This is a genomic window from Gilliamella sp. BG7, from assembly GCF_046635565.1.
Taxonomy (GTDB): domain Bacteria; phylum Pseudomonadota; class Gammaproteobacteria; order Enterobacterales; family Orbaceae; genus Gilliamella; species Gilliamella apicola_P.
In genome coordinates this window covers 1-40,416 of the sequence record NZ_JBIDFB010000015.1, presented here as the reverse complement: position 1 = coordinate 40,416, position 40,416 = coordinate 1, and the positions used below count along the sequence as shown (strand labels likewise).

Sequence of the window (40,416 nt, the reverse complement as noted above, 5' to 3'; positions counted from 1 at the left end):
CACCAACTCCCCGCCTGCTTGTCGCTGATTGCGTGTCAGTGGATGCGCATTATAGGGGCTTAAAATTTTTGTGCAAGTATTAATTTTAATTTTATTCTCGTTTGCATCTTATTTGTTCAAATCGAATTATTTAATACATCTTATGTAAACAAATCAAAAATTCTTTTATATAAAAAACAATGTGTTATTTTAAACTATATCCTAAATACAAAACTCAAATAAAAATATTTTAAATAATACCCAGTCAAATAATAAATGATATTATCTAACGAATTCCACCAATAAGATATTTTGCTTTATTTTTAAAAATCAGCGTTATTATATTAGCAATAATGACACTTGCAATTAAAGTAGACACTAAAAAGATTAGTGCTCCTAAGGATGCTAACCAACCATTGTCGGTTTTGATTACATAACCTAGAGGAGAAATATACAGTAGCTGTTCGATTTCTAAAACAATAATTTCATGAATAAAATAGATAGGAAAACTAATATTTGCCATATAAGAAAAGAATTTATATAATCTCCCCTCATTCGTTTTATGATTCAGTCCATCTAAAAAATAAAGCGCTAATATAAATAAAATGATTTTTTGTAATGTATCATAATAAAGTTTTTCTACACCTAAATGACTCATATAGCGATAAGCAAATGGAATGAAAAGACATAAACCAAAAAGAAATATGACTAAGAATAAATTATCTTTGACTATTTTGATAATGGTTTGATAATTTTGTTTTATCATCATGCCAATTATATAAACTGGACCATAATGCAACAAATTTAAAATCGGTTTAGTAAAATCAGGTTTAGTGAACATTACAACCCAAAACATAGCGATCAGACCGGCTACAATCAAACTCCTTTTCGACCAAAAATATAATAAAGGAGCCATTAAATAAATAATGATAATCATCGGCATAAACCACAATGGTAACAGTTGTGTTCCTGTTAACATCATCCTAATTATTGAGCTAATAACACTAGATTCAGTCAATGAATACCACGGTAAATTAGATAAATACTGATAATGGAAAAAAATAAAACAAAAAATAGATACCGAAATATAAGGACACACGACAGTCTTAAATTTTGATAAATAATAAGTTTTAGTATCAAATTTATAAGTTAGATGTTGAAATAAAAAACCAGCAATTAAAACAAAAAAAGTGGTAAAATTAAAGCAAAATAAATTTAAAAAAGAAAATAAATAACTATTAGCAATTAAATGAGTATTTTTAAATACACCTAAACAGTGGCTAAAAACAATCATTATAATTGCAACACCACGTAATACATGTATAGAATGAATTTTTTCCGGTTTTTCTATTACCATTTTGGATATTGTAAATGATGAAATAATTGGTTTATATTACAACATTTTCATATAATTAGAACTACAATTTACAAAAATAAATATCCAAACAAAAAAAAGATAAGATCTAAATTTATTATAAATCATTTCTAAATCTAGTGTTTTCTAGCCAATTTCTTAATAGCAAACGAACAAATAGGGATAATTTCACGTTCTTCTTGCTTTAATTGTTTTAACACAAGGTTTAATAAATTATCAGCTACACCTTGACCTCGATACACAGGATCAACGTAAGTATGATTGATAGTAGCTTTATCTTTTCCTATCCTTGTAAAGGTCATTTTAGCTATTTCTTTATTATTAGCATCACAAGCATAAAAACGATCATTATCTTCTAAAAAATATAGTGTCATAAAATTACCAATATAACATTGTAATTAGTTTACTGTGATTCACATCCATACTTGATTAATAAAAACTCTTTTATTATTAAAAGAAGCCTAATTCCATATCGACTAATTTTAAAGGAGTTAGCAGATAAACAAATAGGTAAACTGTTTAAAATATCATTTTCAACAGTTTACCTATTAATAAAACAATCAGATATTTATCTAATACTAATTATGCTTAAACATTTAAAATAATCGTTTGGCTGTATTGTATAGATCCATATCAAATGGACGCTTCATATTATTGATAGCATCTATAATATCATGATGTACTAATTTACCATTTTGTACGCCAACGCTTCTACCTGCATAGCCTTGTAGCAGTAATTCAACTGCATAAGCACCCATACGAGATCCCAAAATACGATCATAAGGGACAGGAGAACCGCCACGTTGAACGTGCCCTAATACTGTGGCACGAGTTTCGTGATGAACAGCAGCTTCAATGTCTACTGCAAGTTGATTTACATCACACATATGTTCTGTAACAGTCACAATTGCATGTTTTTTACCTTTTGCAAAACCTAGCTTAATTTCTTCGATTAGATCTTCCTTCGTATAAGAAACCTCTGGAATAATCATAAATTCACAACCACCAGCAACTGCTGCATTTAAGGTTAAATCACCACAATCTCGCCCCATTATTTCAATGACTGAAATTCGGTTATGTGAAGAACAAGTATCACGTAATCTATCGATTGCTTCTACAGCAGTACTAAGCGCAGTAAAATAACCTATAGTATAATCAGTACCACGAATATCATTATCAATGGTTCCTGGTAAACCAATACATGGAAAACCTTCTTCAGTTAATCGCATTGCGCCCATATATGAACCATCACCACCAATAACGACTAAAGCATCAATTTGATGTTTTTTTAGATTAGCAATGGCTTTTTGTCTTACAGCTTTATCTTTAAATTCTGGAAATCTAGCCGATCCAAGAAATGTACCACCACGAGTAATAATATCAGATACACTTGAACGCTTTAATTGAACAATGCGATCTTCGCAAAGTCCCATATAACCATCATAAACACCAAAAACATCCAACCCTTCTGATAATGCTGTTCTCACTACTCCTCGAATAGCAGCATTCATTCCTGGAGCATCGCCACCACTTGTTAAAATACCTATTTTTTTTATCATTTAAAATAACTCCAAATTATTAACTTTTAGTTATTATAGAGTCTTAACAGATATCTAACAATAGAAGATAAAGGCTATTTTTGATTAATTTTTCTACTTCATCATTTCGATAGGCACAACAGAAATTGGATCTTGATGAATAATCACCGTTGCAGGAGAAAATTCTTTAGAAATATGTTTTTCAATAGCATCAGCAATGGCATGAGCTGTGATTAAAGGCATATCATCATCTAATTCAAGATGCAATTGAATAAATTTGAGAGGGCCTGCTTGGCGGGTCTTTAGATCATGAAAACCTCTTACATCTGGATATGAAGCAACAATTTCAGCTATTCGCAAATTATCACTATCTGGTAAAGCGTGATCTAAGAGGTCTTTAATTGCATTGTGTGCAATGTGATAAGCATTATAACAAATATACAAAGCAATAAAAAATGCAAAGGCCGCATCAGCATAAGTAATGCCATACCAACTTAAACAAAGTGCAATTATAACAGCAATATTCAACAACATGTCGGAAGAATAATGCAACATATCAGCTTGAATAGCATTACTTTTAGTGATTTTTACAACATATCTTTGATATAAAACAAGAATGCATGTCACTACAGCAGAAACAGTTGAGACAATAATCCCCAATAAAGGTTCCTGTAGTTCATTCGGATAAATAAAAGAGCGAATACTAGAAAGTAACAAAATTATTGCAGAACCAATAATAAACGCGCTTTGTAATAATGCTGCCAAAGATTCTGCCTTGCCATGACCAAAAGTATGATCAGCATCTGCGGGCTTTAGTGCATAACGAACTAAAAAAAAGTTAACACCAGAAGCAAGTAAATCGATACTTGAATCTAATAATGAAGCAAATAAACTTATTGAACCGGTAAACCAACAAGTAATAAATTTAATTAAAATTAAGGAAATAGAGATTGAAACGGCACCTAGCGTCGCTCTTTTAACTAATTTTTCATACAAATGTGAATTTGACATTTAATGCCTATTTATTGATAGGATTCAATTCCCAAAGGAAGAACTAATTGCCGAGCGATCTCAGCTGCTTTTATTCGGCCTAACAACGCATCTATAATTTTTAAAGCAAAATCAATAGACGTTGCGGGACCTTGGCTAGTAATAACTTTATACAACTCATCAAAATAAACTCTATCGGACTTCCAATTTTTAAACGCCTCTTTAGTGGTTGGATAACCAGTCATATATGCGTGTGGAAATAAGTTATGATGTTGTAAAACCATAGCTGGAGAGGCACAAATTGCAGCAACAATACCGCCACTTTGGTGCGTTTGTTTCAATTTTTCGATTAGCAATGGACAATCTCGAAAATTTTCAGCACCTTTAACACCTCCAGGTAAAACAACAACATCAAAATCAATGTATTGAACATCCGAAAGTATTTTTTTGGCCAAAATGGTTACCCCTCGAGAACATTCAATTTCACGAGAATTTGAAATACTTGCAGTAGTAACTTTTATATCAGCTCGGGTTAATAAATCGATAGTGGTTACCGCTTCTGTTTCTTCACAACCATTCGATAAAAACACCAATGCTTGCTTTGTCATCATTCCGCTCCTTTTGAAAAAACAACTTATTAATTTTTTTAGCGAAAATGAATTATTTCACCCTTTCAATATTGGCGCCTAATTTTCTTAATTTTGCTTCAATATTGTCATAGCCTCGATCAATATGGTAAATACGATCAACGGTAGTTAAACCTTCAGCAATACAACCAGCTAAAACTAAACTCGCTGACGCTCGTAAATCCGTCGCCATCACTTGTGCACCGCTCAATGTTTCAACACCATGGGTAATTAAGGTATTGCCTTCAATTTCTGCTTTTGCACCCATGCGAATTAGCTCAGGAACATGCATAAATCGATTTTCAAAAATGGTTTCTTTAATGATTCCTGTGCCTTCAGCAACCATATTTAATAATGAGAATTGTGCTTGCATATCAGTAGGAAAACCTGGATGCGGAGCAGTATGAATGTTAACAGCTTTCGCCCTTTTTCCTTGCATATCTAAACAAATCCAATCTTCACCTACCTCAATCTTGGCACCAGCTTCCTTCAATTTAGAAATCACCGCATCAAGTAAGGTTGGATCGGTTTTACGGCAAGTAATTTTACTTCTAGATATAGCCGCCGCAACTAAAAAAGTTCCTGTTTCAATACGATCAGAAACAATCTCATGTACACCACCGCCTAAACATTCAACTCCTTCAATCTCAATGCGCATTGTACCTGCACCAGTAATTTTGGCACCTAGCATATTTAAAAATTTAGCGGTATCAACAATTTCAGGTTCACAGGCTGCATTTTCGATTATCGTTTTGCCTTCGGCTAACGTGGCGGCTGACATAATCGTAACAGTCGCGCCAACACTCACTTTATCCATAACAATATGAGTGCCCTTTAGTTTTCCATTAACTGATGCTTTAACATAGCCTTCATCAAGTGTGATTGTCGCACCAAGTTGTTCAAGACCACTAATATGAAGATCAACAGGCCTTGCACCAATAGCACAACCGCCAGGTAATGAAACTTGTCCTTGTCCAAAACGAGCAACAAGAGGACCTAAAGCCCAAATTGAAGCACGCATAGTTTTCACCAGTTCATAAGGTGCACAATAATTATTAAGGTGACTTGCATCAAGGTGAATAGAATCATTTCGTTCACATTTTACGCCTAGCTGGCTTAGCAATTCTAAAGTTGTATCGATATCTTTTAACTTAGGAACATTTCGAAGTTCTACTGGTTTTTCCGCCAAAATTGCAGAAAATAAAATAGGTAGCGCAGCATTTTTTGCGCCAGAAATAACTACTTCGCCATTTAGCGATGTTGGTCCTGTTACGTGAAACTTTTCCATTGTTAACTCTTATGCTTGATAAATTGGCGATTATTATAGAAGTTATTTACTAATAATTAAATGAATTTCATTAAAAAATTGAAAATATTACTTTTTTGAATTCACTAAAAACAACTAAAAATCAATAAGTTCAAAATTTTATCTTATTTTGGATCTAGTAAATAATTACGATTAATCAATGATTGACTCAAACAAATTAGCGCCTTATAGTGAATATACTATTTTCACATACAATTTGGGTTATATAACATAGACTGCAAGGCGCCCTTATTTCAATACGATAATATTCAGTCGAGAGAAAAATATGTTTGATTCACTTGCAAAAGCAGGAAAATATCTTGGTCAAGCCGCTAAATTAATGGTTGGCATCCCTGATTATGATAATTATGTTCAGCATATGAAGCTCACTCATCCAGAGCAAACACCCATGACTTATGAAGAGTTTTTTAAAGAGCGCCAAGAGGCGAAATATAGTGGTAAAGGTGGGTTTAAGTGTTGCTAACAATTAGTGGGGTATAAATGACAAAATCTATTCCATCTTCGTTATTGCCAGTCACTTTATTAACAGGATTTCTTGGTTCAGGTAAAACCACACTCATTAATTACTTATTAACACATAACCATAACGAGAAAGTAATTATTATCGAAAACGAATTTGGCCCTGTAAATATTGATAGCAATTTACTAAATGTTAATAGCGAAATTCAAATCGTCGAAATGACTAATGGCTGTATTTGTTGTACGGTGCAAGGGGAACTTACTGAAGCATTACACAAATTACATGAAAAACGCTCAGCTGGTGAATTACAATTTGATCGACTCATTATCGAAACAACCGGCCTTGCCGATCCTGCACCTATTATTCAAACCTTTTTCATTGATGATTTAATTCGTGAAACAATTCAACTTGATGCAATTATTACTCTTGTAGATGCTCAACATATTTTAAAACATCTTAATGAACATCGCGTTGCTCTATCACAAATTGGTTTTGCTGATCGTATTATTTTAACTAAAACTGACTGTATTAATAACGAAAAAAAAGCAGAGGTAATTAATCGAATCCATAAAATTAATCATAAAGCGATTATATTTGAAGCTGTAAAAGGTCAGATCCCAAAATCGCAATGGCTTGATATACATGCCTTTGATCTCAGTGATGAATTAACAATAAATAAAGGATTTTTTGTTATCAATCCGACCCAAAAACTTGAAGCAGACTTTAAACCATTGCCACTACAAAAAAAAGTGACTTCATGGGATGACAACGTTTGTTCATATCTTTTTGAAGCGGGTGAACTTGATCTAAAAAAAATCGGTGCATTTATGGAAAGTCTCGTCGAACAATATGGCAACGACATGTTACGCTATAAAGGTGTTTTAGCTATTAAAGATAATGATCAACGATTAATTGTTCAAGGTGTACATAAAGTTGTAGGATTTGACTATGGCTCACCTTGGCAAAACTCATCAGAAAGAATATCCAGATTAATAATAATTAGCCGCACTCTACCATTTAATGAATTAAATGAAGCGTTTTTAAAAACAGTGACAGATTAAAAAAATAAATTCATTAAAAAGAACAATTACATCTAATTTTATACTGAAACATATAGTTACCGGAAACTTTTTTACAAGTTAACTGGCATAGGTAAACTCTCATCTTTAATAGTCACACATAATTTAATTTGCTAACATAAACGTTTTTTTAAACATGATAAAACAAACTATACAATAACATGGATTACGATATCGCAATTATAGGCCTTGGACCAGCTGGCAGTACGCTAGCCCGTTTACTGAGTCCTTCATTCAAAGTCATTGCATTAGATACAAAGCATAAAACGGAAAATGAAGGATTTCATAAACCTTGTGGCGGGCTATTAGCAGATGATGCTCAAAAAGCCTTTGCTAGGCAAAATATAAACTTACCGGCTGATATTTTAACTGATCCTCAAATTTTTAATGTCAGAACTTATGACTTACAAACCAAACTTGTTCGCAATTATCAGCGGAGTTATGTAAGTTTTGATCGGCACAAATTTGATCTGTGGCTAAAGTCACTAATACCATCAAATGTAACCGTTCTTCATAATACACTCTGTAAAGAAGTAAGGCGTATTATTGATGGTTATCAGATCACTTATCTTGATGAAAATAAAATTGAACACAACGCCACTGCCCAATATGTAGTCGGTGCTGACGGTGCCAATTCTCTGGTTAGACGAATGCGATATCCTCAGCATACGATAAGACAATATGTAGCGATACAACAATGGTTTACAGAGCAACATCCAACGCCATTTAATTCTTGTATATTCGACAATGAATTAACCAATTGCTACTCTTGGAGTATTTCAAAAAATGGTTATTTTATTTTTGGCGGTGCTTTTCCTAAAAAAGTAGCGAATGAAAATTTTGACCAATTAAAAGAAAAATTAACTACACAAGGATTTATTTTTGGTAAACCTCTCAAAACAGAAAAATGTTTAGTGGTTTATCCAAATCGGCTACGTGATTTTTATACTGGCAATGAAAATATTTTTTTAATTGGTGAAGCAGCTGGTTTTATTAGTGCAAGTTCGTTAGAAGGTATTAGCTATGCTTTAGATAGCGCTGAAATTTTAAGTAAAATATTAAATAGTGGCCATCCAAAACCTAATAAATGTTATTATCAACGTACAATACCATTGCGCTTCAAGCTTTATAGTAAAATTGTTAAAGCCAAACTATTAACAACTCCTTTGTGGCGTAAATTAATAATGAAAAGTAAGATTCAGCATATTGAATAACTTAAAATAAAAAAATAATAATGAAATATATTGGAAAATATTAATTATGTTTGATGTAAATGATTTAATCCGTTTTAACCACGAATGGTCAGAAAAAATAGAGCAAGAAGATCCTGAATTTTTTAAACACCTTGCAGTTGAACAAAATCCTAAATTTTTATGGATCGGCTGTTCAGACAGTCGTGTGTCAGCAGAGAAACTCATTAAGTTAAAGCCTGGTGAGTTATTTGTGCATCGTAATGTTGGTAATCTTGTAATACACACTGATTTAAACTGTTTATCAGTTGTTCAATATGCTGTGGATGTACTTAAAATTGAAGATATCATTGTTTGTGGTCATTTAGGTTGTGGTGGAATTCGTGATGCGGTTGAAAATCCTGATTTAGGGCTAATTAATAACTGGTTACTGCATATTCGTGATCTTTGGTTTCGAAACAGCTCACTTCTAGGGGAATTTCCTCCCGATATCCGTTTGGATGTTTTATGTGAACTTAATGTAATTGAACAAGTATACAATCTTGGACACTCTACAATTATTCAATCTGCATGGCAACGAGGTCAAAAAGTTAATTTACATGGTTGGGTTTATGGGATTCATAATGGCAAAATTACTGATTTGCATATCACTTCATCAAGTAGCGAAAATCTTGAAATTAACTACCGAGAAGCTATTTCTTATCTTCTAAATTTACATAAATCCCAGTAGTTAGCTCATAATTCTTATTTAAAACGATGGATAATTTGATTGCTGCTTCCTCGCCACAATAGACGAGGATCAGCAAGTTCTTGTACAAATTTTCCATCAATTAACACATCAATATAAGGAATAACCGCTTGTTGTTCAGTTGTTAACTCATCAAGCTTATACCCAGTCCAAAGCCAGATATCTTTATTATCGCACTCAGATTTAACACGTTGAACCAGTTTTAATATAGTTGCGACGTTTTGAGGATGCAAAGGATCACCGCCAGAAAGCGATAATCCTTGACGTTTTATTTCGGTATCTTGTAAATCTTTAATGATTTGATCTTCAAGTGCTTGTGTAAATGGTAAACCAGAATTTACTCCCCATGTACTTTTGTTATAGCAACCTGGGCACTGATGTACACACCCGGCAACAAAAAGAACACAGCGAGTTCCTTCCCCATTAACAACATCGACAGGATAATAGCGATGATAATTCATAAATATTTATTGATTATTAACCAATTTGACCATTATTTAAATGTTTAACTCGACGTTTTACTTCTTCTTGTTTACCTGCATTGAATGGGCGGGCATCAGGACTACCTAAATATCCACAAACACGACGAGTAACCGATACTTTTGAAGAATCATGATTTCCACAACTTGGGCAAACAAAGCCTTTGCTAGTACAAGAAAATTCACCAGTATAACCACATTCATAACATTCATCTATTGGCGTATTAGTCCCATAATAAGGAACTCGTGAATAACTATAATCCCAAACATCTTCTAATGCTTTGATATTGTTAATCATATTTGGATATTCGCCATAACAGATGAAACCACCATTAGCAACTTGAGGATAAGGTTTTTCAAATTCGATTTTTTCGTACGGATTAACCTTTTTCTCAACATCAAGATGGAAACTGTTAGTATAATAACCTTTATCAGTAACACCTGGAATTACACCAAATTCAGCCGTATCAAGTCGGCAAAATCGATCACATAAATTTTCGCTTGGTGTGCTATATAAACTAAACCCATAACCGGTTTCGTTCTTCCATTGATCCACCGCATTACGTAAATACTCAACAATTGCCACGCCTTTTTCGCGTAATTTATCACTATCAAATGGATGCGTTTGATTTCCGAAAAGTGCATTTAATGTTTCATGAAGACCAATATAACCTAAAGAAATTGAAGCTCGCCCATTTTTGAAAATTTCAGAAACATTGTCATCTTCGTTAAGCCTTACACCACAAGCACCTTCCATATATAAAATTGGTGCCACTCTTGCTTTTACGCCATCAAGTCTAGCAATACGCGTCATTAATGCTTTTTTACATAGTTCTAAACGTTTATCTAAAATTTCCCAAAATCTAGCTTCATCACCTTTAGCTTCAATAGCTATACGAGGCAAATTTAGACTAATTACACCTAAATTATTACGCCCATCATGAATTAACTGGCCGTTTTCTTCATAAACGCCCAAGAAACTTCGACAACCCATTGGAGTTTTAAATGAACCCGTCACTTCAACAACTTTATCGTAATTTAAAATATCTGGGTACATCCGTTTACTTGCACACTCAAGTGCAAGTTTTTTAATATCATAATTAATATCGCCCTGTTTATGGTTAATACCACCTTTAATGGCAAAAACAAGTTTTGGAAAAACTGCTGTTTTATGATTTTTACCTAATCCTTTGATACGAACTTTTAAAATAGACTCTTGAATTAAGCGTGATTCCCAACTAGTTCCTAAACCAAAACCAAAAGTAACAAACGGAGTTTGTCCATTAGCAGTGTGTAAGGTGTTTACTTCATATTCAAGAGATTGAAACGCATCATAACACTCTTTTTGAGTTCGGCTTTCGGCATAAGCTTCTGGATTTGGGATATTCCATTCTTCAGCCACTTGTTTGTGTTTGTTATAACTAATAGTAACAAACTTTGCTAAAACCTCATCAATACGATTAATGGTCGTGCCACCATAAATATGGCTAGCCACTTGTGCTATAATTTGTGCAGTTACCGCAGTTGCTGTAGCAATTGATTTTGGAGGCTCGATCTCAGCATTACCCATTTTAAAACCATTAGTTAACATACCATCTAAGTCAATTAACATACAATTAAACATAGGGAAAAATGGCGCATAATCTAAATCATGATAATGAATTTCACCACAATCATGAGCACGAGAAATATCTTTAGGTAATAAATACTGCTTCGCATAATGCCTTGCTACAATACCCGCAAGTAAATCACGTTGAGTTGGAATCACCTTGCTATCTTTGTTAGCATTTTCATTTAAAATGGCGACATTACTTTGCTCAATTAACCCTCGAATATCTTGATTTAGACGGCTACGTTCTTCACGAGCACGATCACGATCATGACGATACTCAATATAAGTTCTCGCTAATTTTTTATAAGGGCCTGACATTAACTGATTTTCAACTGCATTTTGAATTTCGTTGATATCAACACTTTCACGTTCGCTCATTTGATTAGTAACAACACGAGCAACCGCTGCGCAATAATCTGGGTCATGAACATTCGCCGCCACAGCTGCTTTGACAATTGCATCTTTAATTCGAGTCTCATTAAATGCAGTTTGACAACCATCTCGTTTTATTACTACAGGCATATATACTCCTCAATATTCATTAATAACTAGCATTTGCCGCAGGCGTTATACCAACATTAATATTCGTTGTTATTATTCATTTTTTATCAAATTATTAGTTTTTTGATATAATCCCAAATTTTGCCACCGCTCAAATACTACTATATATAGTAAACATATATTAAATTATACACCATATATAGTGTTTTTCTAGAATTTTTAATAAATGAAATCACTTGACGAGTTTAAAACTAATAACGACAAGGAGTTATGAAATATTGAGATACAAAAGAGGAAAAAGCTCAACAAAAGTGCAAACTTACTTGCACTTTTGTATAGCAAAATAAAATTATAAATTGAAAATATTAAGATTCAATATTTAACCAATCGGTATGAAACACGCCTTCTTTATCAATACGCTCATAGGTATGAGCACCAAAATAATCTCTCTGTGCTTGAATCAAATTAGCTGGTAATACCGCTGATCGATAACTATCATAATAAGCAATCGCTGCTGAAAGTGTTGGAACAGCAATACCTTGTTGTACTGCTAAAGATACCACATCACGTAATGATTGTTGGTAAGCCTCAACCGTTTGATTAAAATAAGGTGCCAACAACAAATTATCAATCTCATTATTATCAGCATAAGCATCAGTAATTTTTTGAAGGAACTGTGCACGAATAATACACCCTGCTCTAAAAATCTTAGCTATTTCACCATAATTTAAATTCCATTTATATTTATGAGAAGCAGCTTTTAGCTGTGCAAAACCTTGTGCATAAGAGATAATTTTACCCATATACAGTGCTTTACGGACTTTTTCTATGAGCTCCTGCTTATCACCACTATAAGGCGCTTTTTGAGGACCTTTTAACACTTTTGCCGCCGCAACTCGCTGATCTTTAATTGCTGATAAATAACGAGCAAATACAGACTCAGTGATTAAAGATAAAGGCTCACCCAAATCTAAAGCACTTTGGCTGGTCCATTTACCTGTACCTTTATTGCCTGCCGCATCTAAAATCATATCAATTAAATAATTACCGTTTTCGTCTTTATGCTTAAAGATATCAGCGGTAATTTCGATTAAATAACTGTCTAACTCGCCTTTATTCCAATCTGTAAACACCTCAGCAAGTTCATCATTAGTTAAACCAACAGCATGTTTTAATACCGAATAGCTTTCAGCTATCAGTTGCATATCGCCATACTCAATGCCGTTATGAGCCATTTTTACATAATGACCAGCTCCATTTGGACCTATATAAGCAACACAAGGCTCACCATTAGCCTTAGCTGCAATCTTCTCTAATATTGGTGCAACTAATTCATAAGCCTCTTTTTGCCCACCAGGCATAATTGATGGACCTTTTAGCGCTCCCTCTTCGCCACCTGAAACACCAGTACCAATAAAGTTAAATCCTTCTGCTAACAATGTTTTGTTACGACGAATTGTATCTTCAAAATAGGCATTCCCACCATCGATAATAATATCACCTTTATCTAAAAGTGGACGCAACTCATCAATTACTGCATCAGTACCTTTACCTGCTTGCACCATAATCAGGATACGGCGTGGTTTTTCTAAAGAATTGACAAAATCTTCAATTGTATAATAAGGAACCAATTTCTTATCAGAATGTTCAGCCATGACTTGTTCTGTTTTATCTTTAGAGCGATTATAAATAGCAACAGAAAATCCACGACTTTCAATATTGAGCGCAAGATTTCGCCCCATAACTGCCATTCCAATAACACCGATTTGTTGTTTTGACATGATTTGGCTCCTTTATTAAACCTCTATAACCTTAACCATAAGGTTTTAACAACACCTAAAACTTAATTAAGTTTTATAAATTACGCTATATTTTGCCATAAAAAAAGCCGTATCAGAATACAATACGGCTCTTTTTCATGACTTTAATGATATTTACTATCAACTGAACAAATCATGAACGTTTCATCATTTCGAAAAACTCATCATTAGTTTTAGTCATGGCAAGTTTATCGATCAAGAACTCCATTGCATCAGTCTCACCCATTGGGTTAAGAATTTTACGTAAAATCCACATTTTTTGTAGTTCATCAGGCGAAGTCATTAGATCTTCTTTACGTGTACCAGAACGATTAAAGTCAATAGCAGGGAACACCCGACGTTCAGCAATTTTACGAGATAAATGGACTTCCATATTACCTGTACCTTTAAACTCTTCATAGATAACTTCATCCATTTTAGAGCCAGTATCAATCAATGCTGTTGCAATAATTGTTAAACTACCACCTTCTTCCACATTACGTGCCGCACCAAAAAAACGTTTCGGACGATGTAATGCATTCGCATCCACACCACCAGTCAACACTTTACCTGATGAAGGAACAACTGTATTGTATGCACGAGCCAAACGGGTGATCGAATCTAATAAAATAATCACATCTTTTTTATGTTCAACCAAACGTTTTGCGCGTTCAATAACCATTTCAGCAACTTGAACATGTCTTGCTGCTGGTTCATCGAATGTCGATGCAACAACTTCACCTTTAACTAGACGCTGCATTTCGGTCACTTCTTCGGGACGCTCATCAATCATTAATACAACTAACTCGCATTCAGGATGATTAACCGCTAGGCTTTGTGCAATATTTTGTAAAAGCATTGTTTTACCCGCTTTTGGCGGTGCAACAATCAAGCCACGTTGACCTTTACCAATGGGCGATGCCAAATCAAGTACTCTTGCGGTGATATCTTCGGTGGAACCATTACCTCGTTCCATTCGTAAACGGGAATTTGGATGAAGTGGAGTTAAGTTTTCGAAAAGAATTTTATTGCGGGCATCTTCTGGTTTATCGTGATTTACTTCGTTTACTTTTAACAAAGCAAAATATCGTTCACCTTCTTTAGGTGGACGGATTTTACCAGCAATGGTATCACCAGTCCTTAAATTAAATCGTCGAATCTGACTTGGTGACACATAAATATCATCTGGTCCAGCTAAATAAGAGCTATCGGCTGAACGTAAAAAGCCAAATCCATCTTGCAATATTTCCAGTACACCATCACCAAAAATATCTTCACCACTTTTGGCATGTTGTTTTAAGATTGCAAAAATAATGTCTTGTTTTCTAAGTCGGGCAAGATTTTCAAGCCCCATTTTTTTTTCACCGAGCGCTACGAGCTCGGAAACAGAAGTGTTTTTTAATTCAGTTAAATTCATAATGTTAAAAATTCTTGAGGATAAAATTGATATGTTTGCAATTTAGTATTATTTTTGTGTAATTTTTTCATGTAATTATAAAAAACATCTCTTACAGCACTTAAATTCAATCGATTGCTAAGATTTTGATGATAATTGAACGTTTGAATATAGAATTTCACCACTTTACCAATAAAAAAATGAATTGCAGAAAGGAATACATGTAAGAGATAGGTAGATTACACTAAAATCATTAATTTGTCTATATTTAATTGAATAAGATTATTATAGTTCACTAAATCTAGGAAATTAAAGGCACGAACAAAAGAGTAATGTAGAATTCATTACCCCCATTAACCATCTTTACCAAAGATAAAGTATCTATTTATTATAATTGAGGATCAATAAAATTTTTTAGTTGAGCTTTAGATAAAGCCCCTACTTGAGTGGCAGCCACTTGTCCATTTTTAAAAATCAATAAAGTAGGAATGCCTCGAATACCAAATTTAGGTGCTATATTTGGGTTTTCTTCAACATTTAATTTAGCAATAACTATATTATCACCATATTCTTGGACTATTTCTTCCAAAATAGGAGCTACCATTTTGCACGGTCCACACCACGGAGCCCAAAAATCGACAAGCACTGGTTTTGTAGATTCATTAATTGTTTTATCGAAGTTAACTTCCGATAACTGAACGATCTTATTACTCATTTTAATCTCCAACATCTGTAACCAGATTCCATAATAGATTACTTTGAATTCCTCTACTAGCGATTAGTATAATAGGATATAATTATTAGTGATGTCACTGTATTTAGTGTGTTATAATTTCTTAATTCTGATAATTATATTTACAACAATAATGATTCAATCATATCTTACTAAAACAACTTTTAGTCAATTTCCTCTTCATCCTTTAGTGTTAAAAGCGCTTGAAAAAAGAGGATTTGTTTATTGTACTCCAATTCAAGAAAAGACATTACCTCTAACTGCCAACGGAATGGATATTGCAGGGCAAGGGCAAACAGGAACAGGCAAAACCATGGCGTTTTTGGCATCAACATATAATCATTTGTTGAATCATGCCCCCTTATCCAATCACAAAATTAATCAACCAAGAGCTATCATTATTGCTCCAACGCGCGAATTGGTAGTACAAATATACCATGACGCTGAACTACTATCTGAAGAAACAGGTTTAAAATTAGGATTAGCTTTTGGTGGTGATGGCTATGATAAACAATTAAAAACGCTCTCCACTGGAGTTGATATTTTAATTGCAACAACAGGGCGATTGATTGATTATGCGAAGCAAAATTATATTAATTTAGACGCAATTCAAGTTGTTGTATTAGACGAAGCCGATCGCATGTTTGATTTAGGATTTATCCGCGATATACGTTGGGTTTTCAGACATATTACTCCACCACAAAAAAGATTAACCATGTTATTTTCTGCAACATTAACACATAACGTACGTGAATTAGCCTTTGAGCATATGAACAATCCTCAATATGTTGAAGTTGAACCAGAACAAAAAATTGGTCATCGCATCAAAGAAGAGCTATTTTTTCCATCTAATGAAGATAAATTAGCACTTTTGCAAACGCTAATTGAAGAAGAATGGCCAGATCGTTGTATTGTGTTTGCTAATACAAAAGTAACTTGCGAAAAGATTTGGCGGCATCTTGTTGCTGATGGTCACCGTGTTGGATTACTAACGGGTGATATTGCCCAGAAAAAACGTTTATCAATTTTAGAACAATTTACCCAAGGTCATCTTGATATTTTAGTTGCCACAGATGTCGCAGCAAGAGGATTACATATTCCTAATGTTACTCACGTTTTCAATTATGATCTACCTGATGATTATGATGATTATCGTCATCGAATTGGAAGAACAGGACGTGCTGGAGCGGACGGTTACTCAATTTCATTAGCCTGTGAACGTTATTCTCAAAATTTACCTGCTATTGAAAAAGCAATTGATCATGCTATTCCTGTTAGCCAGTATGACCCTTCTGCGCTACTAGTTGATTTACCTCATCCAAAACCATTTAGACGTCCACCACGTAGAAAAGTATCAAAATAACTAAAGAGTAGGTAAAATATAAATAATATCAATCTAAAAATGCAATTATACTTTGTTGTAAAGCATTTTTAGATAACTATTATTGCTATATTGGTACTATACATATGTTTTGATTAACACAATGGAGCAAAATTATTCATTATATAAATCATTATCCATCTGATTTAAAAAACATTGATATTCAAATTCAATTTCTTTTTTAGTTTCCTTAGACAAAGTTGCAACATGAAATCGATGTAAAGAACTATATAAAACAAACAATATATTAATTGAAATAGTTTCTTTTTTTTGTTTTATTTTATAATATGCACATAAATATCCTACCTTTTGCAAGGTATCAACATCTTTAATTCCAACACTACACAACAATCTTTCTAGCGATAAAGTCATATTTGGCAACTCTTTTATTCGTTTTGCTTTAATTTTACTTTTTTCATATTGCTCTTTTTTAGTATATTTTATTACCATCTGAACCATAGAAATCAATTGTTCATGATCTTTAAAAAGCTCATTACTTACTCTATAATAATCAAGCAATTTAGTTGACATGCCTGTTGTTATACTTAACGGTTGCATATCCAAATCTATAAAAAGCGAACGGTAATCAGGGTGCCCTCTTAAATAAAAGCTTTTTTCGGTAATCCAGCCAAACATTATATCTTTACTATTAACGCTAAAACCTCCAAAAAACGTTTTAATTGAAATATCTTCAACACCAGAAAGCTCTGTTAAAATTCGATTTGCAAATGTTGAGCACATAATTAATTTCCATCTAAACTTTATCAAGTAACTGAAACAACTTACTTGTTAATCTAAATTATAGCTATTTTATATTCAAACGATTTCTAAATTAATTCATAAATATGCGATCTACATTCCATATATAAACATAAAACACATTATTACTTGATAAATTATATTTTTGTGAATTTAAATTAATTTTTGTAAAGAGTTTTAACAAAAGAAAGACAAAGCTTAATAGTTCTAAAAAAAAAGAAAATAGCTTTAGCATTGTTATTTCGTCATAATAATTATACAATCAGGAGTAATCAATTTTGGCGCTTCAATTTTATATAATTTAATCATAATGATAAAAAATATTATTATTCTATTTTTTATATTTTATTCTTTTATCGCATCAGCTGATAAGTTGCCATTAATTGATTCATTAATGCTTTGTACCTCTGATTTTTTTAAAGAAGTTTATACCAATAAAGATGAACTAAAAAAACACGCTAACATCAAAATATTTAACCAAAATCAAGCTTACTTTGCTGTTGAAAATCGTTCAGATATAGCTAAAAACTATATTCTTTTCAAAAAGCCTGTGACTTATAAAAACCTAACAATTACTGGCTATTATGATAGTGCTATGGATCTTGGCAAGATTGGGAAATATTATTTTTGGGGATTTATAATCGATAATGATATTAATCAAATCAAAGATACTTTGAATTTTGTGGATTGGAAAAACATGGAAGATAACCTACTGTATATTGCAAAACCCAAAATTCGTAGTATTAATGATGACCTCCAAACCTGGCATAAAAATACCGGAACTGTTGTTGGTGTAAAAACTATCCCAGCACCAGATACTACCGAAAAACTATTATTACTTGAAAAAAGTCCCAATATGAATCTTCTCATTTGTTCGCTCCAAGGTATTATAACTCCTGAGCTTCTTAAAAAAGAACGACCTGACATTCAATAATTTAAACTAAATCGCAGCTTCATCCATTTCGCCAGTTCGGATTCGAATGACTTGTTCAACGTTATAAACAAAAATTTTGCCATCACCAATTTTACCGGTTTGTGCAGTTTTCATAATAGTCTCAGTACACATTTCTAAAATATCATCAGACACAATAAGTTCAATTTTCACCTTCGGCAGAAAATCAACCATATATTCCGCACCGCGATAAAGTTCAGTATGCCCCTTTTGACGACCAAAACCTTTAACTTCAGTAACTGTCATACCTGTAATACCTTGATCAGCAAGTGCCTCTCGAATATCATCTAATTTAAATGGTTTAATAATAGCTTCAATCTTTTTCATATTTAATTTACCTTTAATTCAAGATCACCAATTTTTAAATCCAAAAGCAGAAGTAATAGGATAACGGCGACCTTTGCCAAAGTTACGAGCTGTTATTTTCGGACCGACCGCAGATTGGCGACGTTTATACTCATTTATATCGACCAATTTAATAACACGCCTTACAGTTGCTTCATCATAACCTTGCGCAATAAGTTGTTCAACGGAAAGATCAAGTTCAACATAACCATTCAAAATCCCATCTAAAATATCATAAGGCGGTAAACTGTCTTCATCTTTCTGATCTGGTGCTAACTCAGCTGATGGAGGGCGAGTAATCACTCTTTCAGGAATAACATAAGAACAAGTATTCCGATATTTTGACAATGCAAAAACCATGGTTTTAGGCACATCTTTCAGAACATCGAACCCACCAGCCATATCGCCATAAAGAGTTGCATATCCTACTGACATTTCACTTTTATTACCCGTTGTCAGTACCAGCCTGCGCCGTTTATTTGATAGTGCCATCAAAACAACACCACGACAACGTGCTTGAAGATTTTCTTCAGTGGTATCTCTTGGCGTACCAACAAACATTGGACTTAACGATGCCATAAACGCATCAAACATGGGTTCAATTGAAACAATATCGAATTCAACCCCTAATATTTCAGCTTCTTCTTTGGCGTCAGCAACACTAATATCGGCTGTATAACGAAATGGCATCATCACTGCCTGAACTTTATCTTTCCCTAGCGCATCAACTGCAATAGCAAGGGTTAAAGCTGAATCAATTCCTCCAGAAAGCCCTAATACTGCACCTTGAAAGCCATTCTTAGTAACATAATCGCGAGTCGCAAGAACCAATGCATCATAAACTGAAGCTAATTGATCATTTTCATTATTATCAATTATCGCCTGATGATTTACACCATATTCAAAAGAAGAAACTTGCTCCTCAAATGATTTTAGTTGACAAACAATTTCACCAAGCTCATTACAAACAAATGATCCGCCGTCAAACACCAGCTCATCTTGACCGCCCACTTGATTAACATAAATGAAAGGTAAGCCTGTTCGTTTAACATGCTGTCTAACTAAATCACGACGATTTTTCTGCTTGTTGCAATTATAAGGCGAAGCGTTAATAGCCACAACAAAATCAGCCTGAGCCCTATGGATATTATCAACTGGCTCAAATTGCCAAAGATCTTCACAAATTAGTAAACCAATCTTTTTACCCTTAAAATCAACTACGCAAGTTTGATTGTCAGCTGTAAAATAACGCTTTTCATCAAATACATCATAATTAGGTAATCGCTGTTTATGGTAGCGAGCTAACAATTTTCCATCACAAAAAAGTGAAAGAGAATTATAAATATTTTTATCTTGCCAGTGTGGATGTCCAACAATAACTGCACAGTGCTGACTCGCTTGTTGAATCAACGATAATGCTTTTTGGCAACGAGCTTTAAAATCAGAACGGAAAATTAAATCTTCAGGTGGATAACCACACAAAGCAAGTTCTGAAAAAATAATGAGATCATCAAAGGAGTGGCTATTTATCAATTCAATAATCTGTTGAACGTTCCCTTCAATATCGCCCACACGCCAATTTTTTTGTGCTAAAACAATAGATAAAGACATATAAAATTTAATATCACAAATCGAAATTATCGACAAGTTTAAATGATTCTAAGTTGCACTGCCACTTTTTTATCGCTAACATGCAACAATAAATCCACTATTACTTGTCTGGAAATTAATATGCAAAAAATATTAAATGTGGCACTAGCTAAACGCAGTTATCCAATCACAATTGGTGAAAATCTACTAAGCGAATTTCAACATTTTAAACTCCAAGCAGGCCAACGCGTACTCATTGCTACCAATGAAACCATCGCCCCACTTTATTTACAGACACTAATTGATATGCTTGAAAAGCATGGTGTAAAAACCGATTCAGTTGTTGTTCCTGATGGAGAAAAATATAAGACCATAGAAACATGGAATAGCATTTTAACAACGTTACTGGCAAACACTCATACTCGCAGTAGTATACTTATCGCACTTGGTGGTGGTGTGATTGGTGACGTTGCAGGATTTGCCGCTTCAGCTTATCAACGTGGAATTAAGTTTATTCAAGTACCGACAACGCTACTATCACAAGTTGATTCCTCGGTAGGGGGGAAAACAGCGATTAATCACCCACTGGGTAAAAATATGATTGGCGCATTTTATCAACCACAATCGGTAGTGATTGATCTCAGTTGTTTAAAAACATTACCTCAAAGAGAGCTTTCGGCTGGACTTGCCGAAGTTATAAAATATGGCATTATTTTAGATACTAAATTTTTTGATTGGTTAGAAGAACACATCAACGATTTACTAAACCTAGATGTTAATGCATTAAGCTACTGTATTTACCATTGTTGTGAACTCAAAGCACAAGTGGTTGCCGCTGACGAAACAGAACAAAACATGCGCGCAATTTTAAATCTTGGTCATACTTATGGTCATGCCATAGAAGCGGAATTAGGCTATGGAAACTGGCTACATGGCGAAGCTGTCAGTGTCGGAATGTTAATGGCGGCTCAAACTGCTAAATTACTTGGCAAATTAACACAAGCAGATATAGATCGAATTAAAAACTTGTTAATACGCGCTAAACTACCTGTTAACAGACCGAAAAAAATGCCAATTGAATCTTATCTACCACATATGTTACGAGACAAAAAAGTATTATCCGGACAATTACGACTGGTTGTACCCACTAAGATTGGGCATGTCGAGGTAATGGATGGCATTGATAAAGACATGGTAATTCAATCTATACTACTAACTTAATCTATAATTTATAACCAATAGTTGGATCATTTACAATAATCAAAAACTACAGCAATAAATATACATAATCGCCCCCAAATAATGCCTAATTATCAGCAAAATAATATGGCGTTCATTTCATAAAAATAGCTATTAAAAATTTGCTATTGAAATGTAAATATTTTATTACGATATTAACTTTGGTTATTATTACACTAACTTTTTAAAATAAATTTATAATTAATTAACAATTCATAAAACAATTATGATTGGATAAATAATGAAAATTCCATTTACTATTGTGTAATTTTGTGTTTACATAATAATCGTCTATGTAATTATTATTTTACATATGAAAATATAAATGATTTTAACAAGGAAAATAAAATGTTAAAAGATGCTTTAAATAATGTTCGAATCCGAGACGAGCATATGTTAATCACACCTGAAGAAATCAAACAGCTTTACCCTCTTTCTCATGATTTAGAAAACCAAATTGCCTTATCACGCCAAACTGTTGTGGATATTTTAGAGCGACGTGATCACCGCTTGCTTATTGTATGTGGTCCTTGCTCTATTCATGATCCTGTTGCAGCAATTGAGTATGCGCATAAATTAAAAAGACTATCAGACGAAGTTAAGGATCACTTATTTATTGTCATGCGTGTTTATTTTGAAAAACCAAGAACCACTGTTGGTTGGAAAGGTATGATTAACGATCCTCACATGGATAGCTCATTTGATATTGAGCATGGACTAAAAAAAGCCCGTAAATTACTGCTTGATATTACTCAAATTGGCTTGCCTATTGCAACTGAAGCACTAGATCCCAACACACCACAATACATTGGCGATTTAATTAGTTGGTCTGCAATCGGGGCAAGAACTACTGAATCACAAACGCATCGAGAAATGGCCTCGGGACTTTCAATGCCTGTTGGTTTCAAAAATGGAACTGATGGCAGTTTAGATGTTGCAATTAATGCCATGAAATCAGCCTCTATGCCTCATCGTTTTGTAGGAATTAACCAACAAGGACAAGTAACGGTTTTACAAACAACAGGCAATCCGCACGGCCATGTTATTTTGCGTGGCGGTAAAACACCAAATTATGATACTGAAAATGTCACATTGTGCGAAACACAAATGAAAAAGGCAGGATTGTTACCTAACTTAATGGTTGACTGTAGCCATGCGAATTCAAATAAAGATTATAGAAATCAACCTATTGTTGCTAATTCCATTATCGAGCAAATAGAAAAAGGCAATAATTCGATTATTGGCGTAATGATTGAAAGTAACTTATTTGAAGGAAATCAGCCTTCCGAGCAACCACCAGAAAACTTTAAATATGGCGTATCTGTGACTGACGCATGTATTAACTGGGAAGAAACAGACACACTATTACGAAAAATGAATCACATTTTAGCGCAGCCACTTATCGAAAGACAAAAGCACTCAGTTACTGCTTAAACTGCTCAAAAAACAAACATATCGCCAACACCATTGTCGGCGATCTTTGTTTTATTTAACCTAATTGCTTACGGGCATTACGGAATATTCTCATCCAAGGGCTATCTTCACCCCAGTTATCAGGATGCCATGAATTAGTTACCGTTCTAAATACCCGTTCTGGATGTGGCATCATAATAGTTGCTCGCCCATCTTGAGATGTCACTGCAGTAATACCGTTTGGCGAACCATTTGGATTAGCAGGGTATTGCTGTGTTACTTTACCAAAATGGTCAATATAACGTACGGCAATTAATCCTGATGCTTCTAAACGGCTTAAATGAACATCATCACACACTTCAACACGTCCTTCCCCGTGTGAAACAGCAATTGGCATATACGAACCAGCCATATCAGTAAATAGCAACGAAGGGCTTGATTGAATTTGCACTAAACTAAAGCGAGCTTCAAAACGTTCTGACAAATTACGAACAAAACGAGGCCACAAATCCGCTCCCGGAATTAGATCCTTAAGATTCGACATCATCTGACAACCGTTACAAACCCCTAACGATAAAGTATCTTTGCGATGGAAGAATTGTTCAAATTCATCACGCACTTTTTCATTAAATAAAATAGATTTAGCCCAACCTTCACCTGCTCCTAAAACATCACCATAAGAGAAGCCACCACAAGTAACCAGTGTACTAAATTGACCAAGTGTAATTCGACCAGAAAGTAAATCTGTCATATGAACATCGATTGCTTCAAAGCCAGCTCTATCAAATGCTGCCGCCATTTCAACGTGTGAATTAACGCCTTGCTCACGTAAAATAGCGACTTTCGGTCTTGTTCCTTTAGCAATATAAGACGCAGCAATATCGGCTTGCAGATCAAAAGTTAAGTGCACATTTAATCCTGGATCATCTTCATTTTGTTTAGCTTGATGTTCTTGATCTGCACATTCAGGATTATCACGTAAACGTTGCATTTGCCATGTCGTTTGCGCCCACCATGTTCTCAAGGTTAAGCGTGATTCACTGTATACCGTAGCCGAGTTATCACGTACAATAATTTGTTGACCAGTTTTAGCACTACCAAGAACATGAACCGCATGAGATAAGCCAAACTGCTTAAAGCAAGCCATCACATCATCTAAACGATTATTAGCTACTTGAATAACTGCGCCTAATTCTTCATTAAATAACGAAGCAATCACATCATGGCCTAACGAGGCAATATCTACATCAACACCACAATGTCCAGCAAAAGTCATTTCAGCCAATGTCACAAATAGTCCACCATCAGAACGATCATGATAAGCAAGCAAAGCATTTTGGCTTACTAAAGCCTGAATCGAATTATAAAAAGCAAGTAGTTCTTTAGGATCATGAACATCCGCTGTTTTTTGGCCTAAATGACGATACACTTGGGCTAGTGCGGTGGCACCTAGTGCTTGATGGCCTTTCGATAAATCAACCAGCAATAATGTATTATCCTGATCAGTACGCAATTGTGGTGTCACTGTTTTACGCACATCTTCAACACGGGCAAATGCCGAAATAACCAATGATAATGGTGAAGTCATGGTTTGTTGCTCACCTTCTTGTTGCCATGTCGTTTTCATGGACATCGAATCTTTACCAACAGGAATAGCAAGTCCTAAAGCTGGGCATAACTCTTCACCAATAGCTTTAACGGCCTCATAAAGCCCAGCATCTTCGCCAGGATGCCCTGCCGCAGCCATCCAGTTAGCTGAAAGCTTAATGTGTTTGATATTACCAATATTGGTTGCAGCAATATTAGTAATTGCCTCACCAACTGCAAGCCTTGCTGATGCGGCAAAATTAAGTAACGCAACTGGCGCACGCTCACCGATTGACATAGCCTCACCATAATAACTATCCAAACTTGCAGTAGTCACAGCACAATCAGCAACTGGTACTTGCCAAGGTCCGACCATTTGATCACGAGCAACCATACCCGTCACTGAACGATCGCCAATGGTAATTAAAAAGGTCTTTTCGGCAACGGTTGGCAAATGTAGAACACGTTTGACCGCATCATATAAATTAATTTCAGAAGTTGAAAAATTATCACCATGTGCTTGTTGAGTTTTAACATCACGTTGCATTTTAGGCGTTTTACCAAGTAGCACATCTAATGGCAAATCGATGGGATTATTATTAAAATGTTCATCATGCAAGGTAACCGCCTTATTGACGGTTGCTTGACCAATCACCGCATAAGGTGCACGCTCACGCTGACAAAGTTCAGCAAATAATGCCAATTTATCGGGATGAATCGCAAGCACATAACGCTCTTGCGACTCATTACACCAAACTTCTAGTGGTGACATACCTGGTTCATCGCTAAGTATTTTACGAAGCTCAAACTGACCGCCACACCCACCATCGCTAACAAGTTCAGGCATCGCATTAGACAAACCACCAGCACCAACATCATGAATAAATAAGATAGGATTATCTTCACCAAGTTGCCAACAGCGATCGATAACTTCCTGACAACGGCGCTCCATTTCAGGATTATCACGCTGAACAGAAGCAAAATCCAAATCGGCATCAGACTGCCCCGATGTCATAGACGAAGCCGCCCCACCACCTAAGCCAATATTCATAGCAGGGCCACCTAAAACAATCAGCTTAGAGCCAACTGGGAACTCACCTTTTTGGATATGTTCACGGCGAATGTTACCCATACCACCAGCTAACATAATCGGTTTATGATAACCTCGAAGCTCCTCGCCATTATGGCTATTAACCTTTTCTTCGTAAGTACGGAAATACCCTAACAAAGCCGGACGACCGAATTCATTATTAAACGCCGCACCACCTAAAGGACCATCCATCATGATATCAAAGGCACTCACAATGCGATCAGGCTTACCAAAATTTTGCTCCCAAGGTTGTTCAAAATTAGGAATACGTAAATTAGAAACTGAAAATCCTACTAAACCGGCTTTAGGTTTAGCACCTCGACCAGTTGCCCCTTCATCACGAATCTCACCTCCACTGCCCGTTGCCGCACCCGGCCAAGGTGATATAGCTGTTGGATGATTATGTGTTTCAACTTTCATTAAAATATCTGCATATTCTTGATGATAGCAGTAGGTTTTATTCTCATTATCCGCAAAAAAGCGCCCAACGATTGAACCGTTCATCACTGCGGCATTATCTTTATAAGCGGACGAAACATAATCAGGAGTGTGTTCAAAAGTATTTTTGATCATCTTAAACAGTGACTTAGGCTGATTTACCCCATCAATAACCCAATCAGCATTAAAAATCTTGTGACGACAATGCTCAGAATTGGCTTGCGCAAACATATAAAGCTCAATATCAGTAGGATTACGATTTAGTTTTTTAAAGTTCTCAACTAAATAATCAATTTCATCAGATGCTAACGCCAAACCTAATTTAAGATTAGCCTCGTCTAATGCCACGCGCCCCTGACCTAATAAATCAATGGTTATAACTGGTGCAGGTGATTCAACATGAAATAACTGCTCAGCTTGATCGACATGGTTAAATACCGCTTCCATCATGCGATCATGAATTAATGCTACAAAATCATTTTTTTGGCAATCGGTTAATTCTGAACTCACTTGCACATAATAAGCAATTCCCCGCTCAATACGACGAATCTGTGATAAACCACAATTATGCGCAATATCAGTTGCTTTTGACGACCAAGGCGAAATCGTTCCTGCTCTTGGCGTCACTAAAAAGAGTTGCTTGCTAGCTGTTTGGTTGACATTGATTTGTGCACTCTTGGGACCGTATTGTAATAATTTATTTAACGTTAACTGTTGTTCAGCCGTCAAATCACCTGCCAAATCAACAAAATGCAGGTATTGGGCTTCAATATTGATAACAGGGATAGATTTTTCACAGCAAGTAGATAAGATTTTACTAATACGAAATGGAGATAACGCAGAGCAGCCAGCCAAAATTTTCATAAAAATTACTCTTTTTAAGCCAAAAACAGGGAAAAAAATAGATCAATATTATAAAAGAAAGCGCACGATGTGGCTATATTAAATACAGTTAATCGGGAGATAGATAAGAAGTTTATTTTTTAATCAAAAAACAACGGGGAAAAATTTAAATAAAATAAATATTTTTCTAACTGCTTTTTGCCTAAAATTAGGCTTGATTTTGGTGCATGAAATAAATTAGGTACGGATGCGGGCGTTCTGCCGCTGTTAAAAGACGACCTTATCAACTATAAGACATTCTGGTTATTATGCCAGACGAAAACGTCAGATTAAACAGGCTTCACTAATAGAACAAGTAAAAAAACATAGTTAGCTTCATAAAAACACGTTTAGACGATCCAAACTTAGTCTATGATACCCATGTCGTTTCGGAAAAAATGGTAAGTCGGTTTGTTGAAGAAATAGGGATTACGCAGCAAGGTAGCAGTAAATGTAAATACAAGACGGATACAAGGGCACCTGATGACACAGCCCTTAATTTATTGAATTGGTGATTTAATCCAGAAGACGCTTATACACTTTCAATCACGAATATCATTTATACCAAAGTTTAGAAGGATTGATTGTGCAGTTTTGATATTATTTATTGATTTATTTGCTCAATAATTGATTGCTAGACAAATTATAACGTGGATTCTTGCGTATATATTTAAGGTGTGCTTTGCCGTCAGCCATAAAATAAGTCCCATATTGGACAATTCCCCCTCTTTGAAATAACAAATTAGTTCATAAGCTAATACCATTGTGTCATTATTTTTTTCATCTATATTAATCTTAATAAATGAAAGCCTCGGTTCATATTTTAACAACGTTTGTTCAATTGCTCTCATTAAAATATAGGCTGAAGCAGGCAATGCTTGAAAGATTGTTGACATATCAGGTAAACCATAGTCTGGTAGGTGTTTTATAGCACCTGCTCGACTATTTAAAATACGTTCAATATTATCCATTACGCTAATAGTTGTCTGTTCATTATCAGACACATCATCAACCGCTATACCTGATTCAAAATAACCATAAAGCAGGTCATATAGAGAGGCGCTCATTTATGTTCATCCATTAAAGTGATTGTGTATTGTTTTGCTACTATTTCACGAGGTTTATTGATATTTAAATCCCTTCGCTTTAAAACTAATCGCCAGCTATTATCTTTTATGTTCGGTTCTTTATAAAATGCAGTAATTCCTACTATTTTAGCTTTTTTATCAAAAGGAATATCAATAGCAATAGCTGTATTAGGTTTTAATACTATTTCTTTACTTTCAAGCAGAGATTCTTTTAATACGTTACTATCTTGATCGACTAAATCTTGATAAGAGACAGAGTCAAATGTGTTGGCTTCTTTTAATTGATAAATACGAATAACAACAGGTGAAGATCGACCTTCATCGTCCATATTTAATTCTGATCTTGCTGTAATATCTAAATGTAACGTTCTTATATCCCAAGTAAAAATAGAATTACTGAAATCAGATGTTTTTTCCGAAATACTCTGCACCATGCCACATCCCGTTAACCATATAGTTAATAAGATAACAATGGATAAATTAATTATTTTCATATTTATTTCCTTCTTTTATATTATGCTGCATAACTAATTCCAGAATAGCGCCCTAAATTTACAGCTACTTTATCTTGATTAGATTCACCATTTGCTGTTTTTTTAGTGAACGATGATGTTTGGCCTAGTCGACTATTTTTAGATATCAATTGGCTTCGAGGTAAAAATTGACGCTGAATATAGAGTGTCACATCAACTTGATAACCTAAATAAGCTCGCAATAAAGCGAGTAAATCACAATGTAATTGCCCGCCAGGTAGTAAATCAGCAATCTGGTTTTTGTACTGTGGTGTAATCGCTATATGAACTGTTTGGTTGCACTCTCTAAAGCGAGCTCCTAATATAGCACCACCATCTAAAGTGGTACGTTTGTGCTCTTTACCACCCAACTGAGACGGATTAACTGATTGCCAAATTGGATAAAATTCACTGACAACAACTTGGGCATCATTCACTAATACTCGAACTAATCCAACAATCCCTTCAGCCGTACGTGTTTTTTGCGACATTAAGCCCAATAACGCCAAAAAACGAGATAAAGGTGTACCAACTTGTTTATTCGTTGCCTCTATACCAAATCCTGTCAACCCAAGTAAACACTGCGATTGGATCGGCCACACTAATTCATACAACTTTTTTAAGGGGTAAGGTAAACTTATCACAACTAAAAAAGGAACAAACATGAATAAGATTAAACACCAAAGATGAACATTCACTGATGATTTTAAACACCAAATGGTCAGTCTTTATCAACAGTAAATCACGTAGTGAAATCGTTGCAGAATATGATTTGACACCATCAGCATTGGATCGTTGGATAACGCAAGCAAGCCAAAGTGGCTCATTTAAAACAAAAGATAATCGCAGTCCACAAGAACAAGAGTTAATCGCTTTGCGTAAAGAGCTTAAACAACTCCGTATGGAAAACGATATTCTAAAGCAAGCAGCACTGATAATAGGGCGAAAATCGCTATCCTAAAAGCAAACCGACATCGTTATAGCATAACAAAACTATGTCAATATTTTGGATTATCAAGACATTATTGCTGGTATCAAAATACACCGTTAAACGTTATCAATCTCACAATACGAAAGTGAATGAAACCGCCACAGAAAATCACCTGCAACGACAATTTGACGTAGGTGATAAAAAGCAAATTGTTGTTGCGGATTTAACGTATATTCAAGTTAAGCAACGTTGGAACTATTTATGTGTTTTAGTGAACTTATCCGATAGGCAGATTGTCGGTTATCATGTTGGTCAACATAAAACAGCAGAGCTTGTCATGTCGGCATTAAGCCAAATTAAACTGCCATTATCAAAATTGGATTTATTTCATTCAGACCGAGGTAAAGAGTTTGATAATCGGTTATTGGAGGATTGTTTTAAGACATTTAATATCACGCATTCATTAAGCAAGAAAGGAGGTCCTTATGACAATGCGGTAGCGGAAGCGACATTTAAAACAATTAAAATGGAATTTGTAAAAGGCCAACGTTTCAAATCAACAACTGAGTTACAACGCGCTTTTTCGGCTTATGCCTATTGGTATAATCATAAACGATTACATTCTTCGTTAGGCTACTTGCCTCCCGTTGAATTTAAAAAACACTTACCCCTTAATTTTTTGTTTGAAAATGTATTGCCATTCCAAAACTTGGTTAAGGTGTCAGTCAACTTAACTAAATTTTTGGAAGCTTGGATTGGTAATGCTGTTTTTTAAAGTCAAAAAATATCCCAAGCCAAATCCAACCACTAAAATAATAAGCGTTGAATATTTTTGTTGGGATATTTTATTAATTGTTATAAAAAAATAAACACTTATTTCTGCTTTGAAAAGCTTAGCAACTGAATTTAAAAAATATCACTCAGTAGCCACAGTAAAGCGTTGTTTAACATGTTTAGCTGTTTCAGCTTCGTCAATCATGGCAATGGCATAATCGGCATAACTAATTTGGCTTTTTCCTTTGCTGTTAAATAACACTTCTTCGCCCCCCATAATATAATGCCCAGTCCTTTCGCCATTAGCGTTAAACTTAATTGCAGGGCTTAAGTAAGTCCATTGCACATCATTGCATTTTTTAAGCTCATCAAGTCCTTTTGCCATATTGGTTGCTAATGGTTTAAATTCATCAGGAAAATCAGGTGTATCAACCAAACGAATTGAATGTTGTGGATTAACGTATAAACTTCCTGCTCCCCCTACTACTAATAGACGATTTGTTTTACCACTTAATATATCCGTTAAATGTTTTAAACTGGTTTGATGCAATGGCAGTGATTCAAGTGCCCATGTGCCAAATGCATCAATAATTACATCATAGGGTTTTAAATCAGCATAAGTTAATTCAAACAGATCTTTAATTAGCACTGCTGCTTTTGGAGCGAGATGTTGATTTGGCTTACGCACAATTGCAGTAACATCATGATCTCGCGAAATCGCCTCTTTTACTAAAAGCTGCCCTGTTTTACCACTTGCACCAATGGCTGCAATTTTCATATTTTGCTCCTTTTAAGCGTTTAAGAATTAACTGATATAAGAATGGTTTTAGATTAGTATTTAGTTTAGTACTGTAAAGCTGATACTAAATATAAGGCTATAGTGGTTTTTTGATATTCTATATTACATCTTATTTTCGTTTTAGCTATTAGTTAACAATGCTTATTTATTAAATAAATCCAGCAGTCATGTTTATTTAATTTGTGCTTATTTCACTACAATATGTGACATTAGTCACAAACAAGAGTATGTTTCCATTTATTAATAAATGAATTCAATTTATAGTGAATCAAACCCCAAAATGGCTAGTCTATTGATAAATTTAAAATAGTGTAAGTTTCAATTTGGCTTCACTAAGGAGATAATAAGATTATGGCTAAAAGTACAACAATAGCAATAGAATCAATCAAACAATTAATTGAGTTGATTGGTGGGAAAAAAAATATTGCCAGTGTCACTCATTGTTTAACAAGATTGAGGTTTGCCTTAGTTGATCCTAATCTAGCTGATGTCCAAGCTATAGAAGAACTGCCTTTTGTGAAAGGTTGTTTTAATAATGCTGGACAATTTCAAGTTATCATTGGTACCAATGTTGATAGTTATTACAAAGCATTGATCCAGCAATTAAATTTAGATGAAGCAAGCAAAGAGCAAACTAAAATAGCTGCAAAACAAAATATGTCCTTTTTTGAAAGACTAATTTCTAATTTAGCCGAAATTTTTGTGCCATTGTTACCGGCGCTAATTGCTGGTGGTTTGTTATTAGGTGTGCGTAATATTATTGGCGAAATGCCAACCATTGATGATAAACCGCTGATACAAACCTATCATTGGCTAGCGCCAATTTACAGTATACTTTGGTTACCTTGCGAGGCGATTTTCCACTTTTTACCAGTTGCCATTTGTTGGTCTACCGTGAAAAAGATGGGAGGATCGCCAATTTTAGGTATTGTTTTAGGCATCACTTTGGTTTCACCACAATTGATGAACGCTTATGACCTTGGCAGTAAAATACCTGATGTTTGGGATTTTGGTTGGTTTAGTATCGAAAAAGTCGGCTATCAAGCGCAGGTGATTCCGTCTATTTTTGCAGGTTTAGCGTTGGGTTGGATCGAAACACGATTACGCAAAATTGTACCTGATTACTTGAATCTAGTGATTGTGCCGATTGTTGCGCTTCTTGTTTCTGTGTTTTTAGCACATTTCCTTTTAGGTCCAATTGGAAGAATGTTAGGTAATGGTATTGCTTTTATTGTTAAATATTTAATGACTGGTGATTATGCCTTTATTGGCGCTGCTGTTTTTGGTTTCTTTTATTCACCATTGGTTATTACTGGTATTCACCATACAACCCTTGCAATTGACTTACAAATGACTGAAAGCATGGGCGGTACGCCGATTTGGCCAATTATTGCTTTATCTAATATTGCTCAAGCTTCGGCTGTTGTGGGTATTATTTTAGTTAGTAAAAAACATAATGAGCGTGAAGTGTCGGTTCCTGCTGCCATATCAGGTTATCTTGGAGTAACCGAGCCTGCTATGTATGGTATTAATTTGCGCTATAAATTCCCGATGCTGTGCGCCATGGTTGGTTCAGCTTTAGCCGGGTTAATTTGTGGTTTATTCGGTGTGTTATCTAATGGTATTGGGGTTGGCGGTTTGCCGGGTATTTTATCGATAAAGCCGATATATTGGTCGATTTATGCTTTGGCGATGATTGTGGCAATTGTGGTTCCGATTGTTTTAACTTCGATCGTTTATAAAATTAAACTTAAAAAAGGTACGTTAGATATTCGTTAAACACGAGCTAATAACCATTAACCGTTCTTGTTATTGAGCGATTAATTTATGAAAAATAAATAATAAAGAGCAAGCAATGAATAAAATCGATATCCCTTGGTGGCAAAATGGTACTATTTACCAGATCTATCCAAAAAGTTTCCAAGCTAGTGGCGCTGGTTCGACGGGTGATTTATTAGGTATTATTAGCCGATTAGACTATCTTGAAAATTTAGGGGTTAGTGCTATTTGGTTAACGCCGATTTATCCATCCCCACAAATTGATAACGGTTATGATGTGTCGGATTATTATGATATAGATCCGAGCTATGGTTTAATGGCTGATTTCGAACTACTGGTTAAACAAGCGCACGAGCGTGGTATTCGCATTATGATGGATATGGTGTTTAATCATACTTCAACACAGCACCCATGGTTTAAATCAGCCTTAGATAAGTCAAGTCCTTATCGCTCATTTTATATTTGGAAAGACGCTAAAGCCGATGGCTCAGAGCCTAACAATTGGCGGTCAAAATTTGGCGGTAAAGCATGGCAATGGCATGAACAATCAAAACAGTACTATTTGCACTTATTTGCTAAACAGCAAGCCGATCTTAATTGGGAAAACCCAACTGTTCGTCAAGAAATCAAAAAAGTATGTCAATTTTGGGCTGATAAAGGCGTTGATGCATTAAGGCTTGATGTGATTAATTTAGTTTCAAAACAGCAAGATTTTCTGGATGATGAAAATGGTGATGGTCGTCGATTTTATACCGATGGTCCAAAAATTCATGAATTTTTACAAGAGATCAGTCGTGATGTGTTTCAACCCAACCAACTTAAAACGGTTGGCGAAATGTCATCCACCACATTAGAAAACTGCCAAAAATATGCTAGCTTAGATGGTAAAGAATTGACCATGACGTTTAACTTTCATCATCTAAAAATCGATTATCCAAACGGTAATAAATGGACGCTGGCTAAACCTGATTTACTTGAACTCAAAAAAATCCTTGGCTATTGGCAAACAGGCATGCAAGATAAGGCTTGGAATGCAATTTTTTGGTGTAATCATGATCAACCTCGTATCGTTTCACGCCTTGGTAATGAAAACCAATATCACAAACAATCTGCCAAAATGTTAGCCATGCTACTGTATGGTTTACAAGGCACACCTTATCTTTATCAAGGTGAAGAAATCGGTATGACCAATCCTCATTTTACTGATATTTCACAATATAAAGATGTTGAGAGTCTTAACATTTATCAAGAAAAAATAGCAGATGGTATGTCTAAAGCAGAAATTTTAGCAATCCTTGCTAGCAAATCCAGAGACAACAGCCGAACGCCAATGCAATGGGATAATTCAGCCAATGCTGGCTTTACTAAAGGTAAGCCTTGGATTGAGGTTGCTAATAATTATCCACAAATTAATGTCAAAGCGGCACTCGATGATCCTGATTCGGTATTTTATTGCTATCAAACCTTAATTAAATTACGCAAAACGTACCCGATTTTTATTTTTGGTGATTATCAAGATTTAACGCCAGATATTGCTGATTATTGGTGCTATATCAGGCGGTGGCATAATCAAAAATTACTAGTGATAGTAAATCTGACCGATAAAACACTGACATGGTCATTACCTAATTCGTTACAACTCTTGAATTGGCAACGATTATTTAGCAATTATCAAGATAACCATCGGCTAGGCTCTGAAATAAGATTAAAACCTTATGAAGCCATATATTGGTTGCAACAGGCGGATTAAGCAAGCGATATGGGCAATCTATAAAAAGATTGTCCATTTTAATGCCAACCAGTTGATCGATTTAATTAAAAAGTCTTTTTAAAATCTCAACCATGCAAATCTAGCTCATCGTCAATAGGAAAAGTTAAATGTGAGGTAGGATTGTTAATCACTAAGTATTTATAAAACCAATGCACATAAATAAAACGCACATCATAATCACTATTCGGTGATGGAACCCCCCATGATTGCCTGATTCTCAGGCATAAAGTATATGAATATTATGTTGCTGTGCCAATTCTGCTAATTTTTGTTTTATGCTGTTTTGTATTGTAACTATTCCTTTAGGTTATTTATCTTACTTTATATCTGAATTTTTAACGCATTTAAAGCCTTTTGCCTATTACCATTAACAAATCATTGAGCATAATGATTTATGATTGAAACGGTATAGAATCCTGAATATTTTTTACAACCACATTAAACATTACGATAATTTAGATCTAAAATGCGATTTGCCAGCGGGTAAAAACGTGTCACCAGAGTGAATGTCTAACCATGTTTGATGGTAACGTTGATATCGCTTTATTTGACAATAGTTAGCCAATACTAAAAATCCTTGTAATTCCATTATTCCCAAAAAATAACGTTGCCACTTAGCGGCGGTATCGGTATTAATTCCTAATTGCTGGTTAATAGTTTTAAATGTCTCACCTTGTAGCAATAAATCAATAAAAGGCAACCACTGTTCACAATGAGATAACTTATCAAGATAATACTTTTTGAGTGGATTAAACGTTCGGCGACAGGTTCGGCAACGAAAATTAAGACGGTGCCCAATGCGAACTGTACTCAGCGATCGACAATAATCGCAAGGCATAACTGACGTATCAAGTAGCTCGGTCAGCCATGACTTAAATGCCTGAGCTTGTCGAGACACCTCTGCCGGCATGGTTTGTGTAAGGTTAAGTACCGCTTGATAAAGATCAGGCTCATACTGCGCTAACCAGTGACGAATAACCTTATCTCGCCTTTGAGCGGCTCGCGGTGAAAGGTTAAATTTATTGGCAATCAAGCTATGTGGCAGAGCAATTAATGTCATGGGCGCAATATCAATCAGTAATGCGACTGGCTTAAGGCGTCGACATAATGGACTTGTTGCGATTAACGCTGGCACTCGTTGCAAAAATCGCTCAGCAGCAGAATGCTGCTCGTCGGGTAAAATAGAGTGATACATTGTTGATTCCCCTTTGAAACGGTATAGAATCCTGAATTTTTTTTACAAAAAATATAACCTAAAAAGTGAACAGGTGGAATTATTTGATTAACGACTGCCTAGCATAAACAGAATATGCTATATTATTTTTTGTGTGATTTTACAAGGCGATAAGATGGATATTAAACTAACCAAACATGACAAACGCTATATTGAAAGCACGGACGACGTATACAGTATTATGCAGGTGTGTTATTGCATGAAAACAAGATCGACCAAGAAAAGGAACATCTTTGGATCATTGGTATGAATCAAGCGGGTTTATCCTGTATATCGAGCTGATTGCGCTTGGGTCGTATAAATCGGTCAACATTGAACCAATGAACATGTTCCGTGTTGCTGTGATGAAAAACGCCTCACGCGTGATTTTGGTGCATAATCACCCGTCCGGATCGCTGATCCCCTCAGAGGCTGATAAAGACATCACCGACCGTTTAATTCAAGTTGCCCATATTTTAAATATCGAGCTTACCGACCACTTAATTATCACTCCTAAAACCTATATCAGCTTTCGTAGCATCAAACTAATGGAAGAACTCGAACAAAGCCTAAAATATGTCCGACTTACCAAGTGGTTGAACGCATTCGTAAACAAGAAAAGCAAATTGCGAAAAAAAGTTAGCGGTTGAGAGGGATAAGACCAAAACAGCTCAGCAGAAAAGAAAATACTGATTAATGCGTTATAAGAAAAGGGCGTATCGATTGAAAATATTGCGAAGGTTTTGGGGGGAAGATGGAATAATTGTTAAAACCTTAACATTAAGTTTACTTCTTTAGAAATGAAAAAAATTAACATTTAAATTTATTTATAGTAACCTTACCTGAAAGAGCACACAATTATTCATTATAGTGCTAATTTTATTTATTATATGGTAGAGAAAATTATGTTAAGAAGTAAAGATGCTATGAAATTGTTTACAAGTCATGCAATTTCTTCATTAGCTAAGAATGATTTTTCTATTCTCCATAAGACAATTCACGAATATCTTATACCACAGAAGTTGCCACTTAAAATATCGGAGTTATTTGACTTAACTCTTTCCAAAACATCGATAGATTATAAAGGTGAGTATTTTTATAAAAATGTTATAGCCCAAAAATTATTTTTAAATCGTCATGGTGAAAAAGCTACAATGTTAGCTGAATTTAGAGTTGGAGCAAATAAAGCTGATTGTGTTATTTTAAATGGAATATCAACATGTTATGAAATAAAAACTGAGTTTGACACGTTAAACAGATTGCCTGAACAATTATCTTCTTATACAAAAATCTTTGATAAAGTATCTGTTATTTCTGCCAATAAACATCTTGATAAAATTTGTGCTCTATTACCTGAAAATATCGGTCTTTTTGAGTTAACGGAAAGAGGAGCAATTAAAGAAGTAATAAGAGCAAACATGCTTAATACTCCGATTGAACCTAAAATAATGATGCAATCGCTTAGAATGCAAGAATATAAATATATTGTTGAAGATTTTTTTGGAACTCTTCCAAAAATGAAAAATACAGAAATATTTGATTATTGTTTGGATAAATTCTATAAAATACCGCATGATAAACTAAAGATATTATTCAGAAAAACCTTGAAAAAATATCGAGCAAATGATTTTCACTTTATTAAACAGTTACCTGACTCTTTAATTTCTTCTGCTATTTGCTATAATATAACAAAAAATGAGCAAAATATCTTGTTAGATATTTTAGACAAATATATAGATGGGAAAAATATATGTACTTTCCAGTCATGCGAGGTAAACGGAACGAATTAATTGCGCTTAGAGAATTAGCACCTCTCGTCTCAGATCAAAGCTTTAAGCCTATCATAGAGCCAGTAAGAAATAATTTTAGTCCACTTATAAGAACAATTGATGCTTTGAATAAATATAAGATTATCCCAATTGTAATAATCAATCCTTGCATGGGTGATTTTAACGATAATGATTTAAATATAATAAACGATTTAAAAAATGACTCATTAGAATTAGATATCTCCTTTACTCCATGTGTTAAAGTCACTTCTCCAGCTGAAAGCTATAAAAGTATAATTGATTCGATTAATCTTTTACAATTCCCAGAAAAAGCTGTTTATGTTTATGATGATATAGAACTAGATAAAATTGATCTTTTATCAGACATTAATTATGTGATTATAAACAGATATACCCCATTTAAGGTACTTGATCAATTAAATAATATAGTTCTAATGGACGATCCATTTCAGAAAAAAAATAAAAATGCTGATTATAGTCATAAATCGTTTTTTTCAGATTTACATATGTCATTTGAAAGTTGTCATTCTAAGGTAATTGGTTTTGGTGATTATACAATAGTTGGTAATAATTACTCAGAAAGTGGTGGTCCCGCTTTTGTAGTTACAATACACCTTTCTTATATTGATGAAGAATATGACTTCATGTATGTTAGGCACTTTTCTTCCGAAGATGATAAAACACCAACAAATCCTGGAGGGAAATTTAGACAAGCTTTGGATAAAGTTATTCAATTATTAAATTCGTCTCAAAGCCCATTCATTGAATCTAATGGAATACAGGAACTAAAAATCTTACATGAAGGTGGGCATTTTCCTGGTTTAGGTGTTATCAAGAAAATTTCAATGAAACATCATATAGAAACAATTTGTGAGTATCTTAACAGGTAATTATAAATATGCGAGCTTATCTTTGTTGTATGAATTGCTTTAATGATATTTATTTAAAAAAGTTTATTCAGGATAATGGTGAATTAGCTGATAAATGTGATTTTTGTTCCTCTGAACAAAGTATATGTTTAGAGCCATCCTCTCTTTTAGAAAAATTTGAATTTCTTATTGGTTCTTTTGAAGAAGATAATAATGGAAATCCTCTTTCAACGTTACTTAATGACACTTATGCAATATTTCATAAAAATATAAATAAAACAGAATTACTTTTGCAAAAAATTTTAGGAGAAACATACCAAAAAAAGAAATATAAACCTAGGTTTGATACTTCATATTATGCAAATCAATGGAATGAGTTCAAAGAAGAAATAAAACATGAGAATAGATTTTTTCCAGTGAATTCAATTTACTCTTCTATCTTTAATATAGAAAAAAAAGAATCTATATTTTTCAATCTATTATCGCAATTAACAAAAAAAATATCCAAAGAACAAATTTTTTATCGAGCTAGAGTAAGTGAAAATAAACTCAAAGCAAAGAATATGGGAGCACCACCCAAAGGTACATCTTCTGCAGGTAGAGCTAATCCCATAGGAATTTCCTATTTATACCTTGCTAATAATTTAGATACATGTATATCAGAAGTTAGGCCAAGTAACGCAAGTTCTATATATGTTTCAGAGTGTAATATCAGTAATGGAAATATTAACATACTTGATCTAACAAATCCCAAAAAAGATACTTCAATTATGGCTTTTGAAGCAAATGCATTAGGTCAAGTTTCAAGCTACTTAGAATTATTAGAAATTTTATCTAGTGAATTATCGAAACCAATTTTACCCAATAACTCAATTATAGATTACATTCCTACCCAGCTACTATGTGAGTTTATAAAATCAGTAGGGAAGTTTGATGGTATTGCTTTTAATAGTTCATTTAATCATGGTACTAATTACGTATTTTATGATCCTAATAAATTTACGATAAATCATCCTAAAAAATATAAAATTAATGCAATTTCTTACAATTTTGATGTAATTAATGCATAGTTATTAAATAATTTTTTGTTAATATCGTAGCCCGAATCTTAGCCTTTTGCATTACATGTATAGAAATAGAGAAATAGAGTGTGGGAAAGCTCTTTTCAAATCTTCATAGGCGAACATCTAAACATCAATTGATATGATCTTTAAAAAAGTGTGATGTACATGAACCATATAGAAAAAGATGGATATACTTTCTTTATATTCAATTGATCCTCGCCAGAATATTAGACAGTGCCCGCCTCTATCATTTTTTCGTTTTGGTAATATTGTTGTTCATATTGTTCAGGTGATACCCAGCCATTGGCTGAATGACGG

Annotated in this window: 35 protein-coding genes and 1 pseudogene; 15 read left to right on the top strand and 21 right to left on the bottom strand. The window is 34.4% G+C overall.

Annotation, left to right across the window (positions count from 1 at the left end):
- Positions 1-265: 265 nt before the first annotated feature.
- The 6 genes from ACGH49_RS09805 to murA form a co-directional block, all read right to left on the bottom strand.
- The gene (locus tag ACGH49_RS09805; RefSeq protein ID WP_411589196.1) at positions 266-1,336 is read right to left on the bottom strand and encodes an acyltransferase; all 1,071 of its coding nucleotides are present in this window, start codon (positions 1,334-1,336) and stop codon (positions 266-268) included.
- A gap of 134 nt (positions 1,337-1,470) precedes the next feature.
- Positions 1,471-1,728 carry a GNAT family N-acetyltransferase gene (locus ACGH49_RS09800; RefSeq protein WP_065607616.1) on the bottom strand — a complete coding sequence of 86 codons (258 nt, stop codon included), beginning with the start codon at positions 1,726-1,728 and terminating at the stop codon, positions 1,471-1,473.
- A 222-nt stretch (positions 1,729-1,950) separates the two neighbouring features.
- Positions 1,951-2,913: a 6-phosphofructokinase gene (gene pfkA, locus ACGH49_RS09795; RefSeq protein WP_034914458.1), complete on the bottom strand. Its 963-nt coding sequence runs from the start codon at positions 2,911-2,913 to the stop codon at positions 1,951-1,953.
- A 93-nt stretch (positions 2,914-3,006) separates the two neighbouring features.
- Positions 3,007-3,903 carry a cation diffusion facilitator family transporter gene (locus tag ACGH49_RS09790; RefSeq protein WP_411589195.1) on the bottom strand — a complete coding sequence of 299 codons (897 nt, stop codon included), beginning with the start codon at positions 3,901-3,903 and terminating at the stop codon, positions 3,007-3,009.
- An 11-nt stretch (positions 3,904-3,914) separates the two neighbouring features.
- Positions 3,915-4,490, bottom strand: a complete 576-nt coding sequence (locus tag ACGH49_RS09785; protein ID WP_174798892.1) for a DJ-1 family glyoxalase III — start codon at positions 4,488-4,490, stop codon at positions 3,915-3,917.
- A gap of 52 nt (positions 4,491-4,542) precedes the next feature.
- Positions 4,543-5,796: a UDP-N-acetylglucosamine 1-carboxyvinyltransferase gene (murA, locus tag ACGH49_RS09780; protein WP_411589194.1), complete on the bottom strand. Its 1,254-nt coding sequence runs from the start codon at positions 5,794-5,796 to the stop codon at positions 4,543-4,545.
- Positions 5,797-6,100: 304 nt separating this feature from the next.
- Between murA and ACGH49_RS09775 the strand changes: the two genes are divergently transcribed.
- The 4 genes from ACGH49_RS09775 (at position 6,101) to can (ending at position 9,294) form a co-directional block, all read left to right on the top strand.
- The gene (locus ACGH49_RS09775; protein ID WP_065607622.1) at positions 6,101-6,298 is read left to right on the top strand and encodes a YbdD/YjiX family protein; all 198 of its coding nucleotides are present in this window, start codon (positions 6,101-6,103) and stop codon (positions 6,296-6,298) included.
- Between the two features lie 17 nt (positions 6,299-6,315).
- Positions 6,316-7,356 carry a CobW family GTP-binding protein gene (locus ACGH49_RS09770; RefSeq protein WP_411589192.1) on the top strand — a complete coding sequence of 347 codons (1,041 nt, stop codon included), beginning with the start codon at positions 6,316-6,318 and terminating at the stop codon, positions 7,354-7,356.
- A 179-nt stretch (positions 7,357-7,535) separates the two neighbouring features.
- A complete protein-coding gene (locus tag ACGH49_RS09765; RefSeq protein WP_065607626.1) occupies positions 7,536-8,588 on the top strand; it encodes an FAD-binding protein in 1,053 nt (350 codons plus the stop codon).
- A gap of 46 nt (positions 8,589-8,634) precedes the next feature.
- On the top strand, positions 8,635-9,294 hold the full coding sequence (can, locus tag ACGH49_RS09760; protein WP_411589191.1) for a carbonate dehydratase: 660 nt from the start codon (positions 8,635-8,637) through the stop codon (positions 9,292-9,294).
- Positions 9,295-9,308: 14 nt separating this feature from the next.
- Here the strand turns inward: can and nrdG are convergent, their stop codons facing one another.
- The 5 genes from nrdG to trxA form a co-directional block, all read right to left on the bottom strand.
- Positions 9,309-9,773 carry an anaerobic ribonucleoside-triphosphate reductase-activating protein gene (gene nrdG / locus ACGH49_RS09755; RefSeq protein ID WP_065607630.1) on the bottom strand — a complete coding sequence of 155 codons (465 nt, stop codon included), beginning with the start codon at positions 9,771-9,773 and terminating at the stop codon, positions 9,309-9,311.
- A 16-nt stretch (positions 9,774-9,789) separates the two neighbouring features.
- On the bottom strand, positions 9,790-11,925 hold the full coding sequence (gene nrdD / locus ACGH49_RS09750) for an anaerobic ribonucleoside-triphosphate reductase (protein ID WP_411589190.1): 2,136 nt from the start codon (positions 11,923-11,925) through the stop codon (positions 9,790-9,792).
- 344 nt (positions 11,926-12,269) lie between these two features.
- Positions 12,270-13,685 (bottom strand): NADP-dependent phosphogluconate dehydrogenase, encoded by a 1,416-nt coding sequence (gndA, locus tag ACGH49_RS09745; RefSeq protein WP_411589189.1) that lies wholly within the window; start codon positions 13,683-13,685, stop codon positions 12,270-12,272.
- Positions 13,686-13,857: 172 nt separating this feature from the next.
- Positions 13,858-15,120 (bottom strand): transcription termination factor Rho, encoded by a 1,263-nt coding sequence (gene rho, locus ACGH49_RS09740; RefSeq protein ID WP_034910472.1) that lies wholly within the window; start codon positions 15,118-15,120, stop codon positions 13,858-13,860.
- Between the two features lie 367 nt (positions 15,121-15,487).
- Positions 15,488-15,814: a thioredoxin TrxA gene (gene trxA / locus ACGH49_RS09735; RefSeq protein ID WP_065607635.1), complete on the bottom strand. Its 327-nt coding sequence runs from the start codon at positions 15,812-15,814 to the stop codon at positions 15,488-15,490.
- 151 nt (positions 15,815-15,965) lie between these two features.
- Between trxA and rhlB the strand changes: the two genes are divergently transcribed.
- The gene (rhlB, locus tag ACGH49_RS09730) at positions 15,966-17,195 is read left to right on the top strand and encodes an ATP-dependent RNA helicase RhlB (protein ID WP_065607637.1); all 1,230 of its coding nucleotides are present in this window, start codon (positions 15,966-15,968) and stop codon (positions 17,193-17,195) included.
- 132 nt (positions 17,196-17,327) lie between these two features.
- Here rhlB and ACGH49_RS09725 read toward each other — a convergent pair whose 3' ends face one another.
- Complete coding sequence (locus tag ACGH49_RS09725; RefSeq protein ID WP_065607639.1) at positions 17,328-17,954, bottom strand: TfoX/Sxy family protein; 627 nt, start codon at positions 17,952-17,954, stop codon at positions 17,328-17,330.
- A 328-nt stretch (positions 17,955-18,282) separates the two neighbouring features.
- Between ACGH49_RS09725 and ACGH49_RS09720 the strand changes: the two genes are divergently transcribed.
- Entirely contained in the window at positions 18,283-18,906 is a 624-nt protein-coding gene (locus ACGH49_RS09720; protein ID WP_065607641.1) for a hypothetical protein, read from the top strand.
- 6 nt (positions 18,907-18,912) lie between these two features.
- On the opposite strand, the gene glnB is transcribed toward ACGH49_RS09720, so the two are convergent.
- Together glnB and ACGH49_RS09710 are read right to left on the bottom strand one after the other, a co-directional pair.
- The gene (gene glnB / locus ACGH49_RS09715; RefSeq protein WP_065607643.1) at positions 18,913-19,251 is read right to left on the bottom strand and encodes a nitrogen regulatory protein P-II; all 339 of its coding nucleotides are present in this window, start codon (positions 19,249-19,251) and stop codon (positions 18,913-18,915) included.
- Between the two features lie 24 nt (positions 19,252-19,275).
- The gene (locus ACGH49_RS09710; RefSeq protein ID WP_065607645.1) at positions 19,276-20,880 is read right to left on the bottom strand and encodes an NAD+ synthase; all 1,605 of its coding nucleotides are present in this window, start codon (positions 20,878-20,880) and stop codon (positions 19,276-19,278) included.
- Between the two features lie 120 nt (positions 20,881-21,000).
- Here ACGH49_RS09710 and aroB point away from each other — a divergent pair, with 120 nt between their 5' ends.
- Positions 21,001-22,080, top strand: a complete 1,080-nt coding sequence (aroB, locus tag ACGH49_RS09705) for a 3-dehydroquinate synthase (protein ID WP_065607647.1) — start codon at positions 21,001-21,003, stop codon at positions 22,078-22,080.
- 366 nt (positions 22,081-22,446) lie between these two features.
- A complete protein-coding gene (locus ACGH49_RS09700; protein WP_411589188.1) occupies positions 22,447-23,532 on the top strand; it encodes a 3-deoxy-7-phosphoheptulonate synthase in 1,086 nt (361 codons plus the stop codon).
- Between the two features lie 55 nt (positions 23,533-23,587).
- Here the strand turns inward: ACGH49_RS09700 and purL are convergent, their stop codons facing one another.
- The 4 genes from purL to ACGH49_RS09680 all read right to left on the bottom strand — a co-directional run bounded on the left by purL (position 23,588) and on the right by ACGH49_RS09680 (position 29,773).
- A complete protein-coding gene (gene purL / locus ACGH49_RS09695; protein WP_411589187.1) occupies positions 23,588-27,490 on the bottom strand; it encodes a phosphoribosylformylglycinamidine synthase in 3,903 nt (1,300 codons plus the stop codon).
- Positions 27,491-28,128: 638 nt separating this feature from the next.
- Positions 28,129-28,575, bottom strand: a complete 447-nt coding sequence (tssE, locus tag ACGH49_RS09690) for a type VI secretion system baseplate subunit TssE (protein WP_411589186.1) — start codon at positions 28,573-28,575, stop codon at positions 28,129-28,131.
- Entirely contained in the window at positions 28,572-29,090 is a 519-nt protein-coding gene (gene tssJ, locus ACGH49_RS09685) for a type VI secretion system lipoprotein TssJ (protein ID WP_411589185.1), read from the bottom strand. Before tssJ ends, tssE begins: the two co-directional genes overlap by 4 nt.
- Before the next feature lie 20 nt (positions 29,091-29,110).
- Positions 29,111-29,773 (bottom strand): type VI secretion system baseplate subunit TssG, encoded by a 663-nt coding sequence (locus tag ACGH49_RS09680; RefSeq protein WP_411589183.1) that lies wholly within the window; start codon positions 29,771-29,773, stop codon positions 29,111-29,113.
- Between the two features lie 52 nt (positions 29,774-29,825).
- Here ACGH49_RS09680 and ACGH49_RS09675 point away from each other — a divergent pair.
- Positions 29,826-30,697 (top strand): annotated as a pseudogene (locus ACGH49_RS09675) (IS3 family transposase); the annotation flags it as partial.
- 258 nt (positions 30,698-30,955) lie between these two features.
- Here the strand turns inward: ACGH49_RS09675 and ACGH49_RS09670 are convergent.
- Positions 30,956-31,591: an NAD(P)-dependent oxidoreductase gene (locus tag ACGH49_RS09670; RefSeq protein WP_411589182.1), complete on the bottom strand. Its 636-nt coding sequence runs from the start codon at positions 31,589-31,591 to the stop codon at positions 30,956-30,958.
- A 372-nt stretch (positions 31,592-31,963) separates the two neighbouring features.
- Here ACGH49_RS09670 and treB point away from each other — a divergent pair, with 372 nt between their 5' ends.
- Both treB and treC read left to right on the top strand, forming a co-directional pair.
- A complete protein-coding gene (gene treB / locus ACGH49_RS09665; protein WP_411589181.1) occupies positions 31,964-33,391 on the top strand; it encodes a PTS trehalose transporter subunit IIBC in 1,428 nt (475 codons plus the stop codon).
- 76 nt (positions 33,392-33,467) lie between these two features.
- Entirely contained in the window at positions 33,468-35,141 is a 1,674-nt protein-coding gene (gene treC / locus ACGH49_RS09660; protein WP_411589180.1) for an alpha,alpha-phosphotrehalase, read from the top strand.
- An 86-nt stretch (positions 35,142-35,227) separates the two neighbouring features.
- Here treC and ACGH49_RS09655 read toward each other — a convergent pair whose 3' ends face one another.
- A complete protein-coding gene (locus tag ACGH49_RS09655) occupies positions 35,228-35,377 on the bottom strand; it encodes a DNA polymerase beta superfamily protein (protein WP_411589197.1) in 150 nt (49 codons plus the stop codon).
- A 230-nt stretch (positions 35,378-35,607) separates the two neighbouring features.
- A complete protein-coding gene (locus ACGH49_RS09650) occupies positions 35,608-36,357 on the bottom strand; it encodes a transposase (RefSeq protein WP_411589179.1) in 750 nt (249 codons plus the stop codon).
- Positions 36,358-36,629: 272 nt separating this feature from the next.
- Here ACGH49_RS09650 and ACGH49_RS09645 point away from each other — a divergent pair, with 272 nt between their 5' ends.
- From ACGH49_RS09645 to ACGH49_RS09630, 4 genes are all read left to right on the top strand, one after another.
- Positions 36,630-37,025: a JAB domain-containing protein gene (locus ACGH49_RS09645; protein ID WP_411589178.1), complete on the top strand. Its 396-nt coding sequence runs from the start codon at positions 36,630-36,632 to the stop codon at positions 37,023-37,025.
- Between the two features lie 255 nt (positions 37,026-37,280).
- Positions 37,281-38,165 carry a sce7726 family protein gene (locus ACGH49_RS09640; protein WP_065607668.1) on the top strand — a complete coding sequence of 295 codons (885 nt, stop codon included), beginning with the start codon at positions 37,281-37,283 and terminating at the stop codon, positions 38,163-38,165.
- On the top strand, positions 38,126-39,055 hold the full coding sequence (locus tag ACGH49_RS09635) for a sce7725 family protein (protein WP_411589177.1): 930 nt from the start codon (positions 38,126-38,128) through the stop codon (positions 39,053-39,055). The genes ACGH49_RS09640 and ACGH49_RS09635 overlap by 40 nt, the downstream gene beginning before the upstream one ends.
- An 8-nt stretch (positions 39,056-39,063) precedes the next feature.
- Positions 39,064-40,104: an RES domain-containing protein gene (locus ACGH49_RS09630; RefSeq protein WP_411589176.1), complete on the top strand. Its 1,041-nt coding sequence runs from the start codon at positions 39,064-39,066 to the stop codon at positions 40,102-40,104.
- The last annotated feature ends 312 nt before the right edge of the window (positions 40,105-40,416 follow it).

Bases quoted from the DNA above. Each gene is read 5' to 3' on its own strand.
- ACGH49_RS09805 (WP_411589196.1), bottom strand. From the start codon at position 1,336: ATGGTAATAGAAAAACCGGAAAAAATTCATTCTATACATGTATTACGT.
- ACGH49_RS09800 (WP_065607616.1), bottom strand. From the start codon at position 1,728: ATGACACTATATTTTTTAGAAGATAATGATCGTTTTTATGCTTGTGAT.
- pfkA (WP_034914458.1), bottom strand. From the start codon at position 2,913: ATGATAAAAAAAATAGGTATTTTAACAAGTGGTGGCGATGCTCCAGGA.
- ACGH49_RS09790 (WP_411589195.1), bottom strand. From the start codon at position 3,903: ATGTCAAATTCACATTTGTATGAAAAATTAGTTAAAAGAGCGACGCTA.
- ACGH49_RS09785 (WP_174798892.1), bottom strand. From the start codon at position 4,490: ATGACAAAGCAAGCATTGGTGTTTTTATCGAATGGTTGTGAAGAAACA.
- murA (WP_411589194.1), bottom strand. From the start codon at position 5,796: ATGGAAAAGTTTCACGTAACAGGACCAACATCGCTAAATGGCGAAGTA.
- ACGH49_RS09775 (WP_065607622.1), top strand. From the start codon at position 6,101: ATGTTTGATTCACTTGCAAAAGCAGGAAAATATCTTGGTCAAGCCGCT.
- ACGH49_RS09770 (WP_411589192.1), top strand. From the start codon at position 6,316: ATGACAAAATCTATTCCATCTTCGTTATTGCCAGTCACTTTATTAACA.
- ACGH49_RS09765 (WP_065607626.1), top strand. From the start codon at position 7,536: ATGGATTACGATATCGCAATTATAGGCCTTGGACCAGCTGGCAGTACG.
- can (WP_411589191.1), top strand. From the start codon at position 8,635: ATGTTTGATGTAAATGATTTAATCCGTTTTAACCACGAATGGTCAGAA.
- nrdG (WP_065607630.1), bottom strand. From the start codon at position 9,773: ATGAATTATCATCGCTATTATCCTGTCGATGTTGTTAATGGGGAAGGA.
- nrdD (WP_411589190.1), bottom strand. From the start codon at position 11,925: ATGCCTGTAGTAATAAAACGAGATGGTTGTCAAACTGCATTTAATGAG.
- gndA (WP_411589189.1), bottom strand. From the start codon at position 13,685: ATGTCAAAACAACAAATCGGTGTTATTGGAATGGCAGTTATGGGGCGA.
- rho (WP_034910472.1), bottom strand. From the start codon at position 15,120: ATGAATTTAACTGAATTAAAAAACACTTCTGTTTCCGAGCTCGTAGCG.
- trxA (WP_065607635.1), bottom strand. From the start codon at position 15,814: ATGAGTAATAAGATCGTTCAGTTATCGGAAGTTAACTTCGATAAAACA.
- rhlB (WP_065607637.1), top strand. From the start codon at position 15,966: ATGATTCAATCATATCTTACTAAAACAACTTTTAGTCAATTTCCTCTT.
- ACGH49_RS09725 (WP_065607639.1), bottom strand. From the start codon at position 17,954: ATGTGCTCAACATTTGCAAATCGAATTTTAACAGAGCTTTCTGGTGTT.
- ACGH49_RS09720 (WP_065607641.1), top strand. From the start codon at position 18,283: ATGATAAAAAATATTATTATTCTATTTTTTATATTTTATTCTTTTATC.
- glnB (WP_065607643.1), bottom strand. From the start codon at position 19,251: ATGAAAAAGATTGAAGCTATTATTAAACCATTTAAATTAGATGATATT.
- ACGH49_RS09710 (WP_065607645.1), bottom strand. From the start codon at position 20,880: ATGTCTTTATCTATTGTTTTAGCACAAAAAAATTGGCGTGTGGGCGAT.
- aroB (WP_065607647.1), top strand. From the start codon at position 21,001: ATGCAAAAAATATTAAATGTGGCACTAGCTAAACGCAGTTATCCAATC.
- ACGH49_RS09700 (WP_411589188.1), top strand. From the start codon at position 22,447: ATGTTAAAAGATGCTTTAAATAATGTTCGAATCCGAGACGAGCATATG.
- purL (WP_411589187.1), bottom strand. From the start codon at position 27,490: ATGAAAATTTTGGCTGGCTGCTCTGCGTTATCTCCATTTCGTATTAGT.
- tssE (WP_411589186.1), bottom strand. From the start codon at position 28,575: ATGAGCGCCTCTCTATATGACCTGCTTTATGGTTATTTTGAATCAGGT.
- tssJ (WP_411589185.1), bottom strand. From the start codon at position 29,090: ATGAAAATAATTAATTTATCCATTGTTATCTTATTAACTATATGGTTA.
- ACGH49_RS09680 (WP_411589183.1), bottom strand. From the start codon at position 29,773: ATGTTTGTTCCTTTTTTAGTTGTGATAAGTTTACCTTACCCCTTAAAA.
- ACGH49_RS09670 (WP_411589182.1), bottom strand. From the start codon at position 31,591: ATGAAAATTGCAGCCATTGGTGCAAGTGGTAAAACAGGGCAGCTTTTA.
- treB (WP_411589181.1), top strand. From the start codon at position 31,964: ATGGCTAAAAGTACAACAATAGCAATAGAATCAATCAAACAATTAATT.
- treC (WP_411589180.1), top strand. From the start codon at position 33,468: ATGAATAAAATCGATATCCCTTGGTGGCAAAATGGTACTATTTACCAG.
- ACGH49_RS09650 (WP_411589179.1), bottom strand. From the start codon at position 36,357: ATGTATCACTCTATTTTACCCGACGAGCAGCATTCTGCTGCTGAGCGA.
- ACGH49_RS09640 (WP_065607668.1), top strand. From the start codon at position 37,281: ATGTTAAGAAGTAAAGATGCTATGAAATTGTTTACAAGTCATGCAATT.
- ACGH49_RS09635 (WP_411589177.1), top strand. From the start codon at position 38,126: ATGTACTTTCCAGTCATGCGAGGTAAACGGAACGAATTAATTGCGCTT.
- ACGH49_RS09630 (WP_411589176.1), top strand. From the start codon at position 39,064: ATGCGAGCTTATCTTTGTTGTATGAATTGCTTTAATGATATTTATTTA.